This window comes from Lutibacter flavus, assembly GCF_900188355.1.
GTDB lineage: Bacteria > Bacteroidota > Bacteroidia > Flavobacteriales > Flavobacteriaceae > Lutibacter > Lutibacter flavus.
This window is the reverse complement of record NZ_FZNX01000005.1, coordinates 1-57671: the sequence shown is the minus strand read 5'-3', so window position 1 is coordinate 57671 and position 57671 is coordinate 1. Positions and strand designations below refer to the sequence as shown.

Genomic DNA, 57671 nt, shown 5'->3' with positions numbered 1-57671 from the left:
TAGGTGGAATGGCAAAAGCTATTGAAACTGGAGTTCCAAAACTACGTATTGAAGAAGCTTCGGCTCGTAAACAAGCACGTTTAGATTCTTGTCAAGATATTTTAGTTGGAGTAAATAAATTCCAAACAAAAGAAAAATCTAACATTGAAATTTTAGAGGTTGACAATACAGTTGTAAGAGATTCTCAAATTGAGCGTTTAAACAAAATGAAAGCTGAACGTAATTCAGAAGTTGTTGCCGCCAATTTAGCTGCATTAGAAAAATGTGCTGGTACTGGAGAAGGTAACTTATTAGAATTAGCTGTTGAAGCTGCTGAAAATTTTGCTACTTTAGGTGAAATTTCTGATGCTTTAGAAATTCATTTCGGAAGACATAAAGCTGAAACTAAATTAATAAGTGGTGTGTACGGTAAAGAAGTAAGTAACGATAGTACGTTTGCAAAAGCACAGCAATTAGCTGATAAATTTGCAGAAATTGAAGGTAGAAGACCAAGAGTTATGATTGCAAAAATGGGTCAAGATGGTCACGATAGAGGTGCAAAAGTTGTTGCGTCAAGTTTCGCTGATTTAGGTTTTGATGTGGATATGGGATCATTATTCCAAACTCCAGAAGAAGTTGCAAAACAAGCTATTGAAAACGATGTGCATTTTGTAGGTGCATCTAGTTTAGCTGCTGGTCACAAAACATTAATTCCTCAATTAATTGAAGAATTGGCACGTTTAGGAAGACCTGATATTATGGTATTTGCAGGTGGAGTTATTCCAGCGCAAGATTATGATTACTTATTCGAAAGAAAAGTAGCTGCTGTATTTGGTCCTGGTACTGTTATTTCAGAATCAGCGATTACAATTATGGAAAAATATTTAGAGCAAGAATAAGTTTATAAATAATTGATATTAAAAGCCCGAACATTTAATTGTTTGGGCTTTTTTGGTTTTTATTGTCAATCTGACAGGTAGTCCATCAGCTGATCATTGTTACGTGAGATACTTTGTTATCACTCAGTATGACGATACAACTGTCATTCTGAATGGAGTGGAACGAAATGAAGAATCTATTCCTTTGAACGTGAGATTCTTCACTATCGTTCAGAATGACATTTTTTTTATTTAAAACAACAATAAATTATATAAACCAAAATCAATACAATAATGCTATTTTTGCACTTCAATAAAAAACTATGGATTTTTCAAAAGTGAAATTGGTTGTTACCGATATGGATGGAACGTTACTAAACTCTAAAAGTGAAGTTAGCAATCGATTTTTCGAACTATATTACCAATTAAAAAAACACAACATTCAATTTATTGCTGCAAGTGGACGACAATATTATAGCATAGTTGACAGATTTGTGGAAATAAAAGATGAAATAACCATTGTTGCCGAAAATGGTGCTTTTGCAATGCACGGAAATCAAGAATTATTTACTTCAGAATTACCTACTGAATACATCTCAAAAAGTATCAACACATTAAGAGCACTAAATAATGTTTACATTGTTTTATGCGGAAAAAATTCGGCTTATATTGAAACTAAAGATGAACAGTTTATAAATATGTTCAAAAATTATTATTCTGAATATCGACTTGTAGATGATTTATCTAAAGTTACAAATGACACCTTTTTCAAAATTGCCGCTTATCATTTTGATTGTTCAGAAACTCACATTTACCCAGCTGTAAAGCAGTTTGAAAATGATATGCAGGTAATTGTATCAGGTGAACATTGGTTAGATATTTCTCATAACAATGCCAATAAGGGTTATGCATTAAACCTGCTTCAAAATAAATTAGGTATTACCAAAGAAGAAACGATGGTATTTGGAGATTATAACAACGATTTAAAAATGTTAGCATTAGCAGACTATAGTTATGCAATGGAAAATGCACATCCTAACGTAAAAAATATTGCAAAATACCATACCAAAAGCAATGAAAACCAAGGCGTTGAACACATACTCGAACAATTGATAAATTCAAGAAATTTAATTTAAAAAGAATCTTTAAATTCTTGAATCATAATTTCAGCAGCTTTTACAGGTGAAATTTTAGCAGAAATAATGTCTTTTTCCATAACAGAAAGATGACTTTTTATATTTGCTGAACCATAAAATAGATTTTTTAATTCTTCATTAATGTTGTTATACATCCAATCTATTTGTTGATGATTTCTATTTTTTATAAAATAGCCATTCTCATCAACTAACTTTTTAAACTTTACAACTTCTTGCCAAACAGTATCAATCCCAATATTTTTTATAGCTGAAGCGGTACTCACCACAGGGCTCCAACCAGATTCAGATAGGGGAAATATATGTAATGCATTTTGGTATTGTAAACGAGCCATTTCACTCATACGGACGTTGTCACCATCGGCTTTATTTATCACCACCATATCGGCCATTTCCATAATCCCTTTTTTAATTCCTTGTAATTCATCACCAGCACCGGCAAGCATTAATAGTAAAAAGAAATCGGTCATACCGTGTACAGCGGTTTCCGACTGCCCCACTCCTACTGTTTCAATTAAAATAATATCATAGCCATTTGCTTCACAAAGCAGCATTGTTTCTCCTGTTTTGTTAGCAACACCACCTAAAGTATCACCAGAGGCAGAAGGACGAATGTAAGCTTCTTCCATATTAGCCAAATCTTCCATTCTGGTTTTATCTCCTAAAATACTTCCTTTAGACCGTTGGCTGCTTGGATCAATTGATAAAATGGCAACACGTTTTCCTTGATTAATTAAATGTTTTCCAAATGATTCTATAAACGTACTCTTACCAACTCCTGGAACTCCTGTAATTCCAATTCTAATTGAGTTCCCTGAATAAGGTAAAATTTCTTGAATTATTTCTTTGGCAAGTATTTTGTCACTTCCTAAATTACTTTCAATTATAGTAATAGCACGTGATAAAAGCACTCTATCTCCTTTTAAAACTCCATTAATATATTCTTTGGCAGTTAACCTTCCTTTTGGCTTGTAATTCTTCATTATGACTTGCTAATACATTTCAAATTCTCACCAAAGATAAGAATATTCAGAAAAAAGGCTCCTGCCTAAGAACCATTTTATTCATTAGATATGGTAAAAATAAAATTCATTCTTAAAAGCAATAAAGCATCCTAAAAATCTTTTTTTCGAAGTTTGAAATTCATTCTAACTATTGGAATTAATACCCAAAAAACCAGAATTAACATTGAAAGTACCATTCCTAAATTTGTTCCAAAAAATTTGCGAAATACCGCTCCTGTATATCCCAATAAAGCTGATATATCTAACTTTAACAAAATTAAAATTCGTGATAAATCAATTGGATTAAACATTGTAGCCACTAAAGAAAATTTATCTAATGGATACTCATTAAACATAACCAAAGAAATAAGAAAAATACCATCATAAATAACAGCTAAAAAAAGCCACATTAATATAGCATATCCAAAGCCTTTAATTTTGTTTTCGGTAGAAAGTGCAATATTATATGAAAGTGCAACAAAAATAAAATTCAAGAAAGAACCAACTACCAATAATAAACTAAAATTAAAAATTGCTGTAGATTTGAACAATCCATATAAAACAAATGGTATTCCTAAACCTAAAACTAAACTTAATGTTAATGAAATTGAAATACCAAGGTATTGCCCCATAAATATTTTACTTCTATTTATAGGCTGAGCCAACAACAATTCGGTAAATTCTTTGGAATTATAATAATACATAACTCCAAATATGGTTCCAATTAACGGCGTTAAAACTATAATAATATTCATTAAAGTAATTACTGCTTTATTCACATCATTATTTAAAAACAACAATACAAATCCAAGCAATAAATAGAATAGAAAATACACATAACTCCAACGACTACGCATTAAATCGTAAAAACTATATTTTAATATTTTAAGCATATTGTTTCGATATTAAATTAGCAATTGCATGTTCTAAATCGTTGTTATTTGTTTGTTTTTTAAGCTCGCCTATAGTTCCTTTAAAGTATATTTTACCATCTAAAATAAATACAATTTCATCGGCAACTTCATTTACAAAACTCATAATATGAGTGGTAATTAAAATAGTTTTTCCTTTTGCTTTTTCCTTTTGAATTAATTCTTTTAAATGAATTAATGAAATAGGATCTAAACCTGTGGTTGGCTCATCAAGAATAATTAAATTACTATCAAACATAAAGGTTAGAACTAAATTTACTTTTTGCTTTGTACCTCCCGATAAGTTTCCCAGTTTTTTATTTAAAGAATCATTCAAACCAAATAAATCAATCAACTCCTGTTCATTAGATTCCTTTGGTCTTAAGTTTTTAACCATTTGAATTAATTCCAGTACTGATAAATTGGGTGGAAAATTAGCAATTTGTGGTAAATAATTTAATTCATTTCTATAGTTCCATTTTTTTAAAACACTTTTATCATTATAAAAAATGTCGCCTTTTTGGGGAATTACCATTCCTAATAAACATTTTATTAAGGTTGTTTTACCCGAACCGTTAGGTCCAAGAACAGCAAAGATTCCTCCTTTTTTTATGTTTAAATCTAGGCCGTCTAAAACCACCAATTTCCCAAAACGTTTGTGTAAATTTTTAAATTGAATCATTTATTCTTTTCATTTTAGGGTTTTCATCCAACAAATCATCTGGCGTAAATACAGGTGATACTTTTTCTGAAAAATTAATAATATCCACAAATAAACTTCTTAATAAAACTAATGCCTCAGGGGTTTGATTTACAATGTATGAAAATAGCTTTACAGGTCGATAAGGGATATCTCCAATTCCATTCTTGTCCAAATCATAACCCGTATATTCGCTCCAATAATTATTATCAAACTTATTATCATTCAGCTTAGAATTGTATGCTAAATCCAAAGAATTATGCATAAAATCGTTATTTGTGAAAATGTTAGCATAGCAAGCGCCTGCAATTTTAATTGCCCAGCCATTGCGTAAAAAAGAGTTATTTTTATAATTAATTCTGGTACATCCTTCTCCGTTAATACCTATTGTATTTTCTTCAAATAGGTTGTTATAAATTTCGGCATCGTAAATTTCTTTCAATAACAAACCATAAGAAGCAGATCCCCAGTTTAGTCTAAATTTATTGTGATGCATACTAATATATTTGGAAAACATTACAGCAACACCTGCTCCATTATTTCTGAACTCATTATGGTGGTATTCATTTTTATTTGAAAACATAAAATGCAATCCATACCGTATATTATTAGTGCTTAAATTATTATATACAAAACTGTTTTTTACAAATTCAAAATAAATTCCGTCTCGCAACCCAAACAATTCATTGTTGTAAACTTCCATTTTATCGCCATCCCAAATATGAATGCCATTTCCAGAGCTGGCTTCACTAGCACGATTACTTGATATTTTATTATTTCGTATAATTCCTTTTTTAGATTTTTCAATTAAAATACCAAAAAAAACACTTTCAAAAGTGCAATTTTCAATAATAAAATTTTGTGCTTTTACAACTTTTATAGCCGCATAATCAACAGTGTAACTAGAACCGACATTAATAATTTTTACATTTTTAATTGTAAAATTATCTGCTTCAAAAGTGAAAATTCCTCCAACCCCTTCACCATCAAGTATAACGCCTTTTTCACCAATTATAACTACGGACTTACTAACGATTATGTCGTGCTCTTTATACAAGCCTGTTTTAATAAGTATTTCATCGCCCTTTTCAGCAATTTCTATAGCATCCTTTATTGATTTAATAGCACAACTTTCACAAACCTCAATTTGTTTTGCTTGAAGTACGCTAATAAAAAATAGAAAAAAAAGTAGGTTAATAAATCTCATTAATTATTGGAAAGGTGTTTTTTTTTAAAGGTTCCCATGCATAGATGTCTCCTAAATACTGTTGTTGTAATTCTAAAGCTTTCTCTAAAGTTACTACTGCCGAAAGATTCGCTCCCATTGGGCTTTTAATTCCTGTACTAATTAAATATGTTGCTGTTTTAGCATCAATCATATTTCCTGGATTTCCATAATCAGCAACTAAAATTACAGCCAAATCTTGTTCGTTTTTTTCATTTAAATCATTTACCAAACACTCAATAGCATCAAACTTAAATTGTTTACCTTTTTTAGTAACATATTGGGCAGCATGTGTTTTATCTACTATATTCATAACACAAAAACTACATTGATCTTTGCCATATTCAATAGCTTCGGGCTCAACTTTACATGAAATTGTAAGCAATATTATGACAATACCAATAAATGGTTGAAGTAGTTTAAAACTCATATTTTTGATTTTAATAGTTGTTAAATATAAGCTAAAACGAGTATATAAAAATGAACACACTCGTTTTAACCTATTATTATTTTATGCTTTTGCTTCTTTTTTTCCAACAAAAAAGGCAACTAAAGTTAATAACATTCCTACAAATAAGAAGTATGCTCCTGTTCTAGGATATGAATGTGCCGTAAAATTAAGAATGTATTTTGTACCAAAAAGCGGTGGTTGAAACCCCATTACCGAACCATCAGGATTTTTAAAATTCATAATAGCTTTTGGATCTAAATTATGGCCATAATCATATTCCCATAAATAAAAATCATACATTCCTGCAATACCTAATAAACTCATTAAAACAAACCAGACTAAAAATAGTTTATGGTTGCCAAATAGCCCAATTATAATACCTAAAGCAGCCATAATAGCAATTGCCCAAGGAAATATTTTAAACTCAGAAATCGTTTCAGGAATGTATTGCATACCTACATAATGATTCATTAAGTTGATGTTTTTAATATCGAATTCGTGTGTATCTACAAATTTATTAATATGAATATCCATTCCAAGTGGTATTGGATATTGCGGTGCTTCTAAAGTTATATTCCACAAAGGGAATACAAACAATCCTAATAATAGGAAAGAGCCTACTATCATTAACAATTTAGATTTTTTCATTATTTTTTAAGTTTAAATTCAATTTATTTTTAATACAAAAGCTGAAATTAAACCTATGGTGACGATTCGTGTAAGCAACAAGTAAATCTTTTCATTCTAACTTATTTTAAAACGGGCGAGAGTAATTAATTACCTGCCCGTTTTGATTCTCTTTAAAATCAATCTAAAAAAAGAATATTATTCTGCATCAACGGCATCACCGTCTAGCGTAAATGTTATTGGAACATTTGAGCCTTTTGCTGAAACTCTCACATAACCTTGCATTTCCTGATGTAATGCTGAACAGAAATCGGTACAATAAAATGGCCAAACACCAACTTGTTTAGGCTCCCAAACAAATGTTTCAGTTTGCCCTGGCATAATTAATAATTCTGATGTATTCGCTCCAATCATAGAAACACCATGAGGAACATCATAATCTTGTTCTAAATTAGTAACGTGGAAATATACTTTGTCTCCTACCTGAACACCTTCAATGTTATCTGGAGCAAAATGTGAACGAATCATTGTCATATAAATATGAACTTCATTTCCATCTCTTACAACTTTTGCATCAGCTTCACTTGTTATTGCATACTCGTGTTTGTTATCTTCTAATTTGAAGAATTTTTTTGATTTAGGTTTCAACAAATCAGCAGGACAACCGGCAGCATAATGAGGCTCTCCAATTGTTGGAAAATCTAACAATAATTCCATTTTTTCACCTGTAATATCATACAATTGCGCTGACTGTGTTACTTCAGGACCTGTTGGTAAATAACGGTCTTTTGTAATTTTGTTCATTGCCAATACATATTTTCCAAATGGTTTTCTTGAATTCCCTCCAGGAATCATTAAGTGACCAACAGAATAATATGTTGGTTTTCTATCAATAACTTCCCAAGTTCCTAATTTCCATTTTACAACTTCTGAAGAAATGAAGAATGTAGTATATGCATTTCCTTTTCCATCAAATTCAGTATGTAATGGTCCTAATCCTGGTTGTTTTACTGCACCTGCCAATGTAGCTTCGTAACTTAAAATTGGAATACCATAGGCATCACCGTCAAAATCTTTATTTTCGATGGCTTTTAACATTTTACTAAATGAATGAATTGTCAATTCAGCAGCTAATTTACCACTACCAACAATATATTCACCTGAAGGATCAACATCACAACCGTGAGGTGATTTAGGTGTAGGCATAAAATAAATTGCACCAGGAACATCAGAAGGGTCAACTACTAATACTTCTTTTTTCATTGTAGAAGTTGCAGTATGAGTATCTTCATCATAAACATTGTGTGCATAATTTGCAGGCATTTTTTTACCTCCACCATTATTCACATACTCTTCAATTTTTTTCCAATTAATTGCTGCAATAAAATCTTTATCGTTTTGTGAAGCATTCACCTCTAATAAAGAATTTGCTTCTTCTGTATTATATGTTGTAAAGAAGAACCATCCGTGAGAATCACCTCTACCAGGGTGGGATAAATCATAATCAAAACCAGGCATTCTTATTTGGAATTTTATATCCATATGCCCGTGTTCCGGATCTATAGAAATGAAAGATAAAGCTCCTTTAAAGTTTCCTTTGTACTCATCAATAGGCATATCTTGTTGAGGGAATGGTACAGAAAAACGTGTACCAGCAACAACATATTCACTGTTCTCAGTAACATAAGATGAACTGTGATTTCCTGCAGAATTTGGAATTTCAATAATTTCTGTAGTTTCAAAAGTTGTTAAATCAATTTTTGCAATACGAGGTGTATTGTTACCATTAATAAATACCCAACGACCATCAATTTCACCGTTTGTTTGTGAAATATCTGGGTGATGTGAATCATCCCAAGGAATAAACCCATGAGACGTGTTTAACATTGGCTTCGTTTCTTCATTAAAACCATATGCTTTTTCTGCATCTACAGAAAAAACAGGAATTACTTTAAATAAACGTCCTGATGGAAGACCATAAACGGCTAATTGCCCGCTAAACCCTCCTGATACAAATGCATAAAATTCATCGTGTTCACCTGGAGCTACATAAACTTTCTCAGCTGCACTGCTTGACAGTGCTCCCTGAGACCCTTTTTTAGAGCCTCCATTTCCACAACTACTTAGTACCAATGATACTACTGTAATTGCTAATAAAGATTTAAAAATTGTTTTCATACTATATTTGTTTGTTTGATTATTTGTGTTCAATTACTTAGATGGTACTGTTCTAAAATATTCCAATATTAACCGAGCCTCATTTTCGGTTAAGTTTTGATTTGCCATAGGCGATAAGTACTCTGCTAATAATTTTTTAGCTAATGGGTTTTTGGCCACCATTTCTTCAGGATTTAAAATCATGTTCATAATCCATTCTGGAGTGCGCCTTTCAGTAACTCCTGCCAATCCAGGCCCAACAAAACGTTTGCTCATTTTATGACAAGCTGAACATTTGGTCTTAAAAACTTCTTTACCTTCAGCAGCCATCACTTCATCAACTTCACTCAGAGCGATACTTGTTATTGGCCCAATTCCTTTGTCTTTCATTGGATCAACTTCAACAACTTTTTTCGCTATTACTTGAGTTTCTGAAACTTCCTTAGCTTTTTTACTTTCACCTTCGCAACTTGATAAAAATGCGACAGCTATAATTAGGGTTAACACTTTTAATTTCATTATTTTTTTATTTTTTTATAATTTACTTTGGTTATTTTATGCTTCTGGCACTAATACATTATCAATTACATGTATCCATCCATTGCTTACTTTAACTGTTTTTAATATTTTTGTTCCACCTACATAAAGTCCATCTTCTTTTTCTTCAACAACTAAATATTTACCCGAAGCCATGTATAATTTACGTCCTTTTTTAGCCTCTTTTTTAAGTTGAGTATCAGGGTAATTTGCAGGCGCTACATGGTTTACTAATATAAAAGCCAATTTAGCTTTGTTTTCAGGCAACAATAAACTTGTTACAGTTCCTTCAGGAAGTTTGTCAAAAGCTGCATTTACCGGAGCAAAAATGGTTAATGGCCCCACATTTACAACTGCGTCTTCAACACCAGCTGCTTCTATAGCTGCTACCAAAGTTGAAAAATCGGCAATGGATTTAGCAACTTGTAATGCATTTGCAGCAGAAACATCATCTATTACACCTGATTGTCCTTGAGTCTCAGGCTTAATTTCGGTTTGTTTTTCACTAACTTCTTGTTTTTTCTCTCCATTACCACAAGAGGTAATGAAAAACCCTATTACTATTAAAAGCGAGAAAATTAAATTGTTTTTTTTCATAATTAAACTATTAATGTTTGTTAATAAACCTTAGCAAATGTACTATTGCACAATTACTTATAATATGACAAATGTCAGTATGTGGATAATAAGACTTTTTTATCTTTTTTTATCTTGTAACAAAAGTAGCAATTCTTATTTAAAAACAAAAACTAATTTTGCAGTAAAATTGAACACACTATTTAAGCGTAAGGTTTTTAAATTTAGAACGTCAAAATATCTTTATTAAAACAACTAAAAATGAGTAATACTTTAATTCAAAACAGTATAAAAAAAGGAGTAGGCTATTCAACCTACAGGACATTAATTAAAGGCCTCTTAGTTGAAGGAAAATCAACAGGGATTGAGCAAAGTGAATCACTTTTTAATTTTAGCAAGCTAAATGATAAAAGAATGGATCGATTGGACAAAACGTTGAAAATTTCTGAAGAGACTCAAAATTCATTAAATCAATTAAAAGACGGTTATACTTTTTTGGTAATTGCTGAAGGTTGGTGTGGAGATGCAGCTCAAATTTTACCAGTAATTAATAAAATTGCCGAAGCTTCTATTAAAATTGATTTAAAAATTGTTTGTAGAGATGAAAACGATGCGTTAATGAATGAATATTTAACCAATGGAAGTAAATCTATCCCTAAAATTATTATTGTTGACAAAGAAAATAACGTAATTAATTCCTGGGGACCAAGACCTTCAATTGCAACAAGAATGGTTCTAGATTACAAAGAAAAAAATGGTGTTATTGATGCCGAATTTAAAAAAGATTTACAAATTTGGTATAATAAAGATAAAGGAAACAGCACCCAAGAAGATATCTTAAATTTACTAAAAGCTTCCTAATTTTGTTTAGCAAATTTGGATACCTTTGTGCCCTAACTTATTATAATGATAGTAGATTTTAATAAAATTCCAAATTGGGGTAAATTATGGGTATTTCCTTCAAGTAGAAAATTTTATCCTCAAGAAATTTCTGAATTGAAGGAAGAGATTGAAACGTTTTTGAATAATTGGACACATAAGAGCCAAAGTTTAAATTGTGCTTATCAATTAAAATATGATCGATTTATTATTATTACTGTTGATGATTCTGAAATAAGTTTAAGTTTAGAAGCACATGACAACTTAGTTGCCTTCATTCAAAATTTAGAAAAAAAGTTAGAAGTTATTTTATTAGATAAAATTAATGTTTGCTACAAACAAGGTGAATTTGTGCAATACAAAGATTTAAAAGAATTTAAACAGCTAATGAAAAACAAGGGTGTTTCTCAAAAAACAATTGTTTTTGATAATATGATTACTACCAAAGCAGCGTTAGAACAAGATTGGGAAATAAATATAATGGATAGTTGGCTGGGTAGGTTTTTATAAAAAAATCATACCAAAACCAACAGAAAAACTATTCAATCTTCCATTTTCAAAATCGGCAATTTTCTTTTGTTGAAAATCTAAATTTAGAATAAAACTATGTTGTTTTTCTGTTGAAATGTGATAACCTGCTCCAATTTTGTAATACTTTCCTTTTTCAAAAGCTTTTCCAATTTTTAATAATTTTCCAATTCCTGCACCAACATACAATTTATCATAGTCAACTTGCACTAAAGTAAATTTTGCATCTAAAAAATATGGAATTGCCAAAACATTAAGATCAGGATGCCAGTCGAAACCTAAATTAATACCAGTAGAAATAAAATTATTTAGTTTAATATCCAATCCATTCCTAAGAATTATTGCTCTGGGAACTATTAAAGACCAATCAACTTCGTTAGTATATTCGTCATATTCCCCAAAATGATCGTTTGTTGTAAAAGTTGTATTTACAGTAAAATTATAGTTTACATCTCTTTGAGAAAAAGCAACTAAACTATTTAAAAATAAGAATCCAAGTATAAATTTATTCATAAAACTTATTGCCTAAATATTAGCAATAAACTCATCAATAGTTATACCATCTTCAACTTTAAACGCTCCAATTTTTGTTCTTCTTAATTCCGATAAGTGGCCACCAGAGTTTAATGCTTTACCAAAGTCATTTGCAAGTGAACGAATGTAAGTTCCTTTACTACAAACAACTCTAAAATTAACTTTAGGCAAATTAATATTAGTAATTTCAAATGCTGAAATTGTAATTTTCCTCGATTTAATTTCAGTCGTCTCCCCAGCTCTGGCAATATCATAAAGCCGAACTCCATCTTTTTTTAAAGCTGAAAAAATTGGCGGAACCTGATCAATTTCTCCAATAAACTGTTTTGTTGTTTCGTGAATTAACGCTTCGGTTATATGATTTGTTGGAAAGGTTTCATTTATTTCAGTTTCCAAATCAAAACTTGGAGTCGTAGCTCCCAAAGTAATTTCGCCCGTATATTCTTTTATTTGCCCTTGATATTCATCAATTTTTTTTGTGAATTTTCCAGTGCAAATTATTAACAAACCAGTCGCCAATGGATCTAAAGTACCTGCGTGACCAACTTTAATTTTTTTAATTTTAAATTGCTGTCTAATATGCCAACGTAACTTATTTACAACTTGAAAAGAAGTCCAGTTTAATGGCTTATCTATTAATAAAATCTGTCCGTTTGTATAATCTTCTAAAGTCATTAATTATTTATTAAAGTAACACCAATTGCAATTACACCAACAATAAAGCAATACAAAGCAAAATATGAAAGCTTGCTTTTTTTAACGATTGCAATCATCCATTTACAAGCAAATAATCCTGAAATAAATGCGGCAATAAAGCCAACAATTAATACACCTACTTTATGCCCTTCAAAACTAATTGATCCTGCTAAAACATCTTTTCCAATTTTTCCAAAAATTAGTGGAACCACCATTAAAAATGAAAATCTAGCTGCTTTTGTTTTATCAATCCCCAGCAAAACCGCCGAGGATATTGTTGCTCCAGATCTAGAAATACCAGGCAATATTGCTAAAGCTTGTGAAATACCAACAACCATAGCATTAAAAAAAGTAACATCTTTTGAAGTATCTTTAGCTTTATCCGCAAATAATAAAAGTAATGCAGTAATAATTAGCATAAAACCAACAAGTAAAATTTTACCTCCAAAAAATTGCTCAAATTCTTTTTCAAAAAAAAGTCCAGCAATTACCGCTGGTACCATTGACAAAATTATTTTTAAAGAAAATTGCAATTCTTCGTTCCATTTAAATTGAAACAATCCTTTTATAATTTGAAATACTTCATTTCTAAAAACGACCAAAGTGCTAAGTGCAGTTGCAAAATGCAGCACCACTGTAACCGTTAAACTTTCACTAGGTAAAGATTGATCTCCTAAAATTGCTTTTGCAATTTCTAAATGTCCACTAGATGAAACTGGTAAAAACTCTGTTAATCCCTGAATAATCCCTAAGATTAATGCTTCAAAATAATTCATGTTATTTTTTAGATTTCACGATAATAGCGTAAATCTCAACTGCTAATCCAATAAGAACTAAAGTAGGTGCTAAACGAATTCTTCTAAAATTATAAATATCCTCATTAAATATTGCTGGATCATCACTTCCGCCTCCTGCCATTAAGATAAAGCCCAATGCTATAATTGCTATTCCAATTAACATTATTGTATAATTCTTTTTACCAAAAAGGAATTCGCTCTTATTTTCTTCTTTTTTCTTATTCATTATTTTAATAATAAAGTTCGTCTGTTCTTAAATTTAAAAAACGTTGTGTAGCAAAAAACGTACTAATCCAAGAAATTAGTATTCCCATTGTAATAATAAATGCAAATAATAAAGCGAGTACTTTATAATCGGCTAATAATTCAATTTCTGGAACCATTTTATTTACATAAAATATAAAAATTAATAAGCCCAAAATTGAAACTATTGCTCCTAAAACACCCAATTTAATACTTTGCAAAATAAATGGCTTTCTAATAAATCCTTTTGTTGCTCCAACCATTTGCATAGTTTTAATAGTAAACCTTTTTGAATAAACAGAAAGTCTAATTGAACTATTGATTAAAACTACTGCAATTAAGGTGAATAATGAGCTAAATAAGAGCATCCAAAAGCTAATGCGGCTGATATTTTTTGTAAGTAATTCTATTAAAGGTTTGTCATAAACAACTTCAGCAACAATACTTCTATTTAATAGTTGCTTTTCAATTTCAGCCATTTTTTCGGGTGTTACAAACTCCGATTTTAAACTTACGTCAATGGCATTTTTTAATGGATTATCACCTAAAAAGTCTACAAACTCTTCTCCTATTTCTTCTGAATATTTTTCAGCAGCTTCTTTTTTTGAAACATACGTTACTTCTTTTGAATACTCAGCCTTTTTTAATTCAGCTTGCAAAATTTCTACATCATTTGATTTTGCCTTGTCAGTTAAAAAAATTGTTAGTGCAACTTTTTCTTTGAAATGCTTTGTAATACTGTTGGTTTTCAATAAAATAAGACCTAAAAAACCAACTAAAAACAACACCAAAGCAATACTTATTATCACTGAAAAGTAGGACGATCGTAATCTTCTTTTCTGATATTTTTCAAATGAATTATTCAAAAGTATTTTTTATTAATTAGATTGCAATATACAAATTGTTGATGAATGGTTTTATGGATTAATTACAAAACTAGCGTTGTTTCTTCTTAAACAATAAAAGAAAGGATTGCACTCCATAAATTAGAACAATGGCAATTGGAAAAATCAATAAAAAGAATGTGAAATTCCAAAATAATGTAGCCGCTTTTTCTCCTCCTCTAAACATTTCACTATTTGAAAAATTATAGGCCCAATTATTTGCCAAAAAATATCCAATAAACCCCCAAAAACAAGCTATAATAATACAAATTTTAAAAATTATTCTATAATAATTGAAAACTTTAATAATTGAATTTCTTTTAATAATAAAATAAATTATAATTTGAAATGCAATTAATCCTAACCAGGTAATTACAGTTCCAAAAGGCATTCCTATTACCTCTATAAATGGTTTAGTTAATATAACTGAGCCCGAAAAAATAAAATAACTTGCTCCAAAAAAAATAATTAAGGAGTTTATTAAAAATAAGTTGCGTTGCATAATTTCATTATTTTAATAAATAGCATCTCAAATTTAAAAAATAATGCTTGAAATAATCTGTTTAAATTATTAATTGGTATATTATATTATGGATTTAAATTAAAAACCAACAAACAAAAATTATGTACATTTAACTATTATCTTTGCACTATGGAAACAAACAGACAAAAAAAAATAGCAGGAGTTTTACAAAAAGACTTAGCCGATGTTTTACAACACGCTGCGCAGGACGGAATGAAGGGAATAATTATATCTGTTACCAAAGTACAAGTTACCTCAGATTTAGGGCAGGCTAAAGTATATATTAGTGTTTTTCCACAATTAAAAAGGGAAATTATATTAAAAGGAGTAAAAGAAAATACAGCTACAATTAGATATGAAATGGCAAAACGTACTCGAAATCAATTAAGACGTATGCCAGAATTGTTGTTTTTTATTGATGATAGCTTAGATTATATTGAAGATATTGATAATGCTTTACAAGGAAAAAAAGGAAATCCAATTAAAAATCCAGATATTTTAGACAATCGTCAAAAACAATAACTTGAATTTTTCCTTATACATAGCTAAACGGTATTTATTTTCTAAAAGCAGCAATAACACAATTAACATTATTACAATAATTGCTGCAATTGGTGTTGTAATTGGCACCTTAGCGTTGTTTATAGTATTATCAGGTTTTTCGGGTTTAAGAGCGTTTAGTGTTGGCTTTTTAAATACTTCTGATCCTGATGTGAAAATTACACCGGTTAAAGGAAAATCATTTCTTTTTAATAGTGAACTTCAAGAAAAAATTGATCATCAACAAGGTATTGCCTCCTATTCAAAAGTAATTGAAGAACGGGCTTTTTTTGAATTTAACAAAAAAACACATATTGCTTATATTAAAGGTGTCGACTCCAATTACACCAAAGTAAATAAAATTGATTCTACAGTTTATGTTGGCACTTGGTTAGATAAAAACATTCCTAATGGAGCTGTAATTGGAAATGGCATTTCCAATATTTTAACTGTTGGGGTATTTTATTTTAGTGAGCCTTTAAAAATTTATGTTCCAAAACCTGGTAAAGGATATGCTATTAATCCAAATAATGCTTTTAATCAAATAGAAGCTCAGCCAATTGGCATATTTGCTTTAACAGATGAAATTGATAAAAAATATACATTTATTACATTAGAATTAGCACAAATTTTATTGAATTATCAAACAGAACAAATTTCAGCTATTGAGTTTAAAGTTAAAGATATTGATGATAGAGCAACCATAATTTCTGAACTTAAAAATAAATTAGGAGCCGATTTTAACATTGAAACCAGAGAACAGTTAAATGCCGTATTTTATAAAATGTTAAATACTGAAAACTTAGCATCTTATTTAATTTTTACACTTATTTTAATTATTGCTTTGTTCAATGTAATTGGCGCAATAATTATGATGATTTTAGATAAAAAGGACAACCTAAAAACATTATATAATTTAGGAGCAACTATAAAAGACATTAAGCGCGTATTTATTTTACAAGGCTTTTTGTTATCGCTATTCGGGTTAATTATTGGGCTTTCAATTGGAGTAATTTTGGTGTTGCTTCAAAAAAAGTTTCAATTATTTATGATTACACAACACCTTGCTTATCCTGTAGAATTTACGTTTTACAACTTATTTTCTGTAATTATAACAATTTTAGTTTTAGGTTTTATCGCTTCAAAAATTGCAAGTAGCAGAATTTCTAAAAAGTTAGTGGAATAATTTTATTACGGTTTTTTTAAAACATACAGTTTGTTTTCAGCATCACTAACAACATAAATTTTATCTTTATTAATAGTAATTCCTTCGGCTTTGTTAACAGGTATTTTATAATCTTTTAGTTTAACCCCTTTAGTTGAAACCTCATAAATTTTTTGAGATTCATCGCTAACAATCCAAATATTCTTCGTTTTTTCATCAAAACAAATTCCAGATAAATCATTTGCAAAATCAATTTTAAAGGATTCCTTTTCTTTTCCCTTTCTTGAAATTTTCATTACTTCTCTAGGTAAACTTTCGTTGACTATAAAAAAACAATCTAATTTTTTAGAATAACAAACACCTTCTAAACCGCTATTATGCTGTTTCTGCCTTCCTTTTATCTTATATTTTTTATCCGTTTCACCGTTCAACTTTAATTTTACAAATGTTCTTTTATTCTCGTTTACAACAAATAAATTTCCATTTTTATCCATAGCAACGCCTTCTATATCGGTAAAATCTGTTGGGATTTTTTTTACAATTTCTCCTTTTAAATTGGTTTTGTACACCAATCCATTATAATCGCTAGCAATATATAAATGATTTTTATAATAGGTAATGCCAGAAGGTTCTTTAATATTTAATTTTATTTCCTCTAAAACTACTAGTTCATTGGAAGACTTTATATTAAAATTACAAGAAAATATCATTACAATTATAACAATAAACACAACTGTATTTTTCATAGCATAAAATTATGCAAACTTCTGAATTACTTCATCAAAAACATCAAAAACATCTTTCGCCGAATCTGATGTTACCATTTTTAAACGGTACTCTTTAAAATGAGGAATTCCCTTAAAGTAATTTGTATAATGTCTTCTCGTTTCCATTACACCTACAATTTCACTTTCTTTCCAGTCAATTTCCATTTGTAAGTGACGTTTTGCCATTTCAACCCGATCAGCAATTGTAATTTCAGGTAAGTGCTCACCTGTTTCAAAAAAGTGTTTTACTTGTTTAAAAAACCAAGGATTTCCAATACTTGCTCTACCAATCATTGCGCCATCCAGCCCAAATTTGTCTCGCATTTCCATAGCTCTTTCAGGTGAATTTACATCTCCATTACCAAAAACAGGAATGTGCATTCTAGAGTTATTTTTCACATCAGCTATTGGTGCCCAAGTTGCATTTCCTTTATACATTTGAGCTCTGGTTCTACCATGAATAGATATTGCTTTGCAGCCAACATCTTGCAAACGTTCGGCAACTTCAACAATTTTTATTGAAGATTCGTCCCAACCTAAACGAGTTTTTACTGTTATTGGTAATTTGGTGTGTTTGACCATAGCCTCTGTTAAACTCACCATTAAATCGATGTCTTTTAAAATACCTGCTCCAGCACCTTTGCTCACCACTTTTTTAACTGGGCAACCAAAATTAATATCAATAATATCTGGATTTGACTGTTCAACAATTTCAACAGTTCTAAGCATAGATTCTAAATTGGCTCCAAAAATTTGAATACCAACTGGACGCTCTTTTTCATAAATATCCAGTTTTTTTCTACTTTTTGCTGCATCTCGAATTAATCCTTCACTAGAAATAAATTCAGTATATACCACATCTGCCCCTTGTTCTTTGCACAATGCTCTAAACGGCGGATCGCTCACGTCTTCCATTGGTGCCAGCAACAGCGGAAAATCATTTAATTCTATGTCTCCTATTTTTACCAAAACAAAATTTTAAGTGCGCAAAAATACATAATTTTAATTATTTCAAGATTCATTCATAAAATTGTATTTTTGAAACCTAACAAATTTATTATGAAACTAAAAATATCCGTTATACTACTTTCAATTCTATTCTTTGGTTGTAAATCTAAACAAAATAAAACTAGTTACGATGGTAAATCCGGAGCTACAAAAATTGTAAATACACTTCATTATCCTCAGGAAAAACACTTAAAAAATATAAAGCAACTTACATTTGGAGGTGATAATGCAGAAGCTTATTGGAGTTTTGATAATAAGAAATTAGTTTTTCAGGCTAACAACGTTTGGGGGTTAAAATGTGATCAAATTTTTACAATGAATATTACCGATGATTTAAGTAATGGACAAAAACCTCAATTAGTAAGTACCGGTTTAGGTAGGACAACTTGCAGCTATTTTTTGCCAGGAGATGAAACTATCATTTATTCATCTACCCATTTGGCTGATGAAAACTGTCCGCCAGCACCAAAAAAAGAAGATTACGGCAATAAATATATTTGGCCCGTTTATAAGGGGTTTGATATTTTTGTTGCAGACACAAAAGGAAATCAGTTAAAACAATTAACTTTTGAAGATGGGTACGATGCTGAGCCTACGGTCTCTCCTAAAGGTGATAAAATTGTGTTTACTTCAACCCGAACAGGTGATTTAGAATTATTCACAATGAATATTGATGGTTCTGATGTTAAACAGGTTACAAATGAATTAGGTTATGATGGTGGCGCTTTCTTCTCGCCAGATGGAACAAAATTAATTTTCCGCTCTTCTCGTCCTAAAACGGATGAAGAAATAAAAGAATATAAAGATTTACTGGCCGAAGACTTAGTACAACCAACTAATATGGAACTGTATACGTGCAATATTGACGGTAGCGAATTAACAAAAATTACTGACTTAGGCAGTGCTAATTGGGCACCGTTTTTCCATCCTTCAGGAAAAAAAGTGATATTTTCTTCCAATCATAAATCAAAAAGAAGTTTTAATTTATTTATGATAAATGTTGATGGTACCGACTTAGAACAAATTACTTTTGATACTGTTTTTGACGCATTCCCAATGTTTTCACCTGACGGTAAAAAAATAGTTTTTTCATCAAATAGAAATAATAATGGAACCCACGATACAAATTTATTTATTGCAGATTGGGTTGAATAAAATTTAAATAAATGTCGAAAAAATATAACTGGGCAATTTTAGGTTGTGGAGGAATTGCAAAAAAATTCTCTATAGAATTAAAAGGCTTATCAAATGCAAACTTATATGCAACCGCATCAAGAAATTTAGAAAATGCTCAAGATTTTGCTTCTGAATTCGGTTTTGAAAAAGCGTATGGCTCTTATCAGAAAATGGTGGAAGACCCAAATGTTGATGTTGTTTATATTGCTACACCACATACTTTTCACTTTGAACACACATTGCTTTGTTTAAACCATAAAAAGGCTGTTTTATGCGAAAAAGCGTTTGCCATAAATTCGAGAGAAGTAAAACAAATGATTGCTGCTTCAAAAGCAAACAACACTTTTTTAATGGAAGCATTTTGGGTTGCATTTAGACCCAAATTATTAAAAGTTCACGAACTTATAAAAACTGAAAATTTAGGGAAATTGAAATTTGTAAGATCCGATTTTATGTTTAACGGAGAATACAATCCAAAAAACAGGCTTTATAATATTGATTTGGGCGGCGGTTCTCTTTTAGATATTGGGATTTATCCAGTTTTTACAGCGCTCCATTTTTTAGGAACACCAAATGAAATTAAAACGATTGCACATTTTAGTCCAACTGGATCTGAGGAAACTATTTCAATAATTTTCGGCTATAAAAACGGTGAAATGGCATTGTTAAATTCAAGTTTTGATGCCAATTATAAAAATGATGTTGATTTGGCTTTTGAAAATGGATACATTAAATACCATCGTTTTTCAAGCGAACCAATTGAATTACACAAAAATGATACTACTCAATTAATAGATTTTGATGCTGGACCAAATATGGGTTATCAATTTGAGGCTATTCATCTGATGGAATGTTTAGATAACAACCTTTTAGAAAGTCCAATTTTACCACATTCTTTCAGTTTAAAATTAATGGAAACACTTGATGCTATTAGAAAAGATGCTGGTATAGTTTATCCAAATCACGACTCAATTTAATTTTAATTATTTGAATAAATATTTGGCTATCTTTGCGCCAAATTAAGAAGATAGGAACACGAAGCATGAAAAACATTAGAAATTTTTGTATAATAGCACATATTGATCACGGTAAAAGCACATTAGCCGATAGATTATTAAGTTTCACCGGAACAACTACTGCGCGTCAAGAACAAGCACAGTTATTAGATACTATGGATTTAGAACGTGAACGCGGTATCACTATTAAAAGCCATGCCATTCAAATGGATTATACATTTGAAGGAGAAAATTATGTTCTAAATTTAATTGACACGCCTGGTCACGTAGATTTTTCCTACGAAGTTTCCAGATCAATTGCAGCTTGTGAAGGCGCACTGCTTATTGTAGATGCGGCACAAAGTATACAAGCACAAACTATTTCTAATTTATATTTAGCATTAGAACATGATTTAGAAATTATTCCTGTTTTAAACAAAGTTGATTTACCAAGTGCAAATCCAGAAGAAGTTACCGATGATATAGTAGATTTATTGGGATGTGATGCTGAAGAAGTGATACATGCAAGTGGAAAAACTGGTTTTGGAGTTGAAAATATTTTAAAAGCAATTATTGATAGGGTTCCAGCTCCAAAAGGAGATGTAAATGCACCTTTACAGGCGCTTATTTTTGACTCTGTTTATAATTCCTATCGCGGTGTTGAAACCTATTTTAGGGTTTTTAATGGTGAAATTAAAAAAGGGCAACGTATTAAATTTATGGCAACTAATAAAGAGTACATTGCTGATGAAGTAGGTACTTTAAAACTAACCCAAGTTGCAAAACAAAGTATAAAAGCAGGGGATGTTGGCTATTTAATTACAGGTGTTAAAACTGCTAGTGAAATTAAAGTTGGTGATACAATAACTGATATGGTAAACCCAACTCAAAATAGAATTGATGGTTTTGAGGATGTAAAGCCAATGGTATTTGCAGGGATTTACCCTGTTGACACTGAAGATTACGAAGAACTTCGTAATTCAATGGAAAAATTACAATTAAATGATGCTTCTTTAGTTTTTATTCCTGAAAGCTCTGCTGCGTTAGGGTTCGGATTTAGATGTGGATTCTTAGGAATGTTACATTTAGAAATTATTCAGGAACGTTTAGAACGTGAATTTGATATGACAGTAATAACTACTGTCCCTAACGTATCGTATCATGCATTTACCAATAAAAATCCAGATACCATGCTTTTGGTTAATAATCCATCGGATTTACCAGAACCTTCAAAATTAAACCGAGTTGAAGAGCCTTTTATAAAAGCAACAATTATTACAAAATCTGATTTTGTAGGTCCTGTTATGAGTTTATGTATTGAAAAACGTGGACAAGTAACCAATCAAACTTATTTAACGCCTGAACGTGTTGAGTTAACTTTTGAAATGCCTTTAGCTGAAATAGTTTTCGATTTTTATGATCGCTTAAAAACAGTCTCCAAAGGATATGCTTCTTTTGATTATCATCCTATTGGACTTAAAGCTTCAAAACTTGTAAAAGTTGATATTTTATTGAATGGAACTTCTGTTGATGCACTTTCTGCCTTAATTCACGCAGATAACGCCTATAATATTGGTAAAAAAATGTGCGAAAAATTACGTCAGTTAATACCGCGTCAGCAATTTGATATTCCTATTCAAGCTGCAATTGGAGCAAAAATTATTTCACGTGAAACTGTAAAAGCTCTTAGAAAAGATGTAACTGCAAAATGTTATGGTGGAGATATTTCTCGTAAAAGAAAACTTTTAGAGAAACAAAAGAAAGGTAAAAAACGTATGCGACAAGTTGGTAATGTAGAAATTCCACAAGAAGCTTTTATGGCAGTTTTAAAATTAAACGATTAAAAACTAATATATATTTCATAAAAAAAGCACCGAAAACGGTGCTTTTTTTATGTTGATAAACGAATTATTCTCCGTGCATCCAAGCTTTCTTCGCCAAAAGTTCTTCTTCAGTTTCAACGTGATCCTCATCAGGAACACAACAATCCACTGGACAAACAGAAGCACATTGAGGCTCATCATGAAAACCTTTACATTCTGTACATTTATCTGTTACAATAAAGTAAAATTCATCAGATATTGGTTCATTCATTGCATCAGCATCAGCTTCTTCACCATTTGGTAACGTAATTGTTCCACTTAAAGCTGTTTCATCTGCATACGCCCATTCACTATCTGGTTCGTAAATTGCATTATTTGGACATTCTGATATACAGGCATCACAATTTATACATTCATCTGTTATTTTAATAGCCATGTTTATTTAATTTTAAAATTTAATAATTGGACAAAGTTATACAAATTTATACAAGTCAATGTGACAAAAGTCATTTACTAATCTAAAAAGTAAATTTAAATTTGGTCTATATTATTTGCATAAAATTAATTTCATAAATTTAAATAAAATTTTCTAATTAGCATAAAATTATGATTTCAGATAAAGTAAAGTTACAACCAGAAGTAATAGAGGCTGTCGTTATTCGATTTGTTGGAGACTCTGGTGATGGAATGCAGCTAACAGGAACTCAGTTTTCTGATACTTCTGCCATGTTTGGAAATGATATTGCCACTTTCCCAAATTACCCTTCGGAAATTAGAGCTCCTCAAGGCAGTTTGTATGGAGTTTCAGGCTTTCAAGTTCATATTGGTAGTGTTGAAGTAAGCACTCCAGGTGATAACTTAGATCTATTAGTTGCTATGAATCCTGCAGGATTAAAAACCAACTTATATGCAGTGAAACCTGGGCATACAATTATTGTTGACACCGATGCTTTTTCAAAAAAGAATTTAGAAAAAGCGCAATATGAAACAAACCCACTTGAAGATGGTAGCTTAGAAAACTATCGAATTATTCAGGTTGATATGACTTCTTTAACCAAAGAAGCCTTAAAAGAGGTTGAAGGATTAGATAATAAATCCATTGTAAGAAGTAAAAATATGTTTGCTTTAGGAATGGTTTATTGGATGTATGGCAGATCTAAAGAACATACGATTGAATTTTTTAATAAAAAATTCAAAACCAAACCAAATTTAATTGAAGCAAATACTAAGGTATTAAATGCTGGATATTTCTTTGCAGAAACTTTAGAGTTAATTCCAAATGCCTATACAATTTCTCCTGCAAAAATGAAGCCTGGTACCTATAGAATTATTATGGGTAATACGGCAACTGCCTGGGGATTTTTAGCGGCTGCAGAAAAATCTGGATTAGAATTATTTTTAGGTTCATACCCAATTACACCTGCAACTGATATTTTACATGAATTAGTAAAACATAAACATTTTGGTGTTAAGGCTTTTCAGGCTGAAGATGAAATAGCAGGTATAGCCTCAGCTATTGGAGCTTCTTTTGCTGGTGATTTAGCGATTACAACAACATCAGGGCCTGGTTTGGCATTAAAAGGCGAAGCATTAGGGTTGGCTATGATAATGGAACTTCCATTAGTAGTTGTAAATGTTCAACGTGGAGGTCCTTCAACAGGATTACCAACTAAAACTGAACAATCTGATTTGTTACAAGCAATGTATGGTAGAAATGGTGAAAGTCCCGTAATTGTAATTGCGGCATCTACTCCAGCCGATTGTTTCCAATATGCATATGAAGCTGCAAAATTATCATTGGAACATATGACTCCGGTAATTTTATTAACTGATGGTTATATTGCAAATGGATCCGCTCCTTGGAAAATAAAAAGCTTAAAAGATTTACCAGAAATTAAAAATAGAATTTCTAAAAATGCATCTGAGGACTTTCATCCATATGAAAGAGATGAAGAAACATTAGCCAGAAATTGGGCTATTCCTGGAACAGCTGGATTAGAGCATAGAATCGGAGGATTAGAAAAAGATCGAATCACAGGTAATGTATCTCAAGCTCCTGAAAATCATGAAAAAATGACTAAAATTAGAGCTGAGAAAATAAAACGAGTTCAAAATTTTATTCCAGATATTAAAACTGAATTTGCTGAAACTGGTGATTTATTAGTAATTGGCTGGGGAGGAACTTATGGTTCTTTACATTCTGCAGTAAAACAAATTAATGAAGATGGTTATAAAAATATAGGTTTTGCACATTTCAACTATATCAATCCACTTCCAAAAAACACGGAAGAATTATTAACTAGATTCAAAAAAATTATTGTTTGTGAATTAAACAATGGTCAGTTTGCTAAAATTTTAAGAATAAATTTTGAAGGTTTTAAAATTCATCAATTTAATAAAATTCAAGGATTACCATTTGGGAACAATGAACTAATAGCAGAATTTAAAAAATTAGTAGACTAATTATGGAAACAACAATAGAACAAAAATATACTTTCAAAGATTTTACAAGTGATCAAGAAGTACGTTGGTGCCCTGGTTGCGACGACTATGTAATATTACGATCCATGCAAAAGGCATTGCCGGAAATGGGTGTAAAAAGAGAGGATGTAGTTTTTATATCTGGAATTGGGTGTTCTTCACGCTTTCCATATTATATGAACACTTATGGAATGCATACTATTCATGGTAGGGCCCCAGGAATTGCTTCTGGTGTAAAATTAGCAAATCCAGATTTAAGTGTTTGGGTAATGACAGGTGATGGTGACTCTATGGCAATTGGTGGAAATCACTTTATTCATGTGTTACGTAGAAACATCAATTTAAACATAGTTATGTTTAATAATGAAATATATGGTTTAACTAAGGGTCAGTTTTCACCAACATCATTAGTTGGTCAAAAAACAAAATCATCTCCTTATGGAAATACCCAGCCTCCTTTTCAACCTGGTGAATTAGCATTAGGTGCTGGAGCGCGTTTCTTTGCAAGAATTGGTGGAAATGTGCCAAAAGAAATGACTCAACTTTTTATTGATGCTCATAAATTTAAGGGAACTTCTTTGATTGAAGTATTACAAAATTGTGTAATATTTAATGATGGCTGTTTTAAAAATATAACGGATAAAGCCGTAAAAGAAGACAAACAAATTTTCCTTGAACATGGTAAACCAATGATTTTTGGTAAAAACCGTGATAAAGGATTAATTCTAAAAGGACTAAAATTAGAAGTTGTAACTATAGGTGAAAATGGAATTGCACAAGAAGATTTGTTAGTTCATGATGCTAAAGAAAAAGACCTTACCTTGCATCAAATGTTAGTTAGACTGGAATATCCAGTAGCGACAGGTATTATAAGAAGCTATGAAGATGTTACCCTTGAAGAACGTGAAGATGAATTAACGGCTCAGGTAAAGGCAAATTCGAATTTCAAAAAAACAGATGATTTATTCTTTTCCGGAGAAACATATACGGTTAAGTAATAATTGTAACATTGATACCTGATTTAAGTCAGGTATCTTTTTTTTGAATTCATTTATTTTTGTTCACCAATTATTAAATTAATAAAAATAAATAGGTTAATACGATTAATCTACTATTTTTGTAGACTAATAAAAAACAAGTTTAAAAATGGGATCAGAAGCCATAATTGTATTTCTAATTGCGGGTATTGTTTTAGTTGCCGGAGCAAATTTTTTATCAAATTTAATTTCGCATAAATCAGACAATCCACAAAAAAGAGAGCCTTATGAAAGTGGTATGACCACTGTTGGACCTACTTGGGTACAATTTAAAGTAGGTTATTACTTATTTGCCATCTTATTCTTAATATTTGATGTAGAAGTTGCATTTTTAATTCCTTGGGCCGTTGTGTTTAAGGATGTAGGATCTGTTGCTTTTATTGAAATTATCATATTTTTAGTGATATTAGGTTTAGGATTATTATACGCTTGGAAAAAAGAAGCATTAAAATGGGAATAGATAAAAAACGTTTTATAAGTCAACTAGAACCTAATGTTAAGGTTCCAGAAGTTCCAGCAGATTTCCCGGGAAAAGTAATTCCCGCGGGCAATGGAGCTAACGTGATTGTTACTTCATTGGATCAAATAATCAATTGGGGGCGATCAAATTCACTTTGGTCGCTTTACTTTGGTACCAGTTGCTGCGCAATAGAAATGATGCAAACAGGAGCTGCCCGTCACGATTATTCTCGATTTGGTTTTGAGGTTGCAAGGCCCTCCCCTCGTCAGGCAGATTTAATTATTATTGCAGGAACAATTGTTAATAAAATGGCACCGGTTTTACGTCGTTTATACGATCAAATGGCTGAGCCAAAATATGTAATTGCTATGGGAGCTTGTGCAATATCCGGTGGTCCTTTCTTTTATAATTCTTATTCGGTTGTAAAAGGTGCTGACCATGTTATTCCTGTAGATGTTTATGTACCTGGTTGTCCTCCACGCCCTGAAGCTTTATTAGAAGGAATGTTAATGCTTCAGGATAAAATTAGAACTGAAAACATGAAACATAAAGAAAATCCTATTGATGGATTTGACGAAGGACTTTAAAACTGAATTTATGACTAACGAAGCATTACAAAATTTAATAAGCAGTTGGATTTCAGAATTGGAATTTACTGAAGAAAGTTCTGAGTTCTTAAATATTACAGTTAAAGCTGAACAACTTCACCAATTAATGTCTCAATTAAAAAGTAATACCGAAACTAATTTCGATTATTTATTTTGCTTAACTGGCATTGACTGGGGAAAAGAATTAGGTGTTATTTATCATTTAGAATCAACTACTCACAGACATATTATTGTTGTAAAAGTTCAAACTGAAGATAGAGAAAATCCAACGTTCGACTCTGTTTGTGACATTTGGAAAACTGCTGATTTTCACGAACGAGAAGTTTTTGATTTTTTCGGAATAAAATTTAATAACCATCCAAACTTAAAACGCTTGTTTTTAACTGATGAATGGGAAGGATTTCCTTTAAGAAAAGATTATGTGGATGAAATTAATATGGTTATCAAATAAGTAATTATGGATACAACTATTAAAAATAGTAACTTAAAATCAGAGGAATATTTCATTAATATGGGACCTCAACACCCTGCAACTCACGGTGTTTTACGTTTATTATTAACCATTGATGGTGAAATTATTAAAAAAGTTGAACCAGATTTAGGATATATTCATCGTTCCATAGAAAAAATGTGCGAACGTGATAGCTATCAGCAAATTGTTCATTTAACTGATAGAATGGATTATTTATCTTCACATATAAATAATGAAGCTGTTTGTTTAACCGTTGAAAAAGCACTGGAACTTGAAGTTCCTGAACGCGTTAAAGTTATAAGAACAATTATAGGTGAATTAACACGTATTGCATCTCACACATTATGGTGGGGAGTTATGGGAATGGATGTTGGAGCACTTACTACATACTTTTATGGGTTTAGAGACCGTGAATTAATCAACGATATTTTTGAAGAAACTTGCGGTGCTCGTTTAACAATGAACTACAATATTCCAGGTGGACTAATGTTTGATATTCACCCGAATTTTGTTAAAAGAACAAAAGATTTTATTGCTCATTTTAAAACTAAATTACCCGAATACGACACCTTACTTACTGGAAATGTAATTTTTCAAAAAAGGATGAAAGGTGTTGGAATGTTAACCAAAGAAGATGCCATTTCATTTGGTGCTTCTGGCCCAGTTGGCCGTGGTTCTGGGTATTCTTGTGATGTTAGAAAACACCATTCATATAGTGCTTACGATAAAGTTAACTTCAACGAAATTTTAAAAACAGAGGGAGATAGCTTTGCTCGTTACCAAGTTAGAATTGAAGAAATGTGGGAATCTATGTCAATAATTGAACAATTAATTGACAATATTCCTGAAGGAGATGTGCAAGTCGCTACAAATGCGGTTATAAAATTACCAAAAGGAGAATTTTACCAAAAAGTTGAAACGGCTAGAGGTGAATTAGGAGTGTATATAAATAGTACAGGAACTAAAAATCCATACCGTTTAAAATTCCGTTCTCCAGGTTTTTCAAACTTATCCTTACTAAATCATATTGCTGTTGGTGGTAAAATTGGAGATTTGGTAGCTTCTATGGCAACTTTAGATCTTGTAATACCAGATATTGACAGATAAAATTAACACAATGAATATATCATTAAATATAACAAAAACCATTACCGAATTGCTTTCAGGCTTTATGTCTGAAGGAGCAGCAAATATTGGTGCAATGGTTACAATCGCATTAATTTATTTAGCCATTTTTGCGGTTGCAGGTTTGTATCTTGTTTTATTAGAACGTAAAGTAGCTGCTTGGTTTCAGTTGCGTATTGGACCAAATAGAGTTGGACCTTGGGGGTTATTACAAACAATGGCAGATGCTTTAAAATTGGTTTCAAAAGAATTAACTGGAACCGTAAAAGCTGATAAGTTTTTATACAATTTAGCACCTTACTTTGTGATTGTTTCCTCGTTAATGGCACTCTCAGTTTTTCCATTTACACAAGATTTTCAAGCTTTTGATATTAATATTGGAATTTTCTTTTTAATTGCGATTTCTTCATTAGGAGTTATTGGAATTTTACTAGGAGGTTGGGCAAGTAACAATAAATTTGCCCTAATTGGTGCAATGCGTAGTGGTGTTCAAACTATAAGCTACGAACTTTCAGTAGGATTGTCACTTTTAACAATGGTATTAATAACTGGATCATTACAACTTTCTGAAATTGTTGAAGTTCAAAAAAACGGATGGCTAATTGTTCAAGGTCATATTCCTGCAGTAATTGCATTTATGATTTATATGATTGCAGGTACCGCAGAAACAAACAGAGCTCCATTTGATATGGTAGAAGCTGAAAGTGAATTAGGAGCAGGTTTTCATACTGAATATTCAGGGATGAAATTCGCTTATTTCTTTTTAGCTGAGTTTATAAACATGTTTATTATTGCAGCAATTGCAACAACAGTATTTTTTGGAGGTTGGTTATCACCTTTCGGAATAACAGAATCTATTCCTTGGTTAGGTGTATTTTGGTTCGTAGGAAAAACATTGGTATTAGTATTTTTAATGATGTGGTTCCGTTGGACTTTCCCAAGATTAAGAGTTGACCAATTATTAACATTGGAGTGGAAATATTTACTTCCATTAAACCTACTAAATATCATTTTAATGGCATTAATTGTTTGGCTTAACCTAACAATTCAATTTTAGAAATTATGAGTTATTTTGGAGATATATATAAAGGAATAAAGACACTACTAACCGGTATGAGTGTTACCGGTAAGTACTTTATTACTGCACGTAAAGGGGCAATTACTCAACAATATCCAGACAATAGAGAAACACTAAAAATGTTTGAACGTTTTCGCGGTGAAGTAGTAATGCCTCATGATGAAAACAATGAACACCGTTGTACTGGATGTCAGAAATGTGAAATAGCTTGTCCAAACGGAAGTATTGAAATTATTTGGGATAGGCAAATTGATGAAGAGACCGGCAAAAAGAAAAAAATGATAGATCAACATATTTATCATTTAGGAATGTGTACAATGTGTGGGCTATGCATTGAAGCTTGTCCTACAGATGCTATTTTATGGGCTCAGAATTATGAAAATTCAGTTTACGATAGATCACAATTAACAAAAGTTTTAAACCAATCAGGCTCTAAATTAAAAGCTGGAGTAGAAGACTAAACTTATGGAGAAAATTATATTTTACATTTTAGCATTGGTAATGATTGTTTTTGCAATTGCATCTGTTACCAGCAAAAAAATGCTTCGATCCGTTATTTATTTATTATTTGTGCTGTGTGGAATTGCAGGAATCTACTTTTTAATAGATTATAATTTCTTAGCCGCCATACAATTAACTGTTTACGCAGGTGGAATTATTGTTCTAATTATTTTTTCAGTGGTGTTGGTACATCATATTGAAATGGAATTAGAAGTTGCAAAAAGATCTAAACAAATCTTGGTAGGTTTAGCTTGTTTAGTAGGTCTTGGAGTCTTTTTAACTACAATTTATGCGCATCCATTTAATGTAGCAGGAAAATCAGTAACTACAACTACGGAAGATATTGGACTTGGATTATTAAGTTATGAAACTGGTGGATTTATTTTACCGTTTGAATTAATTAGTGTCCTTTTATTAGCTTCTATGATTGGTGCAATAATAATTGCAAAAGGAAAAAAACTAACCAACAAAAATGACATTAAATAATGATAGCCGGAATTAGCATATACGAAATTCTAACCGTTACCTCTATCCTATTTTTTATTGGTGTTTACGGTTTTATAACTAGAAAAAACTTGATTTCAATTTTAATGTCTATTGAATTAATATTGAATGCATCTGTTATCAATTTTGTTGTTATCAACAAATATTTATATCCGGATATGTTGCAAGGCGTTTTCTTTTCAATATTTATTATTGCCGTTGCTGCTGCAGAAACTGCTTTGGCTGTATCAATAATAATTAATTTGTACAGACAAATTGCTTCGGTAGAAGTTAAGGACACTGAAATTATGAAATATTAATAGTTAAGAAATTATGGATTTTACTTACGTAATATTAATACCTCTAATTCCACTAGCAGCATTTTTGTTATTAGGAATTTTTAATCAAAAAATTAAACCTGCTGTTTCTGGTTATATTGGTGTTGCAGGATTATCTGCTTCGGCAGCTTTATCATTTTATACAGCATATCAATACTTTTTTGTAGGTGGAAAAGTGGATGGAGTTTATCAAACATTTGTTGAAAAAACAACTTGGATGAACTTTACAGATACCTTAGCAATTGATATGGGAATTTTAATAGATCCTATATCGGTTATGATGTTGATTGTAGTTTCAATTGTATCTCTAATGGTTCACATATACAGTAGAGGCTATATGAAAGGGGATGACGGTTATACCAGATTTTTCGCCTTTTTAGGTTTATTCTCCTTCTCTATGTTTGGATTAGTTTTAGCAACTAACTTATTTCAAATTTATATTTTCTGGGAATTAGTTGGGGTCTCATCATATTTATTAATTGGATATTATTACACAAAAACCTCAGCAGTTGCTGCAGCAAAAAAAGCATTTATTGTTACTCGTTTTGCCGATTTAGGTTTCTTAATTGGAATCTTAATTATTGGTTATTATACAGGTACTTATGATTTTGAAACTTTAAACAATCCTGAAGGTAGCGCTATTTTAAGTTGGTCATCTACATCATTTATGGGATTGTCATTTCTCACTTGGGCATTAATTTTAATATTTATGGGAGGGGCTGGAAAATCAGCAATGTTTCCATTACATATTTGGTTACCTGATGCAATGGAAGGTCCAACACCAGTTTCTGCATTAATACACGCAGCAACAATGGTTGTTGCTGGTGTTTATTTAGTGGCTCGATTATTTCCAATGTATTATTTTATTGAAGATGGTTTCGCATTAAATATTGTAGCTTATGTTGGTGGATTCTCCTCCTTATTTGCTGCAATAATAGCAATTACACAAACTGATATAAAGCGTGTACTAGCATTTTCAACAATGTCGCAACTGGGATATATGATGATGGCTTTAGGTGTTTCTGGTTATGATGGACACGAAGGTGTTGGTTATATGGCTTCAATGTTCCATTTATTTACACATGCTATGTTTAAAGCATTATTATTCTTAGGTGCAGGTTCAGTAATACACGCTGTACATAGTAATTATTTAAAAGATATGGGTGGTTTACGAAAGTATATGCCTATTACAAATATCACATTTTTAATAGCTGCTTTGGCTATTGCAGGAGTATTTCCTTTATCAGGGTTTTGGAGTAAAGATGAAATTTTAGTCGCTGCTTTTGAACATAACAAACTCCTTTATTTTGTGGGAGTATTTGTAGCTGGTTTAACTGCCTTTTATATGTTTAGATTATACTTTGGGATTTTCTGGGGAAAAGACACACAATACAAACATGTGCCGCATGAATCTCCAATTTCAATGACATTACCATTAATGTTATTAGCTTTTATAAGTATTGTTGGTGGATTTATTCCTTTTAGCGAATTAATTACTGCAGATAGAGCTGGTTTTGAAGCGCATTTAAATATTCCTTTAGCAATTGTTGCAACCGTAGTTGGTTTAACTGGAATTGGTTTAGCATATGTATTCTACAAAAAAGAAAATGATTTAGCAGACAGATTTGCAAATGCATTCGGTCCATTTTATAAATGGGCAAGCAATAAATTTTATTTTGATGAAATTTACATGTTCGTAACTAAAAAAATAATATTTAAAAGAATTGCCTGGCCAATTGCATTCTTTGATAAAAAATATGTAGATGGAACAATGGAGGGAATTGGTAATAAAACTGTAGTTATTTCTGAAAAAATTAAAGGAATGCAATCAGGTAAAGTACAAGATTACGCCTTTGGTTTTATTGCCGGAGTTGTAGTTTTAGCTATGGTGTTTATTTATTTATGGACAAACTAACAAAATAATATGGATATTTTATCACTCTTTGTAATTGTACCTGTTTTAACAATCTTAATTTTAGGATTTACGAAAGGTTTAAAACAAGCACGTATAGTTTCTATGGTTGGAAGTATAATTCAACTTGGAATGTCAATCAATTTAATTTTTGCTTATTTTAAAGAAAGAAAAATTAATGAAGAAATAATGGTTTTTACCAAAGACTATGTTTGGTTTGAACAATTCAATATTCATTATGCCATTGGGGTTGATGGAATTTCAGTTGCCCTCTTATTATTAACATCAATTGTAGTATTGGCTGGTGTTTTTATTTCTTGGAAAACAGATGATTTACCAAAAGAATTTTTCATCTCCTTATTAGTTTTATCAACTGGAGTTTACGGGTTCTTTATTTCTATTGACTTGTTTACAATGTTCGTTTTTTACGAAATAGCAGTAATTCCAATGTATTTATTAATAGGAATTTGGGGCTCAGGTCCCAAAGAATATTCAGCAATGAAATTAACGCTGATGTTAATGGGAGCCTCTGCAGTTCTATTAGTTGGAGTTTTAGGAATTTATTTCAATTCAAATGCTGATGGTGGAGCTTTAACCTTCAATATTTTAGAAATTGCTCAAGTGAATATTCCTTTTGAAGCACAAAAATTATTTTTCCCTTTAACTTTTATAGGCTTTGCTGTTTTAGGAGCTTTATTCCCATTTCATACGTGGTCACCAGATGGTCACGCATCTGCACCAACAGCAGTATCAATGTTGCACGCTGGTGTTTTAATGAAATTAGGTGGTTACGGTGTATTTAGAGTTGCAATGTTCTTATTGCCAGCCGGAGCAATGCATTGGGATTGGTTCTTTATAATACTAGCAGCAACCGGAGTTATTTATGGAGCATTTGGAGCATTAAAACAAACGGATCTAAAATATATTAACGCATATTCTTCTGTGAGTCACTTAGGAATGGTATTATTTGCGTTGTTAATGTTAAATAAAACAGCTTGGAACGGAGCCTTAATGCAATCGCTTTCTCACGGATTTATGACGGCATTATTCTTTGCCTTAATTGGAATGATTTACGGAAGAACACACACTAGAGATATCACCAAATTAGGAGGTTTACTAAAAGTAATTCCGTTCATTTCTGCTATTTATGTAATTGCTGGTTTGGCTTCTTTAGGTTTGCCAGGTTTTAGCGGATTTGTTGCCGAAATGAACATATTTGTTGGAGCTTTCCAAAATGAAGGTATGTTTTATCGAATTGCTACAATACTATCGGTTTCTGCAATTGTTGTAACAGCTGTATATATTTTACGTGTTGTTGGAATTATGCTAATGGGACAAGTTAAAAATAAAGAATATTTAGAATTACAAGATGCAACCTGGTACGAAACAACTGGAATTTTATTATTATTAATTCCAATTATAGGAATGGGAGTTGCACCACTTTGGTTAAGTGATATGCTATTGGAAAGTATTCAACCGTTTATTCAAGGAGTATTATAAGCCCCCTAATCCCCAAAGGGTGAATTAATCGTTGAAGTTTGAAGTTAAAATTTTTATAGATAAATATAAAATATTGAAAAATGAATTTAGATAGTTTTCTCATAATGAGACACGAAATTTTACTACTAACAATTACATTGTTGTTATTAGTTGGTGAAATTTTTATAAGCAAATCCAAAAAAAGTAGCTTGGTACATTTGGCTATATTTTTATTTGGAATTCATACCGCTGTTGGTTTTTTAGCAATTGATGAATCAAGTATTTTTGGAGGTTCATTTCAAACCAATAATTTAATTCATTTCTTTAAAAATGTATTGAATATTGGAGTTTTTATATTATTGCTTCAATCTGCTGATTGGATTGAAGAAAAAATAGTGGGTGAAAACAGAGGAACAGAATTCTTTATATTATTATTTTCTTCATTATTAGGAATGTATTTTATGATTTCTGCAGGCGATTTCTTAATGTTTTATATCGGTTTAGAATTATCAACTTTACCAGTTGCAGCCTTGGCGGCATATGAAACCACAAAAAGAAAATCAAGTGAAGCAGGGATTAAATTAATTCTTTCGGCAGCATTAGCTTCAGGAGTTTCATTGTTTGGTATTTCATTATTATATGCAACATCTGGTTCTATATTCTTTAATGATATTATTGAAGTTATCACTTCAACCAACTTAACAATTTTAGGCTTTATTTTATTCTTTGCGGGTTTATCATTTAAAATATCATTAGTTCCATTTCATTTCTGGACTGCCGATGTTTATGAAGGTGCTCCAATTAGTGTAGCTTCCTATTTATCAGTAATTTCAAAAGGAGCTGCAGTATTTATTTTAATGATTTTAATGTTTACCGTTTTTAAACCTTTAATTCACATTTGGGAAAATATGGTTTATGTTGTGGCTTTAGCAACTATGTTTATAGGTAACTTATTTGCATTACGTCAACAAAATATGAAACGCTTTTTAGCATTTTCTTCAATTGCACAAGCTGGTTTTATTTTATTAGGATTAATTACCGGAACACAATTAGGAACTGCAACAATTGTCTATTTTGTAATGATTTATATATTTTCAAATTTAGCGGCTTTTGGAGTTGTACAAGCAATTTCATTAAAAACTGGGAAAGAAAATATGGATGATTATAATGGCTTGTACAGAACAAACCCTAATTTGAGTTTGATAATGATGTTAGCTTTATTTTCATTAGCAGGAATACCACCAGTAGCAGGATTTTTTGGTAAGTTTTTCTTATTTACAGCCGCCGCAAGTAAAGGATATTACATGTTGGTATTTTTAGCTGTTGTAAACGTAACAATTTCACTGTACTATTATTTACTAGTAATTAGAGCTATGTTTATTCGAAGAAGTGAAACCCCTATTCCTTTTTTCAAGAACAAACTCTATATGAGATTAGGATTGTTTATTACAGTAATTGGTATATTAGTTCTTGGTTTATATAGTCCATTATACGATTACATTTATGAATTAAGTAGTGTTTTTAATTAAGAAATTATGGGATTAGCAGGAAAACATACCTTTGGAAGTATTGGTGAAACAAGAGTGACTTTTGTTGAAAAAAAGATTGATGAAAACCGTAAAAATTTTCTGAAAAAATTATTGGAACATAATGGTTTTGAAGTTATTATTCAAGAAGAAAAAAGAAAATCAGAAGAAGAGCCTCAACTATACACGGTAGCTGTAACTGACATGGTTTTTAATCCAACTATTTGGGTTTTTGAGCGTAAACTAAAAACATTTGACGGACATAAAGTAACACAGGACTATTGGAATCAAGTTTCTGAAGATACAAATCCTCATTATTGGAAATACGCTGACTAATTATAAATATTTCTAAAAGTTAAATTAACTCTTGGGAATTTTATTTTGGTTGTTTTTGGCAAACTATGTAGCCAATTCTCCTGAGTTTCACCTTTTATTAATAACAAACTACCTGCTTCTAAAACAACATCAACTTTTTGTTTTGTTTGAATATGCTTAAACGAAAATTTTCGAGCTGTTCCTAAACTTAATGAAGCAATAACAGGGTTTTTACCCAATTCCTTTTCGTTATCTTGGTGCCAACCCATTCCTTCATTTCCATTATGATATAAATTTAAAAGGCAAGAGTTAAAAACTTCTCCCGTTTCTTTTTCTATTAAATTTTTTATTGAAATTAATTCTGGAGTCCAAGGAATTGCATGTTTTACAGAACTAGAATACGAATATTGATGATCTAAATCTCCAAACCAAGCAACTTTACGAGTTGTTTTAATTCGTTTTCCAAACATTGCTAATTCATCATGAGTCCAAAAATCAGCATTTAAAAAAGTGTTTAAGTAAAACTGACAATCTTTGTTATTTAAGATTAAGCCATAATTCAAAACTTCGCCATCAAAAGGAAGGATATTTTGGTTAGAATTTTTGTTGAATAAATCCATTAATAATTAAATAGCCCCTAAAATTTTATCCATTACCCAACTGGTATGCAATGCCGATTTCCCCATTGAAGGATGTTTTTTTCCTTCAGAAAAATAATCTCTCATTGCTTCCACATGAAAATATTGAACGTTTTCAGGATGCTCAATCATTATATTTTCATTTCTAGATGTACTTTCTAAAACTATTGGAACATTATCATAAATCGAAAATTTAATAGTTCCTTTGCTTCCATAAATTCCAACTTTATCATCGTTGGAACTGCAACCAAAATTCCAACTTCCAGAACCAGTAACACCATTATTATGAACCCAGCAAGCAGTAATTGCATCTTTTGCATAGTACAACCCTTGCTGATTTAAACTTATTCCTTTTGCTTCACTAATTTTTCCTAAATAATAAGCAAACAAATCAATTCCGTGACTTGCCAAGTCATCAAAATAACCACCAGGCGCAACCAACTTATCAGTTCTCCAGTTGTATCCTTTTGAAATATCTTGTTCACTTGTAGTTTTGTTTAAATGCCAATTAACATGTCTAATATCACCTATTGCACCTTCATCAATCCAATTTTTTATTTGATTAAATCTAGGTTGCGTACGTCGATAATAAGCCACAAATAATGGCGTATTTGTTTTTTCAAAAGCCTTTAAAATCTCTAAACTATCGTTATAATTTGGAGCTAATGGTTTTTCAATGCAACAAGGTTTCTGAGCTACTGCGACTCTTAATCCATACAATTTATGAGTATCTGGCGGGGTTGCAATATAAACAGCATCTACTTCATCATCATTTATTAAATCATCTGCATTGGTATAGTATTTATTTACCTGATGCCTTTTTGCGAAATCTTTCGCTTTCACTTCATCACGTCTCATTACAGCCGCTAATGAAAAACCAGCTATTTTGTAATAAGGTGGACCGCTTTTAATTTCAGTTACATCTCCACAACCAATAATTCCCCAGCGTATTTCTTTAAAATTTTTATTTCCTTTGGCCATCTATATTTATCATCTTTGAAAGCTAAAAATACAAAGATTTGATAGTTTCACATAGCGTTTTCAATATATTTTAGAAATTGGTTAACTATTTATATAATTGTTTTTCCAATATAAATTAGCAGATTGCCTTTTTGAATTTCAATTGATTCATCTAGAGATGAAATGATATGAATAACCCCTTTATTGTCTTTCAAAAACATTGGTATTGCCTGTTGTTCATCGTTAATTTCCTTCAATAATTCTTGATAATGTTTGTTAGAATTAACTTCAACTTCATTTACTAAAGGAAAATCCCTCACAATTTCACTCAAATTTAAGAAATCATCTTTATGAGTAAACAATTTTTGATTTGGGGCTAAATTACCTTCTTTCATCTCATCAGTAGAAATAATTCTAAATGCTCCATTTTCTCCAAAAATTGAAGAAAACTTTTCTATTGCATATTCATTTATAGCTGCTCCACCAGTTAATGCTAATAAATAACCAATATCATTTAATTCCACATCCTCCAGTAATTCATCAGAATAAATATTTCCATGAATAGCTTCAAGCCCTAAGTTTTTGGCTTTATTTATATTATCTGGATTGTTATCTATTAATACTACTCTTCTATTATTCTTTTTAAGGTATGTTGCAATTAATCTCGCAAAATTTGATGCTCCAATTATTATAATTCCATTGGAAGTTTTAAGAAACACACCTACTAATTTTGCAAATAATCTGGCTGTGGTTGCATTTAAAAGAACTGTCCCAAGCACAATCATAAATACCAAAGGAGTAATATATTCAGCTCCTTCTACTCCAGATTTTAGCAACTTACTTCCAAATAAAGAAGCAATACCCGCAGCGACAATACCACGTGGACCTACCCAACTTATAAATATTTTTTCGTTCGTTTTTAGTTTTGAGCCTGTGGTACTTAAAAACACCGCCAATGGTCTAATAACAAAAATAACGATACCAAACAATATTGCCGTTTTCCAATTATACAACAACATCATATCTTCAATATTTATATTGGCTGACAACAAAATAAATAGGATTGAAATAAGTAGCACGCTTAAAGATTCTTTAAAATATAAGAGTTCTTTTATATTCTCTAGTTTGTTATTTCCTAAAACCATTCCCATAACAACTACTGCTAATAAGCCAGATTCATGTGCAAAAACTTCAGATTCAACAAAAACTAATAATACTGTTGAAAGTGAAACTACATTTAATAAATAATGTGGAATCATGTTTTTGTTGATAGCAAAAGCCAGCGCATGTGCAAATGTAAAACCAAAGGTAGTTCCAAATAAAAGGATTTTCCCAAATTCAATTAGTGCTGTTTTAGTAAATCCACTTCCTCCTCCAACACTTATAAATTCAAAAACCAATACCGCAACCAATGCTCCAATTGGATCAATTAATATTCCTTCCCATTTTAAAACTGCCGATACATTCTTTTTTAACGGAATGTTTCTAAGTATAGGTGTTATTACTGTTGGACCCGTTACAATTATTAATGCAGCAAATAAAAACGACAATTCCCAACTCAAATTAAATACGTAATGTGTAGTAAGACCTGCGCCAAAAAATGTAATAGCCGAACCCAATGTAATTAATTTGGTAATAACAGGTCCAACTGATTTAATTTCACTTCTTTTTAGTGTTAAACCACCTTCAAACAGTATAATACTAATTGCTAGTGAAACAAAATAATACAATCCGTCCCCAGGAAACAATCCATTTTTACCATTCCAAACTGGTTCAATCCATTTCGAACCATCTTCCGATAAAAACTCGGCAGCAATTGGCCCTACTAACAATCCAATTAAAATTAAAGGTAAAATTGCAGGAATTTTAAATCTCCATGCAACCCATTGTGCTAAAATTCCTAATATTATGATTCCTGCTAATTCTAACATTTAGTTCTTTTTATTGAATTTGAATATAACAATTATTTACCAATTACAAAATGGCTTTTTGGCTATCATTGAATTATAATATTTTTTTTGACCAGTAACCTCATCACCTAACCAATCTGGTTTAGCAAATTTAAAATCCTCGGAAGGCAATTCAATTTCCGCAATTAAAAGACCTTCATTTTTACCCAAAAATTCATCAACTTCAAAAAACAAATCATTTTCTGAAGGAATTATATATCGAATTTTTTCAATTATAGTGGGTTCACAGAGTTTTAATAAATTTTCAGCATCTATTAATGAAATTTCTTTTTCCCATTCAAATCTGGTGGTCCCAGATTCATTTCCAATACCTTTTACAGTTATAAAACCTTTCTCATCTTTAATTCGTATACGAACTGTGCGTTCTGGAACTGTAGATAAAAAACCTTGAGCAATCCTAAAGCTTTCAATAGCTTTTTTTTTAAAATCTCCGATTACTAAAAATTTTCGTTCAATTTCTATATTCATAACTATTATTCATGATTTTCAAATTTACTATAAATCTTTTGATTAAGTTTTGTAATTTTAATCCTATTCTATACTCAAACTTTATGAAAAATTTAAAATATCTTTTTATTGTATTAATTGTGTTTGTTGCTTGTGAAAATGCATCTGAAAAATCCATTGAAACAAATTTAACTAATGCTGAATTACTAGCAAAAGCTACTGAAATACATAAACGAGTTTTAACATTAGATACTCATAATGATATTAACATAAAAAACTTTACTGACAGCATAAATTACACGCAAGAACTTGATAATCAAGTAAATTTACCCAAAATGAAAAAAGGCGACTTGGATGTCTCCTGGTTTATTGTTTATACAGGACAAGGTGATTTAACGCAAGAAGGCTTTGATGATGCTTATGACCAGGCGATATCAAAATTTAAGGCAATTCATAAATTAACAGAAGAAATTGCACCAAATGAAATTGAATTAGCTGTAACTTCAGAAGAAGCCAGAACCATTAATAAAATAGGTAAAAAAGTTGCCATGATAGGGATTGAAAATGGCTATCCAATTGGTACAGATGTTAGTAGAGTTAAAGAATTTTACGATTTAGGTGCAAGATATATGTCTTTATCACATAACGGACATAGTCAATTATGTGATTCTAATACTGGTGAAGAAAATGATATTTGGTTACACAATGGCGTAAGTGATTTAGGAAAAGAAGTTTTAGCTGAAATGAACAAATGGGGAATAATGATTGATGTTTCTCATCCCTCAAAAGAGGCAATGAGAGACATGATTGAGCTTTCTAAAGCACCAATAATTGCCTCACATTCTTCTGCAAGAGCGCTATGCAATCATAGTAGAAATTTAGATGATGAACAGTTAGGATGGTTAAAAAACAACGGAGGAGTTGTTCAAACAGTGGCCTTTAGTGCTTATGTAAATACAGAGAAAAACAAAAAATTTGGAGAGCTAACTAAAGTTATTTTAAATGAAATTGCTGCTATAGAAGGTTTTGAGATTCTATCTTGGGGAGAAGTTCGAAAGATGAAAAAGGAGGATCAGGATGCGTACATTGAAAAATATATTAAAATTAGAGGACTTTCCAAACCTAAAATGGACGAAGCCAGTGTTAATGGGGATCCTGTTAACGTATCAGATTTTGTAGATCATATAGATTATTTAGTTGAAAAAATTGGCATAGAACATGTTGGAATTAGTTCTGATTTTGATGGTGGTGGCGGTGTTTATGGCTGGAATGATGCTTCAGAAACATTAAATGTAACTGTTGAATTGGTTAAACGCGGCTATAGTGAAGAACAAATTGAAAAACTTTGGAGCGGAAATTTATTAAGAGTTTTAGATGAAGTTGAAAAAGTTGCTCAAGAAATTCAAGGGAAATAAACTTATAATAATTTTATTTAAATTTAAGTTCCCAAGAAAGTGATAATGAATAAATCCAAAAGAAATTCCCTGGATTAAAACTTATTTCTTGATGTGTAACTCCAAATTGTGTTCCCCAGGCGTTTTGTTTGCTAGAAGAGGTAAAGTGATATCCAATATTTAATTTTTGTGATTCTAACTTAATAATTTCATCTTCATTACCTTCAAAATTAAATCGATCTAATTCAGGTGAATAACCCATACCTATTAAAATACTAAAATAATTGTCAGCATCACTTTTATATTTACGGTAGTTTAACGTTCCCGACTTACTATCACCCGAATCTCCAGGAGTAATATAGGGTCTAAAAGACAAATAACTATTACCTGAATACCAACCTATAGAACCTGTATAAATATTTGTGGTTGAACTATATTTTAAAGTTCTAATTCCAAGAGATGCTTCAAAGCTATGCGGCAGCGACTTATGTAATTCGGCACCAAACCTTACATTTGGATACAAGTAAGAGTTCGAAAAACCAACATTTAAATAAGCATACAAACCTTTTGTTATTTTCGGATATAAATCAACTTCAAATTGCGCTCCATTGTCCTGAAATCTTCTATTAAAATTTACTTTTGCTATAATACTTCCATATTTTGTTAACCTGCTATATTTTAATGTATGATACTGCATCGGGTCAAAAACTTCCGAATACAAATCAACTGAGGAACTTACACCAATTGCATTAAATCTAAGTGATTGTTTTAAATTCTTTTCATATGCAATCGCTTCTTCATTATTTGGATTCTTTTTTAAAATAGATTGTATCGTTTTTAATGACTCTTCCGGATATTGTGAATTTCTTTCTGCCTTTGCTTTCACTAATAATATTTCTTCATTATTAGGGAAATGTTTTAAAGCTTCATTTGATAATTTCAATGCATTAAAAGGGGATTCGGACCATAATTCATTATTAATAGCTGCAATCCAAGTACTTTTCCTGTCTGGATCTTTATCTAAAACATATGAAAACTCCTTTTTAGCCACCTTGTATTCTCCATCCCAAGAATACGTACTTGCCAAAAAAGAACGGATATCATGGTAATTTGGATATTTAGTTAATATTAATAAAAGAGAATCTTGGGCCTGCTTTCGGTTTCCATCAAAAGCCAACTTCCTTGCAACTTCAAAAGCTGTATCTGGGTTACCCGTAAACACTTTTTGCTGAGAATAAATTTGAGTATTCAATAGAAAAGTAACTATCAAAAATATTTTAACTGTGAATTTTATCATTTTATTCAAGGGATTGTTTAAACGATTTATAATCAACATTTTCTGGATGTATTCTAGAAATACTATCCATTATCATTTTAGATTCCTCTAAATTATTTAATCTTTGATAAGCCTTTGCTAATTTAAAACTAATATCGCTATTAATTATACCATTTTCAATTGCCTGTTTTGTAATATTTATTGATTTTTCATCTTGATTAGACCACCAATATAAATCTAAAAGCGCTAAGTAACCATCATCATAATAAGGTGATCTTTTTATTACATTTAACAATTCGATTTCCGCTTTCTCATAGTTCTGTTCCCAAGCAAATGTTCTTCCTTTTAAGGTTCTCGCATCTGCATGATATGGAATTTCATTTAAAATATAATCACAAAGCAATCTAACTGTTATATACTTTTTATTAAAAGCCAATTCTCTGGCAAGTGAAAAAGTTTGATCAAAATTTAACCCTTTAACCAATTTATCTATTGTTAAGAGTTCTTCTTTTGAAAATTTCATTCTTGGTTGTATATAAATATTAAGCGAGTCTGGAAATATCTTATTACTTTTAGTTATGTAAGAATTTATTCTTTTAAACTCTTTTAAAGAATCCGAAATAATTTTTAATAATTTATCTTCTTTAACCTTGACAGTCCCAAAATTTTCATCAATCTTATATAAATCACCATCAGAGTATAAATAATCTTTATATATGTAATCATTAATATTTCCTTTATACCTCATAATTGGTATTTTATGAATATTTCTGAAGCTTTTTGCCGTATCAATCCCTTGACTCATCCAAGCTGTTTCTACCAATTTATTAAACTTGTAATTATTCATTAAAAAAGAAAGCAAACTAGGTGTTACATCCCAATGAGATGATATTGACTTAAATTTTTCTGCTTTTTTAAGGAGTGGACTATAAATTAAAAAAGGCACATGAAATCTACACAATTTATCCTTTTGCGTTATAGGTATTAATCGATGATCTCCTGTTATAATAAATATAGTGTTATTATATTCTTCTCTTAAACTATAAGAATGCATAAAATCTGCAAGAGAATTATCTGTATACAAAAGGCTAGCAAAAATATCTGAATTTAATTTGAAGTCTTCCTTTGGTTTCCCAAAATTTCTATTAGAATTTAAAATACTATCAACTTTTGCTATATAGTTATCTTTTAATGGAAAAATAAATGGTTCATGGTTCGAAAGAGTCATTACAATATCCAATCTTGGTAATTTTTTACCATCTAATGTTGACAATGCTTTTTTATATATTTCAGCATCTGGATATCCCCATGAATATCCTTCAGAGTTAGCTTTGGTTTTTTCATATTCAGCTCCAAATTTATTTTCATCAATAACATTGTCAATGCCATTATACTCTAAAAAATTAATTACCCTATCAAAACTAGTTTGGTGTCCTGCATAAAATGATGTCGTATAACCGTTAGCTTTTAAAATACTAATTAATGATGTATGTGAAGGAGACTGGGTTATTTCTAAAAATCCTTTTTCTCCAAAAGGCAAAGAACCCAATAAGGATGGAACAATACCAAAAGTTCTTCCTGTTGTGCTTACAAAGTTTTCCCAATACAAAGATTCTGGAATTAAAGAATCTATAAATGGAGTGAATCCACTATAATCATTTCCTGCTACAAATTCACTCCCAAGCCCTTCAACCATAATTATTACTATATTTGGTTTTTCCTCTTGGATATTAAAAAAAGAACCTAGTACATCTTTTGATTCCTTAAATGGTTTTAAAAATGGGTAATCGCTCCTACCACTTAAATTATAAGAATTAGCACTATTCTGTTCGAATTTAAACCTTATAACATCAGTTGCTAAATAATAAATCTTATTTTGATAATTATCATCCGCAGAATCTGAATTTACCAATTTTATACTTCCAAAAAGCAAGACTGAAATAACAGAAATTGCAAGCATTTGCTTTCCATTCACAAACTTGTAAAAAACATAATTTAGTCCAAATAAAACGAATGAAATCCCTATAAAAGGTAAAAAATACAAAAAGGACATTGATTCAGAGGAAGATACAGTCATTGAAGCATCATCAAATGAATATCCTAAAATATCCGCACCTAAATTTAACAAAGTTGTAAGACTGTATTTTACCAATCCAACCTGAATTAAAATTACAAAAATTAATAATATACTAGTAAACCCTTTTGCAAATTTTTCACTTATCAATGAAATTAAAAAGAATATTGGGAACAATAGTAACCCTATTAATAAACCAGTCCAAAAATCATTGAGGAATTTAAATGCTATTGTAGGAAAGTAATTTGGAGTTTTTACACCGTTTGAAAATGTTAAATAAAATTCAAATATGCTAATTATCCAAAATGTAACAATTAAAGCAATTATTAAATAAAAATACTTTTGAAAATGTTCCTTTGATAATTTTAGTTTCATATAAATTATAATCTGTTTATTTAAGTTTTTATTTCTTTGATAAACCTTTTCTAGTCATTTCTCCCCACTTTTTTTTCTTATTAAAATAATAATCAAAGTTACCTCTTAAAGCCGCATACAATATAAACGGATGTAAAATAAATGGTTCCAAAAGTGTAACTAGCAATAATTTAAATCCAGTACCCTTTTTTTTATATTGATGAAATGTTAATTCTTCTGAAAAAATTGCAATAATTGTAAACATAACTGAAAATAAATAAGCTAATATAAAAAATGCCAAAGCATATTCCCATCTAACATTTTTAAGTGCAATTAAAATAAGAAAATATAAAATACCTACTACTTCTATTATTGGAGCTAATCTTTCGAAAAAAAACCAATATGGATAACTTAACATTCCAAACAAATTATATTTTGGATTGAATCCAATTTTTCTATGTTTTCTCAATGTTTCAATTGTTCCTCGAGTCCATCTATTTCTTTGAGAAATTAAAATTTTATAATTATCCGGGGCTTCTGTCCAACATAAGGGATCTGGAATATATGCTACTTTATATTTAACTTTCTTTTCTTCCATATACCCTCGCATTCGCACAATAATTTCCATGTCCTCACCAACAGTGTTTGTATCATATCCTCCTACTTCTATAGCAATCTTCTTATCGAACATACCAAATGCTCCAGAAATTACCAATAACCCATTTAATCTGCTCCAAGCCATTCTTCCCAATAAAAACGATCTCAAATATTCTAATATTTGGGCAACTTCAATTAATTTTTTTGGAACATTAACATCTAGTAATTTACCTTCTTTAATTATACAGGAATTTGCAATCCTTATAACTCCTCCTGATGCTATAACCTTTTCATCTGTTACTTCTAAAAAAGGTTTTATCATTTTTTGAAGAGAATCTTCCAATAACAAACAATCTACATCTATACAAGCTACATACTTGCTTTTGCTAATATTTATACCGAAATTTAAAGCATCTGCTTTTCCTCCATTTTCTTTATCAACAACTATTAATTTTTCAAATGCAGGATTTGTAGATTTAAAAATCCCTTCACGCAATGGTTTAGTTTTTAGCTGCTCATTTATTAAGTAATTTACCTCAACCAAGTCGTAGGCTTCAATTAAAAGCTCTAAACTATTGTCTTTACTTCCGTCATTTACAATAATAACATCGTAGTTAACATAATGACTTGATAGTAATGAACGAACATTTTCTATAATATTTAAACTTTCATTATAAGCAGGAGCAATAATTGATATTGATGGTGAAACCGTAGATGCCAGTATTTCATTATAATTTACGAAGCTATTTTTTTTAATATATTGAATTGATTCAATGGCAGAAATAACAGCTAAAAATATATAGGACGCAATTACAGTAAAAGCATATATAAAAAACAAATAATGGATTGTTAAAAGAATAATTTTTACAGTACTACTATCCATAACTAATTATCTTCTAAGTAGTTAAAAATCGCTTTACTTTCTACATCTGATGCCACCAGACTTAAGGAATTAAATCTATCCGTATTAATAAATTTTAATAATTTTAATGCTAACGTTTTAATTTCAAAATTTTCATGAGACACATTTTCAAGAATAAAATCTTCATCACTAGTTTCAACAATCCCTTCTAACATATTGAAAAATGCAATTTGTTCATCAATACTACTATTTATAAAGTTGTTTTTTAAAATTTGTTTTGCCTCATTAGCTTGAAAATAACTTAACACTTTAATTGCTTCAACTCTAATATCTTTGTTTTCATGAGCAAGTAACTCTAACAAAATATTTATTACTTGAAACTGGTTGTAAATTTTTGCCAATTTTAAAGCAAACATAACTACTGACTTATTTTCTGATTTTAACCAAGGAGAAATATCGGTTATTTGTTGATCGTCAAACTTTTGTAATATTTCTAATAATTGAATTTGATTCCATTCTGAAATAGGAGTTATTAAATCGTTAAGAAAATCCAAGCCTTTAAACTGAAATAAATTAACAAAATACAACTGTACCTCATTTCTCACCTCTTGTTTAGGGTAATCTTTATATTTACTTATTTCACTATAAACATTTGTAATTTCAAACAACGCAAGTTCCTTAATTCCAACTGCTTTAACATCCCATTTACTACTTTTAAGTTTTGCTAATGAATAATCAATTAGACCTGATTCAACATAAAGATGCTGAATAGAATCAGCCATTTCACCAGAAATATCATTCTTTAATTTTGAAAGTACCGTTAAAAATATTTTTCTTTTAAACTTGTCTTTTATACAAGTTTTCATTTTTTTTACAATCTTTAATTTGGTAGCGTCTTCTTCTTCGCTTGCATATAGGTAGTTTATCAATTCACCTTCATATTCTGATTGAAATTTTGCAAATATTTTTTCTTTATTTCTCAAATAACCTCTTAAATATTTAAGGTATATCACCAAATTAATTATGATTACACCTAAAATTCCACTAAGTATCCAAACAATTTTTATTAAAACAGGTAATTGCTTAAAATTATCGATTAGATACTCAAATTCATTCATAATATAGTGAATATTAAAAATTATTGCAGAAGTCTCTTTATGCGTATCACTAATTCATTAGGACTAAATGGCTTACTCATAAAATCATTGGCTCCCAAATTAAATGCTTTTAGAACAATTTCTTCTTGTCCAGCTGATGAAAAAACAATAATAGGAATTTGCATATCTAACTTGTTTCTAACATGGCTAATTACCTCTAATCCACTTATAAAAGGCATCATTATATCCGTTAAAATTAAATCTGGTTTATGTTCTTCTATTTGCTCAATTGCTTTTTTTCCATCTTCTGCGGTTAGCAATTTATAACCTTCCTTTTCCAATCTAAACTTCAATAGTAGTGAAAGTGTAGAATTGTCTTCCGCTAATACAATCTTTTCTATATCACTCATCATTTAATAACTTTAATTCAGTTAATAATTCATTTTTAACATTTGCAATAATAACTTTACTTTTTATAATTAACCCCTCAACATCTTCTAAATTTTTCTCTTCTCTAAAAATATTCATTAAAACATGAATTATTGGTTCAAATTTTGAAATTCCGAACATGGCAATACTTGGCTTAATTTTATGAGTTGCCTTGTAAAGTTCACTCCAGTTTTTATTTACTAATTCTAAATCTACTATTCCTATAAACTCATCTAAATCTTTAAGAAATAATTCAATCAACAACTTTAATATTGAAGTTTCATTAAGTGTTTCTTCTCTTAAAAATTTTAAATCAATATTTGATCTTACTTGCTCAATTTTGGGTTTTATTGTTAACTCCTCAACTTCGTTAATGCTTTGTTCTTTATCTGGTTTTCCATATTTTTTTAATAAAGCATAAAGTTCTTCTGTTTTAAAAGGTTTAAAAATATAGTCATTCATACCAACATCAAGAGCTCTTTTAATATCATTCTTCGAAGTATATGCGGTCATCGCAATTATTGGAATAGCTGCTGCTTTTTTGGAAATATCATTTTTAATAATTTTAGTTGCTTCATATCCATCCATTACTGGCATTTGAATATCCATTAATACAATATCATATAATTTTTTTTGAATTTTTTTAACTCCTTCAATCCCATTATTTGCTATATCAACGTTACAATCCCACCTTTCCAATCTAGTTTTTGCTAAAAGTTGATTTGTTTTATTGTCTTCCACCAACAAAATATTCAACCCTAATTTCTGGCTCGTAGAAGTTGATATTTGTAGCTCTTCTTCTTTTGCCATTTCTCCCCCCTTTTTTAAAGGTAAAATTAATGTAAACACACTTCCTACACCAAATTTACTTTCAACTTGAATTTCACCTTTTAAAAGTTTCACTAATTTTTTAACAATGGCAAGTCCCAAACCAGTCCCTCCATAAATTCTAGAAGTATCACTTTTGGCCTGAGTAAAAACTCCAAAAACAGTGTTTATTTTATTGGAGACTATTCCAATGCCTGTATCTTTAATCTCAATATGAATATTTGAAATTTTCGCTGTTTTTTTAACTACTTTAACCCTAACAACTACAGAACCTTCATTTGTAAATTTTACAGCATTTCCAATAAGATTCAGCATAATTTGTCCTAATCTAGTTGGATCTCCTATAACCTGCATAGGTAGGTTTTCTTCAATCACCAAATCTAAAGTTATCCCCTTTTCTTCAGCCTTTAGTTTCATGAGATTTACAACCTCAAACAGATTTTTATGAAGATTGAATTCTATATCTTCAATTTCCAATTTATCAGATTCCAATTTAGAAAGATCCAGAACATTATTAATTAACGAAAGTAAAATTTCGCCAGAATTTCGCATTGTTTCTAAATGATTTCTTTGATCTGATTTTAATTCTGATTCTAAAAGCAAATCAGTAAAACCAATTACAGCATTTAGGGGCGTTCTTATTTCATGACTCATATTAGCTAAAAAGTCATTTTTTACTTTTAACGATTTCTCTGCAGTTTCCTTAGCTTTCTTTAATTCAATCTCTGATGCTATTCTACTCGTAATGTCTGTACCAATTGAAATATACGTGTCATTAATACCTTTAGAAATTTGCCACTCAATCCATTTATAATCACCGTTTTTTGTTTTAATTTTTCTTTTAAAAATATCTAAAAATCCTTTTACATAATTGTAAACATAATTATAAGTGGCTTCTTTAACTTTTAGAGCTTCATCTCGATTATCATAGGTTAATTCCCACCATTTATCCCCTAAAATTTCTTCTACAGAATACCCAAGTATTTCTTGAACAGCTGGATTTGCATAAATTATATTTCCATTTTTTTCACTAACGAATACCATAGAGGTGATACTATTTAAAATGGCGTCTGATTGAGTTTTAATTTCTTCAGTCATTTTCCATTCAGTAATATCCACACCAACTGAAACAAAAGTATTATTTCCAGAAAGTGAATCTCTCCATTCAATCCATTTTACACTTCCATCCTTACATTGCAACTTTCTGTCGTAAGGTTTATTTGAGATTTCAATTTCTTTAGAAATAATTTTACACACTTTATGCTTAAACAACTCACCCTCTTCTTCATATAAAAATGTCTTTTTCCACCATTGTTCTCCTAAAAGTGATTTAGGCTTATATCCAATAATTTTCTCCGTAGCAGTTGAAACGTAATTTATGCTTCCATTCTCATCAATAGAAATTACTATTAAATTTACATCATTTAGTAATAAATCAGCTGATTCCATATTATTAAAATTCTGATTTTTTTTCAAACCTAAAAGCTATTTAATTAATTATTTAAAGCACAAATAATTATTGCATCATTAAAATTGCTAAAACAACCGAACCAATTCCTACTCCAACCCCAATTAAGTTGGAAAGACTAGAAGATTTTCTATTTTTTTCTTGAATTGATTTAATTTCATTTTTTATAAGTGGAGTTTCGACAATTTCATTTGGTTTTTTATTAATACCAAAATAATTGTTATTATTAACTTCAATGTTATCGTAAATATACTCATCGCCATTTAACATTGTCACTTTAAAAACATTGCTCGAAGTATTATTAGCGGCCTCATTTAATGATATAGGATCTTGGTAAACTTTACAACTATATAACATACTTGCACACACTAAAAGCATAAAATATTCATAAAAAAAATATCTCTTTAAAAATCTTAATTTGTTCATTTACTTGAGGGTTTTTGAAATAATTTGTAGCGAACAAGGTACATTTTAAATTAACAAAATGCAATTAAGATTGGAACCTTAAAATATTATTTGACGCTAATTATAAAAAGTATTTATTTTTTCTTTAATTTATATACACCAAAAACAGTACCCATAATAAATAAGAATGAAATTCCTACGTCTATTGGAAATTCTGGATGAGGATCACCCCCTGGTTTTGGTAACGGATTGTTTTTACTCTGAGAATAGCTAATACCCATTACCAATAAGGTAATTATAATTAATAGATATGTAACTTTTCTTTTCATGCTTTTTCTTGCAAATTTTTCAATAATTCTACTTATTCAAGTTATTAAAAAGTATTAGCCCTATGAACTACCTTAATCCTCAACTATTTATTTGATTATTATTTTCTTTGATATTTTACCCTCATTCGTTGAAATTAAAACTATATAAACTCCTGTACTTTCTTCAATTGGTAGCTGAATCTCATTCTCAATTAAATTTGATTTCCAAACCTTTATTTTTTGTCCTACTACATTATATAATGAAATATTATGTATTCGTAAATCATCAGGCTTTCTAACAAGAAATGTTGAACTGTTTTCAGCTACAAATACACTAACATCATTATATATTTCTTCAATCTCAACTGGAATTTCAGGTTTTGCTTGAAAAACTATTGAATACTTATCTATATACTCTCCATCTTCCAGAGTAATTTCAAATTCTCCATTCATTATATCCAATGTTTCCATTGTGCTATTATCTCTTACATATATTTCCATATTCGGGTATGGATTTTCAATTGCATCTACCTTTATTTTAATTGGTATACCGCCATTAACACTTATACCAATTGGAACAACTCTTTCAATTGGTAAATTTTTAACTGCCTGTATAACCAACTTATTATTATCAATAATCCAATATAAATCATTTGGATAAATATTATTATTAATAGCATCATATCCATAATCTACACCATCAGTTGCATTATCATCAATAGTAAGTAAAATTTGTCTGTTAAAATTAGTTTCAGTTTTAAAACCAATTCTTATTTTTAACCTTGTATCTAATATTGAATTTATTGTATTTTGTTGTTTTGCACTTCTCGATTTAAAAAATACAGATGCAGAACTATTTTCACGAACAAATTTACGTTGGGTATTCCTAAATTTTATTTTTGAACCGGCAGATCCTACTCCCGTAACACCAAATCCTTGAGCAACAGCAATATACCTCCCAGGTGTTTTTCCGCCACTTTCACTCGGATTATTGTAATTAGTAGCGGGTATTCCTCCACTTTTGGTTAACAGTGCATAACCAGCATGTGCTTCATTATAGCCATGAGTATTGTCCTCCCAATCATCCCAAATTTCTATTGTCCCATCAATTACACCTACATTATCATCTATAAACTGAAAGGCATCTAATGCACTTGGATAAGGATTCCCTGTTAAATACCAACTTCCAGTAGATAGAGGTAATTCAACATCTCCATTATGAGGTTTTCCAACAAATACAAAATTTTGTTTATCGTAAAGGGCAGTTATTGGAGGATGTGTACCTTTCATAGAGAAGCCTTCCGCTGGTGACATAGTACCAGTACTTTTTAAACTTACCCAACTATTTTCATTATCGTTACCATAAATCCAACGTTCTGCAATTTGAATTGGTGAAGAATTTACTCCATTATTACCCCCAATAAATGTAATTGTTTTTGGATTTGAAGAATCAAATCCATCTCTTAAAACATCCTTAACGGCATATTCTGTTGTTTGTGGCTGACCAATAATTCCTACTGGAGAGGACCAATCATTATATCTGTAAAGATTTCCTAATCCTTGTTGATCTCTTTCAATATAACCACTACTAACATCATCTACTACACTCTCAACAAACTGATTAGTAATAAAATAATCATTAACATCATAATCCCCATACTTTTTTTGTATTAATTGAGATTCCCCAACTAGATCTATAAATCCATTAAGTTTTAAATAATGAGTTACCCAAAGACCATGTCCTAAATTTGTTTCATCTTGTGCTCCGGCACCTGTAATAGTGAGTTCTTTTCCAGAATCTACTATTAGACCTAATAGTGTTATATCATTAATAATTGAATTAATATTATGTGAAACTTTTACAATATTCCAATCTATAGGAGTATTATTAATTCCACTACTATTAGGTATGTCCCAAACATTAAAATTTGTCCATGTATTATCAGTATCCCAATCTTGATTTGCTCTGGTTGTATATGGAATAGGAGCTGTTTGTTCCTGACCAGTAGTCATATTTCTAAGCCTACCACCTACACCTTTTTTGTATGGTGCTAAATCACCACAAATAATATTCATATGATAATAAGCATCTAAATTACTCCACAACAATAAATTATCTTCAGTACCATTATTATCACTATCCGGACCGTAAATTTTAGTAGGAATTTGAACCCCTCCAACATCTGCACCTAATTCATCAATTTCTTGATTCATCATTTGTCTTATATGCTCCACTGATAGTGCCTTATTCCAAATCTTCAATTCATCAACCCAACCATGATAATAATTTACGGGATTTCCTGAAGAACCTTGATCCATGGCTCCTAAAATAGCTTCTATATTATTTGATGTTAAACTAGGTGGGTTATTATTATTGACAAGTCCTAATTCTATACCATCTACATAAAGTTTATATGTTGAGCCATCAAATGTAACTGCCACATGATACCATCTATTTACAGTAATTAAATTACTAGCAGATGTAAGAGAGCCTGAACCAGCGCTATAATACCAATTAAACCTAACTTGACCATTCACAATGCTTAATTGGTAGCCACTAGAGTTGTCATCGATATCTTTTCTAGAAAAAATTGTTTTTGTTCCAGTTACAGAGTTTGGTTTTATCCAAGTTTCAATACTAAAAGCACTGTTTAAATTATAATTATTCTTGAAGGTGACAAAATCGTTAACACCATCAAAATCAAGACTATTACAATCGGTAATTTTAACATCAATTTCATCAGAACAGCCGTTAGAAAGTGTCCATTTTAATTTATAATTACCAGGATTTCCTGTAAAAATAGCATCTGGATCTGTATCACTAGAAAAAGTAGCCGAACTACCACATGTGGAGGTTAAGGCAGAACTTACAATTGACCATTGTCCTGTTACACCTGTCCCATCAAAATCTTCACTAGCACTTGCAGGAACAACATAAAGATTGTTTTTCCAAGCACCTTTGTTATAATTTTCAATAGCTTTTTTTGTATTGTCGTATGCGTTTAATTGTAAAGATGATTCTCCACAATTTCCTGAAATTGGTAAATAATCTTCACCTGCATAAGCTAAACTAGTACTTATATCAATAAAATTTGTTCCTGAATCATTATCTGTTCTACAACCATTAATTAAGTTAGTTACTCCATATCTTCTAATTCCTGGTGTAACTGGAGTTACCGTTGCAGTAGTTCCAATTGCTATTACTGTACCTTCTTCATCTGTCCATTCTAATTCATCATCTACTTGAGAGAATGCAAACCCAACATCATCAATAGCCCAACCACTACCCACATCAAGAGCTTGAGGGCTGCAGTTGTTTGATGAATGGCTAGGAAAAATCACATTATCACAAGTTCCTCCACCAGGCCCAGCATTAAATGTGAATTTAACACGTAAACCAGATAGTCCAACATAAGGCCCTAAATCTAATGATGCGTACTGAAATGGGTCAGCTACAGCGTACTGTGATTTATTACAGTTACCATTTTTAAAAGCCTGAACGCCTGATGTATTCCCCGAAGTTAAAACATCTCCTTGCACGGTATTTAGAGTTACCGAATAGGTGTTACCCGAATCAAAGGATAATTCAATAGTTCCAAATCCGCCACCACAAAAATAATAACCCTGATAGAAACTCATAATAGCCTCACTTGCCGTCATACCTACAGTACTAAACACAGGCGTTTCTAATGTGGTTGACTGATTCACTTCAACCGCATGGGCTATTGCAAATTTGGTATTGTCTGATGTATCGTAGTTAATGCCACTAAATGTTGTATTGGGATTATCGTTTGAATTGGTTTCTTTCCATGTAGGTTCTTCCTTATTATTACCACTTGCTGGAAATTCACCATCTTTACCATCTACACGCCAGCCATCAGGTTGCGCATAATTGAATTTACCTCCTTCACCAAATTGTCCTTCAGGTCGATCGAAAAAACTTTCGGCAATTACGGTCACAGATTCATCTAAGCAAATATCCAGATCAGTATAGCTAATAATTATTGGAGGCTCATCTGGTGGTAAGAACCTTACAAAAGCAGTTGCAGATGATTTAATAATGGAATTATCATCGGCATCTCTGATACTGAGACGCACAAAAGTATTACTAGTAATATCCACTAAAGTATACGTTAACAAACCTTGTGTATTATTAATTACCGTCCATGTTTCACCATTATTATTTGAATACTCCCAGTGCACCACATCCGAAGCTTGTAAATTATAAGTCCCAATAGCTTCTAATGTAAATTGAACGTCTTTTGGCTCATATAAACCTCCAGGGCAAGCTGTTGCTTCTATAAGAGCGCTTGGTGGAAATGGGTTAGTTGGTATAGGGTCTATAATTTCTCCTATTAAATAAGTGAAAAGATTTACTGGCGGTTCTACAGTAATATTTACTACACAAGTATTTTCATTTCCATTATTATCTATGGCTGTTAATGTTGTGGTAGTCGTATATTCACTTCCATCTCCTGAAGGATTCTCTCCAAATGTGGAAGGATTAACGGTTAAAGAGGCTATACCGCAAACATCATTAGATCCATTATCAACATCTGAAGCTTTTATAGTTGCAATTCGCGTAAGTGGATCAATAACAACAACAAAGTTATTGCACAACATAATTGGTGGAGTATTGTCCTCAACAGTTACTGTTGCTATACAACTATCACTGTTACCTTCATCATCATAAACAGTAAATGTTACAGTATTTGTTCCTACATCTCCACAATTAAATGAATTGGGAGACACCGTCATATTGGCAATACCACAATTATCTGCCGAACCGTCATTTAAATCTAATGCATTAATATTTACTGTACCGCCTGGACCTAAAACGGCTGTATAATCCATACAGATTGCTGTTGGCGGAATACTGTCTGTAGGAATAACCTGAAAGGAGCATGAACTTGTTAAATTAAAATTATCTGTTGCTGTTAAAGTTATGGTAGTGGTTCCAGAAATTAATGTTCCTGCGACAGGAACTTGAGTAATTGTTAAACTACTATCACAGTTATCTGAACCATTGGCTAAAGCGGTATAATCCGGAATTTCAAACTGACAATTAGCAGCAAAATTTACATTTTGATCACTTGGACAGCTTATCGTTGGATCTTCATCATCTGCTACAGTTACTGTCATAACATCTGCAGCTGTTAGCATTGCTCCATCAGTTACTGTATAAGTTATTGTTGTAATTCCTATTGGGAAATTATAAGTACCAACCTGACCAGACCCACTATCAGTTACATCACCCGACATAACCCAAGCTATAGAACTTCCTGTGCAATTATCTCCAAAGGTAGCATCTGCTATAGCTACAGAAACATTGCAATTTCCAGTACCATCTGCGCTAGTAGTTGTTGTTACATCTCCTGTAGCATTTATTATTGGTGCTTCTGCATCTGCATTTACAGTAACTGTGAAACTATGAGTACTTACATTAGTACTATCATCCATAGCACTATAACTTATTATTGTAGTTCCTGCTGGAAATAGATCTCCACTGTTCAATCCCGTTGAATCTGTCCTAATTACACTTACAGATCCATCACAGTTATCTGTTACTGTTGGATCTGTATAGGTGGCTATAGCTCCACAAACTCCAACATCCATAGGAATATTTAACTGATCTGGTGGAAGCCCAGAAAGAACTGGAGCTGTTGTATCTTCAACAGTAATTGTTTGTGTTACATTGATAGTATTTAGACTCGTATCCGTTACTGAATAGGTTCTGGTAATCACTTCTGGATTGAAGTTCCCATCCGACACATCTCCAACGTGAGCGACAGTAATTACACCAGCACAGTTGTCAGCTTCATCAATAACATCATTGATATTGACAACAGGAATATCAGCAGTACATTCTACAACAACAGCTATAGGATCAGATGCCGTTGGATCTGTGGTATCTTCAACAGTAATCGTTTGTGTTACATTGATAGTATTTAGACTCGTATCCGTTACTGAATAGGTTCTGGTAATCACTTCT

Annotated in this window: 55 protein-coding genes (1 of these 55 running past the window's edge); 24 read left to right on the top strand and 31 right to left on the bottom strand. The window is 30.8% G+C overall.

Annotated elements, in window-relative coordinates; all coding sequences use genetic code 11:
* Both scpA and CHB63_RS13470 read left to right on the top strand, forming a co-directional pair.
* On the top strand, positions 1–878 hold the final stretch of the coding sequence (scpA, locus tag CHB63_RS13475; RefSeq protein ID WP_089379015.1) for a methylmalonyl-CoA mutase. It extends 1255 nt beyond the left edge of the window; only the last 878 of its 2133 coding nucleotides appear in the window; the start codon falls outside the window, past its left edge; its stop codon occupies positions 876–878.
* Between the two features lie 302 nt (positions 879–1180).
* Positions 1181–1993 carry a Cof-type HAD-IIB family hydrolase gene (locus CHB63_RS13470; RefSeq protein WP_089379014.1) on the top strand — a complete coding sequence of 271 codons (813 nt, stop codon included), beginning with the start codon at positions 1181–1183 and terminating at the stop codon, positions 1991–1993.
* Here the strand turns inward: CHB63_RS13470 and meaB are convergent.
* The 9 genes from meaB to CHB63_RS13425 form a co-directional block, all read right to left on the bottom strand.
* The gene (gene meaB, locus CHB63_RS13465) at positions 1990–2994 is read right to left on the bottom strand and encodes a methylmalonyl Co-A mutase-associated GTPase MeaB (RefSeq protein ID WP_089379013.1); all 1005 of its coding nucleotides are present in this window, start codon (positions 2992–2994) and stop codon (positions 1990–1992) included. The two genes, CHB63_RS13470 and meaB, sit on opposite strands and share 4 nt — an antisense overlap.
* Before the next feature lie 131 nt (positions 2995–3125).
* A complete protein-coding gene (locus tag CHB63_RS13460; RefSeq protein WP_089379012.1) occupies positions 3126–3908 on the bottom strand; it encodes an ABC transporter permease in 783 nt (260 codons plus the stop codon).
* Positions 3901–4608 carry an ABC transporter ATP-binding protein gene (locus tag CHB63_RS13455; RefSeq protein WP_089379011.1) on the bottom strand — a complete coding sequence of 236 codons (708 nt, stop codon included), beginning with the start codon at positions 4606–4608 and terminating at the stop codon, positions 3901–3903. The genes CHB63_RS13460 and CHB63_RS13455 overlap by 8 nt, the downstream gene beginning before the upstream one ends.
* The gene (gene nosD, locus CHB63_RS13450; RefSeq protein WP_089379010.1) at positions 4595–5833 is read right to left on the bottom strand and encodes a nitrous oxide reductase family maturation protein NosD; all 1239 of its coding nucleotides are present in this window, start codon (positions 5831–5833) and stop codon (positions 4595–4597) included. The genes CHB63_RS13455 and nosD overlap by 14 nt, the downstream gene beginning before the upstream one ends.
* On the bottom strand, positions 5820–6281 hold the full coding sequence (locus CHB63_RS13445) for a nitrous oxide reductase accessory protein NosL (protein WP_089379009.1): 462 nt from the start codon (positions 6279–6281) through the stop codon (positions 5820–5822). The genes nosD and CHB63_RS13445 overlap by 14 nt, the downstream gene beginning before the upstream one ends.
* An 81-nt stretch (positions 6282–6362) precedes the next feature.
* Complete coding sequence (locus CHB63_RS13440) at positions 6363–6950, bottom strand: hypothetical protein (protein ID WP_089379008.1); 588 nt, start codon at positions 6948–6950, stop codon at positions 6363–6365.
* A 177-nt stretch (positions 6951–7127) separates the two neighbouring features.
* The gene (gene nosZ / locus CHB63_RS13435) at positions 7128–9107 is read right to left on the bottom strand and encodes a Sec-dependent nitrous-oxide reductase (protein ID WP_089379007.1); all 1980 of its coding nucleotides are present in this window, start codon (positions 9105–9107) and stop codon (positions 7128–7130) included.
* A gap of 33 nt (positions 9108–9140) precedes the next feature.
* A complete protein-coding gene (locus CHB63_RS13430) occupies positions 9141–9605 on the bottom strand; it encodes a c-type cytochrome (protein WP_089379006.1) in 465 nt (154 codons plus the stop codon).
* Positions 9606–9641: 36 nt separating this feature from the next.
* A complete protein-coding gene (locus tag CHB63_RS13425; RefSeq protein ID WP_089379005.1) occupies positions 9642–10220 on the bottom strand; it encodes a fasciclin domain-containing protein in 579 nt (192 codons plus the stop codon).
* Between the two features lie 240 nt (positions 10221–10460).
* Between CHB63_RS13425 and CHB63_RS13420 the strand changes: the two genes are divergently transcribed.
* Positions 10461–11060 (top strand): thioredoxin family protein, encoded by a 600-nt coding sequence (locus CHB63_RS13420; RefSeq protein ID WP_089379004.1) that lies wholly within the window; start codon positions 10461–10463, stop codon positions 11058–11060.
* 45 nt (positions 11061–11105) lie between these two features.
* Positions 11106–11588, top strand: coding sequence for an ABC transporter ATPase (locus CHB63_RS13415; protein ID WP_089379003.1), 483 nt, complete (start codon positions 11106–11108; stop codon positions 11586–11588).
* On the opposite strand, the gene CHB63_RS13410 is transcribed toward CHB63_RS13415, so the two are convergent.
* From CHB63_RS13410 to CHB63_RS13385, 6 genes are all read right to left on the bottom strand, one after another.
* Entirely contained in the window at positions 11583–12119 is a 537-nt protein-coding gene (locus CHB63_RS13410) for a hypothetical protein (RefSeq protein ID WP_089379002.1), read from the bottom strand. The two genes, CHB63_RS13415 and CHB63_RS13410, sit on opposite strands and share 6 nt — an antisense overlap.
* Before the next feature lie 12 nt (positions 12120–12131).
* On the bottom strand, positions 12132–12815 hold the full coding sequence (gene truB / locus CHB63_RS13405; RefSeq protein ID WP_089379001.1) for a tRNA pseudouridine(55) synthase TruB: 684 nt from the start codon (positions 12813–12815) through the stop codon (positions 12132–12134).
* Complete coding sequence (locus tag CHB63_RS13400) at positions 12815–13612, bottom strand: undecaprenyl-diphosphate phosphatase (RefSeq protein ID WP_089379000.1); 798 nt, start codon at positions 13610–13612, stop codon at positions 12815–12817. The genes truB and CHB63_RS13400 overlap by 1 nt, the downstream gene beginning before the upstream one ends.
* A 1-nt stretch (position 13613) precedes the next feature.
* Entirely contained in the window at positions 13614–13859 is a 246-nt protein-coding gene (locus tag CHB63_RS13395) for a DUF3098 domain-containing protein (RefSeq protein ID WP_089378999.1), read from the bottom strand.
* Positions 13860–13863: 4 nt separating this feature from the next.
* Positions 13864–14742: a cell division protein FtsX gene (locus CHB63_RS13390; protein WP_089378998.1), complete on the bottom strand. Its 879-nt coding sequence runs from the start codon at positions 14740–14742 to the stop codon at positions 13864–13866.
* Positions 14743–14812: 70 nt separating this feature from the next.
* A complete protein-coding gene (locus CHB63_RS13385) occupies positions 14813–15262 on the bottom strand; it encodes a hypothetical protein (RefSeq protein ID WP_089378997.1) in 450 nt (149 codons plus the stop codon).
* A gap of 150 nt (positions 15263–15412) precedes the next feature.
* On the opposite strand from CHB63_RS13385, the gene rbfA reads away from it, so the two are divergent.
* Positions 15413–15805, top strand: coding sequence for a 30S ribosome-binding factor RbfA (gene rbfA, locus CHB63_RS13380; protein WP_089378996.1), 393 nt, complete (start codon positions 15413–15415; stop codon positions 15803–15805).
* A gap of 1 nt (position 15806) precedes the next feature.
* Positions 15807–17009: an ABC transporter permease gene (locus CHB63_RS13375; protein ID WP_089378995.1), complete on the top strand. Its 1203-nt coding sequence runs from the start codon at positions 15807–15809 to the stop codon at positions 17007–17009.
* Between the two features lie 5 nt (positions 17010–17014).
* Here CHB63_RS13375 and CHB63_RS13370 read toward each other — a convergent pair whose 3' ends face one another.
* Together CHB63_RS13370 and dusB are read right to left on the bottom strand one after the other, a co-directional pair.
* Complete coding sequence (locus tag CHB63_RS13370; RefSeq protein WP_089378994.1) at positions 17015–17734, bottom strand: SdiA-regulated domain-containing protein; 720 nt, start codon at positions 17732–17734, stop codon at positions 17015–17017.
* A 9-nt stretch (positions 17735–17743) separates the two neighbouring features.
* Positions 17744–18724: a tRNA dihydrouridine synthase DusB gene (gene dusB / locus CHB63_RS13365; RefSeq protein WP_089378993.1), complete on the bottom strand. Its 981-nt coding sequence runs from the start codon at positions 18722–18724 to the stop codon at positions 17744–17746.
* 90 nt (positions 18725–18814) lie between these two features.
* Here dusB and CHB63_RS13360 point away from each other — a divergent pair, with 90 nt between their 5' ends.
* From CHB63_RS13360 to lepA, 3 genes are all read left to right on the top strand, one after another.
* On the top strand, positions 18815–19918 hold the full coding sequence (locus CHB63_RS13360) for a TolB family protein (protein ID WP_089378992.1): 1104 nt from the start codon (positions 18815–18817) through the stop codon (positions 19916–19918).
* Between the two features lie 11 nt (positions 19919–19929).
* Positions 19930–20916 (top strand): Gfo/Idh/MocA family protein, encoded by a 987-nt coding sequence (locus CHB63_RS13355; protein WP_089378991.1) that lies wholly within the window; start codon positions 19930–19932, stop codon positions 20914–20916.
* A gap of 65 nt (positions 20917–20981) precedes the next feature.
* Positions 20982–22778: a translation elongation factor 4 gene (gene lepA, locus CHB63_RS13350; protein ID WP_089378990.1), complete on the top strand. Its 1797-nt coding sequence runs from the start codon at positions 20982–20984 to the stop codon at positions 22776–22778.
* Positions 22779–22842: 64 nt separating this feature from the next.
* Here the strand turns inward: lepA and CHB63_RS13345 are convergent, their stop codons facing one another.
* Entirely contained in the window at positions 22843–23193 is a 351-nt protein-coding gene (locus tag CHB63_RS13345; protein ID WP_089378989.1) for a 4Fe-4S binding protein, read from the bottom strand.
* A gap of 170 nt (positions 23194–23363) precedes the next feature.
* Between CHB63_RS13345 and CHB63_RS13340 the strand changes: the two genes are divergently transcribed.
* The 14 genes from CHB63_RS13340 (at position 23364) to CHB63_RS13280 (ending at position 36593) form a co-directional block, all read left to right on the top strand.
* Entirely contained in the window at positions 23364–25220 is a 1857-nt protein-coding gene (locus CHB63_RS13340) for a 2-oxoacid:acceptor oxidoreductase subunit alpha (protein ID WP_089378988.1), read from the top strand.
* A 2-nt stretch (positions 25221–25222) separates the two neighbouring features.
* The gene (locus tag CHB63_RS13335; RefSeq protein WP_089378987.1) at positions 25223–26236 is read left to right on the top strand and encodes a 2-oxoacid:ferredoxin oxidoreductase subunit beta; all 1014 of its coding nucleotides are present in this window, start codon (positions 25223–25225) and stop codon (positions 26234–26236) included.
* Between the two features lie 148 nt (positions 26237–26384).
* Positions 26385–26735 (top strand): NADH-quinone oxidoreductase subunit A, encoded by a 351-nt coding sequence (locus CHB63_RS13330; RefSeq protein WP_089378986.1) that lies wholly within the window; start codon positions 26385–26387, stop codon positions 26733–26735.
* Positions 26726–27322 carry an NADH-quinone oxidoreductase subunit B gene (locus CHB63_RS13325; protein WP_245856984.1) on the top strand — a complete coding sequence of 199 codons (597 nt, stop codon included), beginning with the start codon at positions 26726–26728 and terminating at the stop codon, positions 27320–27322. Before CHB63_RS13330 ends, CHB63_RS13325 begins: the two co-directional genes overlap by 10 nt.
* A 10-nt stretch (positions 27323–27332) precedes the next feature.
* Positions 27333–27794 carry an NADH-quinone oxidoreductase subunit C gene (locus tag CHB63_RS17260; RefSeq protein WP_217898419.1) on the top strand — a complete coding sequence of 154 codons (462 nt, stop codon included), beginning with the start codon at positions 27333–27335 and terminating at the stop codon, positions 27792–27794.
* A gap of 6 nt (positions 27795–27800) precedes the next feature.
* Positions 27801–28922, top strand: a complete 1122-nt coding sequence (locus tag CHB63_RS13320; protein WP_217898418.1) for an NADH-quinone oxidoreductase subunit D — start codon at positions 27801–27803, stop codon at positions 28920–28922.
* A gap of 10 nt (positions 28923–28932) precedes the next feature.
* A complete protein-coding gene (gene nuoH, locus CHB63_RS13315) occupies positions 28933–29997 on the top strand; it encodes an NADH-quinone oxidoreductase subunit NuoH (RefSeq protein WP_089379302.1) in 1065 nt (354 codons plus the stop codon).
* 5 nt (positions 29998–30002) lie between these two features.
* Complete coding sequence (locus CHB63_RS13310) at positions 30003–30479, top strand: 4Fe-4S binding protein (protein WP_089378984.1); 477 nt, start codon at positions 30003–30005, stop codon at positions 30477–30479.
* A 4-nt stretch (positions 30480–30483) separates the two neighbouring features.
* Complete coding sequence (locus tag CHB63_RS13305) at positions 30484–31005, top strand: NADH-quinone oxidoreductase subunit J family protein (RefSeq protein ID WP_089378983.1); 522 nt, start codon at positions 30484–30486, stop codon at positions 31003–31005.
* Positions 31005–31322 carry an NADH-quinone oxidoreductase subunit NuoK gene (gene nuoK, locus CHB63_RS13300; protein ID WP_089378982.1) on the top strand — a complete coding sequence of 106 codons (318 nt, stop codon included), beginning with the start codon at positions 31005–31007 and terminating at the stop codon, positions 31320–31322. The genes CHB63_RS13305 and nuoK overlap by 1 nt, the downstream gene beginning before the upstream one ends.
* Positions 31323–31335: 13 nt before the next feature.
* The gene (gene nuoL, locus CHB63_RS13295; protein ID WP_089378981.1) at positions 31336–33255 is read left to right on the top strand and encodes an NADH-quinone oxidoreductase subunit L; all 1920 of its coding nucleotides are present in this window, start codon (positions 31336–31338) and stop codon (positions 33253–33255) included.
* A gap of 9 nt (positions 33256–33264) precedes the next feature.
* Complete coding sequence (locus CHB63_RS13290; RefSeq protein WP_089378980.1) at positions 33265–34752, top strand: complex I subunit 4 family protein; 1488 nt, start codon at positions 33265–33267, stop codon at positions 34750–34752.
* 80 nt (positions 34753–34832) lie between these two features.
* Positions 34833–36260, top strand: a complete 1428-nt coding sequence (locus CHB63_RS13285; protein ID WP_089378979.1) for an NADH-quinone oxidoreductase subunit N — start codon at positions 34833–34835, stop codon at positions 36258–36260.
* 6 nt (positions 36261–36266) lie between these two features.
* Positions 36267–36593 (top strand): hypothetical protein, encoded by a 327-nt coding sequence (locus CHB63_RS13280; protein WP_089378978.1) that lies wholly within the window; start codon positions 36267–36269, stop codon positions 36591–36593.
* Here CHB63_RS13280 and CHB63_RS13275 read toward each other — a convergent pair.
* The 4 genes from CHB63_RS13275 to CHB63_RS13260 all read right to left on the bottom strand — a co-directional run bounded on the left by CHB63_RS13275 (position 36590) and on the right by CHB63_RS13260 (position 40608).
* Complete coding sequence (locus tag CHB63_RS13275) at positions 36590–37192, bottom strand: alpha-ketoglutarate-dependent dioxygenase AlkB family protein (protein WP_089378977.1); 603 nt, start codon at positions 37190–37192, stop codon at positions 36590–36592. The two genes, CHB63_RS13280 and CHB63_RS13275, sit on opposite strands and share 4 nt — an antisense overlap.
* 6 nt (positions 37193–37198) lie before the next feature.
* A complete protein-coding gene (locus CHB63_RS13270) occupies positions 37199–38191 on the bottom strand; it encodes a Gfo/Idh/MocA family protein (RefSeq protein ID WP_089378976.1) in 993 nt (330 codons plus the stop codon).
* Positions 38192–38280: 89 nt separating this feature from the next.
* Positions 38281–40101, bottom strand: coding sequence for a cation:proton antiporter (locus CHB63_RS13265; RefSeq protein WP_089378975.1), 1821 nt, complete (start codon positions 40099–40101; stop codon positions 38281–38283).
* A 36-nt stretch (positions 40102–40137) separates the two neighbouring features.
* Positions 40138–40608 carry a CYTH domain-containing protein gene (locus CHB63_RS13260; protein ID WP_089378974.1) on the bottom strand — a complete coding sequence of 157 codons (471 nt, stop codon included), beginning with the start codon at positions 40606–40608 and terminating at the stop codon, positions 40138–40140.
* Positions 40609–40691: 83 nt separating this feature from the next.
* Between CHB63_RS13260 and CHB63_RS13255 the strand changes: the two genes are divergently transcribed.
* A complete protein-coding gene (locus CHB63_RS13255; RefSeq protein WP_089378973.1) occupies positions 40692–42002 on the top strand; it encodes a dipeptidase in 1311 nt (436 codons plus the stop codon).
* 13 nt (positions 42003–42015) lie between these two features.
* Here the strand turns inward: CHB63_RS13255 and CHB63_RS13250 are convergent, their stop codons facing one another.
* The 9 genes from CHB63_RS13250 to CHB63_RS13210 all read right to left on the bottom strand — a co-directional run.
* Positions 42016–43278: a YaiO family outer membrane beta-barrel protein gene (locus tag CHB63_RS13250; RefSeq protein ID WP_089378972.1), complete on the bottom strand. Its 1263-nt coding sequence runs from the start codon at positions 43276–43278 to the stop codon at positions 42016–42018.
* A gap of 1 nt (position 43279) precedes the next feature.
* On the bottom strand, positions 43280–45706 hold the full coding sequence (locus CHB63_RS13245; protein ID WP_089378971.1) for an LTA synthase family protein: 2427 nt from the start codon (positions 45704–45706) through the stop codon (positions 43280–43282).
* 28 nt (positions 45707–45734) lie between these two features.
* Complete coding sequence (locus CHB63_RS13240; RefSeq protein WP_089378970.1) at positions 45735–47165, bottom strand: glycosyltransferase family 2 protein; 1431 nt, start codon at positions 47163–47165, stop codon at positions 45735–45737.
* 2 nt (positions 47166–47167) lie between these two features.
* On the bottom strand, positions 47168–48262 hold the full coding sequence (locus CHB63_RS13235) for a HEAT repeat domain-containing protein (RefSeq protein ID WP_089378969.1): 1095 nt from the start codon (positions 48260–48262) through the stop codon (positions 47168–47170).
* Between the two features lie 20 nt (positions 48263–48282).
* Entirely contained in the window at positions 48283–48651 is a 369-nt protein-coding gene (locus tag CHB63_RS13230; RefSeq protein ID WP_089379301.1) for a response regulator transcription factor, read from the bottom strand.
* Positions 48644–50947: a PAS domain-containing hybrid sensor histidine kinase/response regulator gene (locus CHB63_RS13225; protein WP_089378968.1), complete on the bottom strand. Its 2304-nt coding sequence runs from the start codon at positions 50945–50947 to the stop codon at positions 48644–48646. Before CHB63_RS13225 ends, CHB63_RS13230 begins: the two co-directional genes overlap by 8 nt.
* 67 nt (positions 50948–51014) lie before the next feature.
* Positions 51015–51392 (bottom strand): hypothetical protein, encoded by a 378-nt coding sequence (locus CHB63_RS13220; protein ID WP_089378967.1) that lies wholly within the window; start codon positions 51390–51392, stop codon positions 51015–51017.
* Between the two features lie 113 nt (positions 51393–51505).
* On the bottom strand, positions 51506–51700 hold the full coding sequence (locus tag CHB63_RS13215; protein WP_089378966.1) for a hypothetical protein: 195 nt from the start codon (positions 51698–51700) through the stop codon (positions 51506–51508).
* 87 nt (positions 51701–51787) lie between these two features.
* Positions 51788–57671 (bottom strand): LamG-like jellyroll fold domain-containing protein (locus CHB63_RS13210; protein ID WP_141107315.1); only part of this gene is annotated, 5884 nt, incomplete at its 5' end.

What these genes read in the sequence shown, in the direction of transcription:
- CHB63_RS13220 (WP_089378967.1), bottom strand. Translation starts at nt 51,392, where the DNA reads ATGAACAAATTAAGATTTTTAAAGAGATATTTTTTTTATGAATATTTT.
- CHB63_RS13460 (WP_089379012.1), bottom strand. Translation starts at nt 3,908, where the DNA reads ATGCTTAAAATATTAAAATATAGTTTTTACGATTTAATGCGTAGTCGT.
- CHB63_RS13260 (WP_089378974.1), bottom strand. Translation starts at nt 40,608, where the DNA reads ATGAATATAGAAATTGAACGAAAATTTTTAGTAATCGGAGATTTTAAA.
- nuoK (WP_089378982.1), top strand. Translation starts at nt 31,005, where the DNA reads ATGATAGCCGGAATTAGCATATACGAAATTCTAACCGTTACCTCTATC.
- CHB63_RS13235 (WP_089378969.1), bottom strand. Translation starts at nt 48,262, where the DNA reads ATGAATGAATTTGAGTATCTAATCGATAATTTTAAGCAATTACCTGTT.
- meaB (WP_089379013.1), bottom strand. Translation starts at nt 2,994, where the DNA reads ATGAAGAATTACAAGCCAAAAGGAAGGTTAACTGCCAAAGAATATATT.
- CHB63_RS13455 (WP_089379011.1), bottom strand. Translation starts at nt 4,608, where the DNA reads ATGATTCAATTTAAAAATTTACACAAACGTTTTGGGAAATTGGTGGTT.
- CHB63_RS13275 (WP_089378977.1), bottom strand. Translation starts at nt 37,192, where the DNA reads ATGGATTTATTCAACAAAAATTCTAACCAAAATATCCTTCCTTTTGAT.
- CHB63_RS13290 (WP_089378980.1), top strand. Translation starts at nt 33,265, where the DNA reads ATGGATATTTTATCACTCTTTGTAATTGTACCTGTTTTAACAATCTTA.
- CHB63_RS13445 (WP_089379009.1), bottom strand. Translation starts at nt 6,281, where the DNA reads ATGAGTTTTAAACTACTTCAACCATTTATTGGTATTGTCATAATATTG.
- CHB63_RS13310 (WP_089378984.1), top strand. Translation starts at nt 30,003, where the DNA reads ATGAGTTATTTTGGAGATATATATAAAGGAATAAAGACACTACTAACC.
- CHB63_RS13385 (WP_089378997.1), bottom strand. Translation starts at nt 15,262, where the DNA reads ATGCAACGCAACTTATTTTTAATAAACTCCTTAATTATTTTTTTTGGA.
- CHB63_RS13325 (WP_245856984.1), top strand. Translation starts at nt 26,726, where the DNA reads ATGGGAATAGATAAAAAACGTTTTATAAGTCAACTAGAACCTAATGTT.
- CHB63_RS13230 (WP_089379301.1), bottom strand. Translation starts at nt 48,651, where the DNA reads ATGAGTGATATAGAAAAGATTGTATTAGCGGAAGACAATTCTACACTT.
- nosZ (WP_089379007.1), bottom strand. Translation starts at nt 9,107, where the DNA reads ATGAAAACAATTTTTAAATCTTTATTAGCAATTACAGTAGTATCATTG.
- CHB63_RS13245 (WP_089378971.1), bottom strand. Translation starts at nt 45,706, where the DNA reads ATGAAACTAAAATTATCAAAGGAACATTTTCAAAAGTATTTTTATTTA.
- truB (WP_089379001.1), bottom strand. Translation starts at nt 12,815, where the DNA reads ATGACTTTAGAAGATTATACAAACGGACAGATTTTATTAATAGATAAG.
- CHB63_RS13345 (WP_089378989.1), bottom strand. Translation starts at nt 23,193, where the DNA reads ATGGCTATTAAAATAACAGATGAATGTATAAATTGTGATGCCTGTATA.
- nosD (WP_089379010.1), bottom strand. Translation starts at nt 5,833, where the DNA reads ATGAGATTTATTAACCTACTTTTTTTTCTATTTTTTATTAGCGTACTT.
- lepA (WP_089378990.1), top strand. Translation starts at nt 20,982, where the DNA reads ATGAAAAACATTAGAAATTTTTGTATAATAGCACATATTGATCACGGT.
- CHB63_RS13340 (WP_089378988.1), top strand. Translation starts at nt 23,364, where the DNA reads ATGATTTCAGATAAAGTAAAGTTACAACCAGAAGTAATAGAGGCTGTC.
- CHB63_RS13285 (WP_089378979.1), top strand. Translation starts at nt 34,833, where the DNA reads ATGAATTTAGATAGTTTTCTCATAATGAGACACGAAATTTTACTACTA.
- CHB63_RS13330 (WP_089378986.1), top strand. Translation starts at nt 26,385, where the DNA reads ATGGGATCAGAAGCCATAATTGTATTTCTAATTGCGGGTATTGTTTTA.
- CHB63_RS13440 (WP_089379008.1), bottom strand. Translation starts at nt 6,950, where the DNA reads ATGAAAAAATCTAAATTGTTAATGATAGTAGGCTCTTTCCTATTATTA.
- CHB63_RS13215 (WP_089378966.1), bottom strand. Translation starts at nt 51,700, where the DNA reads ATGAAAAGAAAAGTTACATATCTATTAATTATAATTACCTTATTGGTA.
- CHB63_RS13415 (WP_089379003.1), top strand. Translation starts at nt 11,106, where the DNA reads ATGATAGTAGATTTTAATAAAATTCCAAATTGGGGTAAATTATGGGTA.
- CHB63_RS13335 (WP_089378987.1), top strand. Translation starts at nt 25,223, where the DNA reads ATGGAAACAACAATAGAACAAAAATATACTTTCAAAGATTTTACAAGT.
- CHB63_RS17260 (WP_217898419.1), top strand. Translation starts at nt 27,333, where the DNA reads ATGACTAACGAAGCATTACAAAATTTAATAAGCAGTTGGATTTCAGAA.
- CHB63_RS13430 (WP_089379006.1), bottom strand. Translation starts at nt 9,605, where the DNA reads ATGAAATTAAAAGTGTTAACCCTAATTATAGCTGTCGCATTTTTATCA.
- CHB63_RS13250 (WP_089378972.1), bottom strand. Translation starts at nt 43,278, where the DNA reads ATGATAAAATTCACAGTTAAAATATTTTTGATAGTTACTTTTCTATTG.
- nuoH (WP_089379302.1), top strand. Translation starts at nt 28,933, where the DNA reads ATGAATATATCATTAAATATAACAAAAACCATTACCGAATTGCTTTCA.
- CHB63_RS13395 (WP_089378999.1), bottom strand. Translation starts at nt 13,859, where the DNA reads ATGAATAAGAAAAAAGAAGAAAATAAGAGCGAATTCCTTTTTGGTAAA.
- CHB63_RS13400 (WP_089379000.1), bottom strand. Translation starts at nt 13,612, where the DNA reads ATGAATTATTTTGAAGCATTAATCTTAGGGATTATTCAGGGATTAACA.
- CHB63_RS13360 (WP_089378992.1), top strand. Translation starts at nt 18,815, where the DNA reads ATGAAACTAAAAATATCCGTTATACTACTTTCAATTCTATTCTTTGGT.
- CHB63_RS13225 (WP_089378968.1), bottom strand. Translation starts at nt 50,947, where the DNA reads ATGGAATCAGCTGATTTATTACTAAATGATGTAAATTTAATAGTAATT.
- rbfA (WP_089378996.1), top strand. Translation starts at nt 15,413, where the DNA reads ATGGAAACAAACAGACAAAAAAAAATAGCAGGAGTTTTACAAAAAGAC.
- CHB63_RS13255 (WP_089378973.1), top strand. Translation starts at nt 40,692, where the DNA reads ATGAAAAATTTAAAATATCTTTTTATTGTATTAATTGTGTTTGTTGCT.
- CHB63_RS13320 (WP_217898418.1), top strand. Translation starts at nt 27,801, where the DNA reads ATGGATACAACTATTAAAAATAGTAACTTAAAATCAGAGGAATATTTC.
- CHB63_RS13370 (WP_089378994.1), bottom strand. Translation starts at nt 17,734, where the DNA reads ATGAAAAATACAGTTGTGTTTATTGTTATAATTGTAATGATATTTTCT.
- CHB63_RS13410 (WP_089379002.1), bottom strand. Translation starts at nt 12,119, where the DNA reads ATGAATAAATTTATACTTGGATTCTTATTTTTAAATAGTTTAGTTGCT.
- CHB63_RS13355 (WP_089378991.1), top strand. Translation starts at nt 19,930, where the DNA reads ATGTCGAAAAAATATAACTGGGCAATTTTAGGTTGTGGAGGAATTGCA.
- nuoL (WP_089378981.1), top strand. Translation starts at nt 31,336, where the DNA reads ATGGATTTTACTTACGTAATATTAATACCTCTAATTCCACTAGCAGCA.
- CHB63_RS13420 (WP_089379004.1), top strand. Translation starts at nt 10,461, where the DNA reads ATGAGTAATACTTTAATTCAAAACAGTATAAAAAAAGGAGTAGGCTAT.
- CHB63_RS13425 (WP_089379005.1), bottom strand. Translation starts at nt 10,220, where the DNA reads ATGAAAAAAAACAATTTAATTTTCTCGCTTTTAATAGTAATAGGGTTT.
- CHB63_RS13265 (WP_089378975.1), bottom strand. Translation starts at nt 40,101, where the DNA reads ATGTTAGAATTAGCAGGAATCATAATATTAGGAATTTTAGCACAATGG.
- CHB63_RS13240 (WP_089378970.1), bottom strand. Translation starts at nt 47,165, where the DNA reads ATGGATAGTAGTACTGTAAAAATTATTCTTTTAACAATCCATTATTTG.
- CHB63_RS13280 (WP_089378978.1), top strand. Translation starts at nt 36,267, where the DNA reads ATGGGATTAGCAGGAAAACATACCTTTGGAAGTATTGGTGAAACAAGA.
- CHB63_RS13470 (WP_089379014.1), top strand. Translation starts at nt 1,181, where the DNA reads ATGGATTTTTCAAAAGTGAAATTGGTTGTTACCGATATGGATGGAACG.
- CHB63_RS13270 (WP_089378976.1), bottom strand. Translation starts at nt 38,191, where the DNA reads ATGGCCAAAGGAAATAAAAATTTTAAAGAAATACGCTGGGGAATTATT.
- CHB63_RS13305 (WP_089378983.1), top strand. Translation starts at nt 30,484, where the DNA reads ATGGAGAAAATTATATTTTACATTTTAGCATTGGTAATGATTGTTTTT.